Origin of the sequence: Burkholderia sp. 9120, from assembly GCF_000745015.1 — a bacterium.
Classification (GTDB): Bacteria; Pseudomonadota; Gammaproteobacteria; order Burkholderiales; family Burkholderiaceae; genus Paraburkholderia.
On sequence record NZ_JQNA01000002.1, the window covers coordinates 5,168,321 to 5,224,506 of the forward strand.

At 63.8% G+C, this 56,186-nt stretch carries 52 protein-coding genes and 2 pseudogenes (2 of these 54 running past the window's edge); 27 read left to right on the plus strand and 27 right to left on the minus strand.

Features of this window, described 5'->3' with window-relative positions; all coding sequences use genetic code 11:
* From FA94_RS31160 to FA94_RS39630, 6 genes and pseudogenes are all read left to right on the plus strand, one after another.
* Positions 1-1,243, plus strand: partial view of a TonB-dependent receptor gene (locus FA94_RS31160; RefSeq protein WP_035558755.1) — the 3' portion only. The gene continues 914 nt to the left of window position 1, outside the view; the window shows 1,243 of its 2,157 coding nt (coding positions 915-2,157); its start codon lies off the left edge, out of view; it ends in the stop codon at positions 1,241-1,243.
* Between the two features lie 27 nt (positions 1,244-1,270).
* A complete protein-coding gene (locus tag FA94_RS31165) occupies positions 1,271-1,918 on the plus strand; it encodes a MotA/TolQ/ExbB proton channel family protein (RefSeq protein WP_035558758.1) in 648 nt (215 codons plus the stop codon).
* Positions 1,915-2,313 carry an ExbD/TolR family protein gene (locus FA94_RS31170; RefSeq protein WP_035558759.1) on the plus strand — a complete coding sequence of 133 codons (399 nt, stop codon included), beginning with the start codon at positions 1,915-1,917 and terminating at the stop codon, positions 2,311-2,313. Before FA94_RS31165 ends, FA94_RS31170 begins: the two co-directional genes overlap by 4 nt.
* A 322-nt stretch (positions 2,314-2,635) precedes the next feature.
* Complete coding sequence (locus FA94_RS39625) at positions 2,636-3,028, plus strand: energy transducer TonB (RefSeq protein WP_231585072.1); 393 nt, start codon at positions 2,636-2,638, stop codon at positions 3,026-3,028.
* Between the two features lie 234 nt (positions 3,029-3,262).
* Positions 3,263-3,763, plus strand: a complete 501-nt coding sequence (locus FA94_RS37475) for a lysozyme inhibitor LprI family protein (RefSeq protein ID WP_051980959.1) — start codon at positions 3,263-3,265, stop codon at positions 3,761-3,763.
* A gap of 27 nt (positions 3,764-3,790) precedes the next feature.
* A pseudogene (locus FA94_RS39630) lies at positions 3,791-3,994 on the plus strand (arginine deiminase-related protein); the annotation flags it as partial.
* Here FA94_RS39630 and FA94_RS31185 read toward each other — a convergent pair.
* Both FA94_RS31185 and katG read right to left on the minus strand, forming a co-directional pair.
* Complete coding sequence (locus FA94_RS31185) at positions 3,906-4,388, minus strand: cupin domain-containing protein (RefSeq protein ID WP_035558765.1); 483 nt, start codon at positions 4,386-4,388, stop codon at positions 3,906-3,908. The pseudogene FA94_RS39630 and the gene FA94_RS31185 sit on opposite strands and share 89 nt — an antisense overlap.
* Positions 4,389-4,549: 161 nt before the next feature.
* Positions 4,550-6,733 carry a catalase/peroxidase HPI gene (gene katG, locus FA94_RS31190; RefSeq protein WP_035558768.1) on the minus strand — a complete coding sequence of 728 codons (2,184 nt, stop codon included), beginning with the start codon at positions 6,731-6,733 and terminating at the stop codon, positions 4,550-4,552.
* Between the two features lie 370 nt (positions 6,734-7,103).
* Between katG and FA94_RS31195 the strand changes: the two genes are divergently transcribed.
* Complete coding sequence (locus FA94_RS31195; RefSeq protein WP_035558771.1) at positions 7,104-7,613, plus strand: DUF1993 domain-containing protein; 510 nt, start codon at positions 7,104-7,106, stop codon at positions 7,611-7,613.
* 66 nt (positions 7,614-7,679) lie between these two features.
* On the opposite strand, the gene FA94_RS31200 is transcribed toward FA94_RS31195, so the two are convergent.
* Entirely contained in the window at positions 7,680-8,786 is a 1,107-nt protein-coding gene (locus FA94_RS31200; protein ID WP_035558774.1) for an FAD-dependent oxidoreductase, read from the minus strand.
* 536 nt (positions 8,787-9,322) lie between these two features.
* Here FA94_RS31200 and bfr point away from each other — a divergent pair.
* The 3 genes from bfr (at position 9,323) to msrA (ending at position 11,511) form a co-directional block, all read left to right on the plus strand.
* On the plus strand, positions 9,323-9,799 hold the full coding sequence (gene bfr / locus FA94_RS31205; protein WP_035558777.1) for a bacterioferritin: 477 nt from the start codon (positions 9,323-9,325) through the stop codon (positions 9,797-9,799).
* Positions 9,800-9,804: 5 nt separating this feature from the next.
* A complete protein-coding gene (locus FA94_RS31210; RefSeq protein ID WP_231585073.1) occupies positions 9,805-10,854 on the plus strand; it encodes an FUSC family protein in 1,050 nt (349 codons plus the stop codon).
* Between the two features lie 147 nt (positions 10,855-11,001).
* Positions 11,002-11,511 carry a peptide-methionine (S)-S-oxide reductase MsrA gene (gene msrA / locus FA94_RS31215; RefSeq protein ID WP_035558782.1) on the plus strand — a complete coding sequence of 170 codons (510 nt, stop codon included), beginning with the start codon at positions 11,002-11,004 and terminating at the stop codon, positions 11,509-11,511.
* A 157-nt stretch (positions 11,512-11,668) separates the two neighbouring features.
* Here msrA and FA94_RS31220 read toward each other — a convergent pair whose 3' ends face one another.
* The 6 genes from FA94_RS31220 to FA94_RS31245 all read right to left on the minus strand — a co-directional run bounded on the left by FA94_RS31220 (position 11,669) and on the right by FA94_RS31245 (position 20,968).
* A complete protein-coding gene (locus FA94_RS31220) occupies positions 11,669-14,242 on the minus strand; it encodes an ATP-binding response regulator (RefSeq protein ID WP_035558785.1) in 2,574 nt (857 codons plus the stop codon).
* 242 nt (positions 14,243-14,484) lie between these two features.
* On the minus strand, positions 14,485-15,336 hold the full coding sequence (locus FA94_RS31225; RefSeq protein WP_035558787.1) for a carbohydrate ABC transporter permease: 852 nt from the start codon (positions 15,334-15,336) through the stop codon (positions 14,485-14,487).
* A 10-nt stretch (positions 15,337-15,346) separates the two neighbouring features.
* Entirely contained in the window at positions 15,347-16,330 is a 984-nt protein-coding gene (locus FA94_RS31230) for a carbohydrate ABC transporter permease (RefSeq protein ID WP_035558790.1), read from the minus strand.
* Between the two features lie 106 nt (positions 16,331-16,436).
* Positions 16,437-17,690, minus strand: a complete 1,254-nt coding sequence (locus FA94_RS31235) for an ABC transporter substrate-binding protein (RefSeq protein ID WP_035558792.1) — start codon at positions 17,688-17,690, stop codon at positions 16,437-16,439.
* Between the two features lie 96 nt (positions 17,691-17,786).
* Positions 17,787-19,802, minus strand: a complete 2,016-nt coding sequence (locus FA94_RS31240; protein ID WP_035558794.1) for a beta-galactosidase — start codon at positions 19,800-19,802, stop codon at positions 17,787-17,789.
* Between the two features lie 11 nt (positions 19,803-19,813).
* On the minus strand, positions 19,814-20,968 hold the full coding sequence (locus FA94_RS31245) for an ABC transporter ATP-binding protein (RefSeq protein ID WP_035558796.1): 1,155 nt from the start codon (positions 20,966-20,968) through the stop codon (positions 19,814-19,816).
* 190 nt (positions 20,969-21,158) lie between these two features.
* Between FA94_RS31245 and FA94_RS31250 the strand changes: the two genes are divergently transcribed.
* The 6 genes from FA94_RS31250 (at position 21,159) to FA94_RS31275 (ending at position 27,692) form a co-directional block, all read left to right on the plus strand.
* Positions 21,159-22,190 (plus strand): LacI family DNA-binding transcriptional regulator, encoded by a 1,032-nt coding sequence (locus FA94_RS31250; protein ID WP_035558798.1) that lies wholly within the window; start codon positions 21,159-21,161, stop codon positions 22,188-22,190.
* 186 nt (positions 22,191-22,376) lie between these two features.
* Positions 22,377-23,153 (plus strand): flagellar brake protein, encoded by a 777-nt coding sequence (locus tag FA94_RS31255; RefSeq protein WP_051980962.1) that lies wholly within the window; start codon positions 22,377-22,379, stop codon positions 23,151-23,153.
* Positions 23,154-23,504: 351 nt separating this feature from the next.
* Positions 23,505-24,509, plus strand: a complete 1,005-nt coding sequence (locus FA94_RS31260) for a sugar ABC transporter substrate-binding protein (RefSeq protein ID WP_035558802.1) — start codon at positions 23,505-23,507, stop codon at positions 24,507-24,509.
* 96 nt (positions 24,510-24,605) lie between these two features.
* The gene (locus tag FA94_RS31265) at positions 24,606-25,592 is read left to right on the plus strand and encodes an ABC transporter permease (protein ID WP_035558804.1); all 987 of its coding nucleotides are present in this window, start codon (positions 24,606-24,608) and stop codon (positions 25,590-25,592) included.
* Between the two features lie 20 nt (positions 25,593-25,612).
* The gene (locus FA94_RS31270; RefSeq protein ID WP_035558806.1) at positions 25,613-26,410 is read left to right on the plus strand and encodes an ATP-binding cassette domain-containing protein; all 798 of its coding nucleotides are present in this window, start codon (positions 25,613-25,615) and stop codon (positions 26,408-26,410) included.
* A gap of 31 nt (positions 26,411-26,441) precedes the next feature.
* Entirely contained in the window at positions 26,442-27,692 is a 1,251-nt protein-coding gene (locus FA94_RS31275) for an ROK family transcriptional regulator (RefSeq protein WP_035558808.1), read from the plus strand.
* A gap of 36 nt (positions 27,693-27,728) precedes the next feature.
* Here FA94_RS31275 and FA94_RS31280 read toward each other — a convergent pair whose 3' ends face one another.
* Positions 27,729-30,812 (minus strand): transglycosylase domain-containing protein, encoded by a 3,084-nt coding sequence (locus tag FA94_RS31280; protein WP_035558810.1) that lies wholly within the window; start codon positions 30,810-30,812, stop codon positions 27,729-27,731.
* A gap of 195 nt (positions 30,813-31,007) precedes the next feature.
* The gene (locus FA94_RS31285) at positions 31,008-32,021 is read right to left on the minus strand and encodes a LysR family transcriptional regulator (RefSeq protein ID WP_035558812.1); all 1,014 of its coding nucleotides are present in this window, start codon (positions 32,019-32,021) and stop codon (positions 31,008-31,010) included.
* A gap of 152 nt (positions 32,022-32,173) precedes the next feature.
* Here FA94_RS31285 and FA94_RS31290 point away from each other — a divergent pair, with 152 nt between their 5' ends.
* From FA94_RS31290 to FA94_RS31310, 5 genes are all read left to right on the plus strand, one after another.
* The gene (locus FA94_RS31290; protein ID WP_035558813.1) at positions 32,174-33,106 is read left to right on the plus strand and encodes a dihydrodipicolinate synthase family protein; all 933 of its coding nucleotides are present in this window, start codon (positions 32,174-32,176) and stop codon (positions 33,104-33,106) included.
* 414 nt (positions 33,107-33,520) lie between these two features.
* Entirely contained in the window at positions 33,521-34,090 is a 570-nt protein-coding gene (locus FA94_RS31295; protein ID WP_035558815.1) for an RNA polymerase sigma factor, read from the plus strand.
* Entirely contained in the window at positions 34,090-34,872 is a 783-nt protein-coding gene (locus tag FA94_RS31300) for an anti-sigma factor (RefSeq protein ID WP_035558817.1), read from the plus strand. Before FA94_RS31295 ends, FA94_RS31300 begins: the two co-directional genes overlap by 1 nt.
* 31 nt (positions 34,873-34,903) lie before the next feature.
* Complete coding sequence (locus FA94_RS31305) at positions 34,904-36,193, plus strand: NAD(P)/FAD-dependent oxidoreductase (protein WP_035558819.1); 1,290 nt, start codon at positions 34,904-34,906, stop codon at positions 36,191-36,193.
* A gap of 94 nt (positions 36,194-36,287) precedes the next feature.
* Complete coding sequence (locus tag FA94_RS31310; RefSeq protein WP_035558821.1) at positions 36,288-36,983, plus strand: TetR/AcrR family transcriptional regulator; 696 nt, start codon at positions 36,288-36,290, stop codon at positions 36,981-36,983.
* Between the two features lie 102 nt (positions 36,984-37,085).
* On the opposite strand, the pseudogene FA94_RS31315 reads toward FA94_RS31310, so the two are convergent.
* The 3 genes and pseudogenes from FA94_RS31315 to aroQ all read right to left on the minus strand — a co-directional run bounded on the left by FA94_RS31315 (position 37,086) and on the right by aroQ (position 39,890).
* Positions 37,086-38,465, minus strand: a pseudogene (locus FA94_RS31315) (MFS transporter).
* Between the two features lie 61 nt (positions 38,466-38,526).
* Positions 38,527-39,426 carry a shikimate dehydrogenase gene (locus FA94_RS31320; protein WP_408303825.1) on the minus strand — a complete coding sequence of 300 codons (900 nt, stop codon included), beginning with the start codon at positions 39,424-39,426 and terminating at the stop codon, positions 38,527-38,529.
* Between the two features lie 8 nt (positions 39,427-39,434).
* Complete coding sequence (aroQ, locus tag FA94_RS31325; protein ID WP_035558828.1) at positions 39,435-39,890, minus strand: type II 3-dehydroquinate dehydratase; 456 nt, start codon at positions 39,888-39,890, stop codon at positions 39,435-39,437.
* 317 nt (positions 39,891-40,207) lie between these two features.
* Between aroQ and FA94_RS31330 the strand changes: the two genes are divergently transcribed.
* The 3 genes from FA94_RS31330 to FA94_RS31340 all read left to right on the plus strand — a co-directional run bounded on the left by FA94_RS31330 (position 40,208) and on the right by FA94_RS31340 (position 43,116).
* The gene (locus tag FA94_RS31330; RefSeq protein ID WP_035558831.1) at positions 40,208-42,091 is read left to right on the plus strand and encodes a bifunctional sugar phosphate isomerase/epimerase/4-hydroxyphenylpyruvate dioxygenase family protein; all 1,884 of its coding nucleotides are present in this window, start codon (positions 40,208-40,210) and stop codon (positions 42,089-42,091) included.
* A 237-nt stretch (positions 42,092-42,328) separates the two neighbouring features.
* The gene (locus FA94_RS31335; protein ID WP_035558834.1) at positions 42,329-42,661 is read left to right on the plus strand and encodes a hypothetical protein; all 333 of its coding nucleotides are present in this window, start codon (positions 42,329-42,331) and stop codon (positions 42,659-42,661) included.
* Positions 42,662-42,852: 191 nt separating this feature from the next.
* A complete protein-coding gene (locus FA94_RS31340; RefSeq protein ID WP_035558836.1) occupies positions 42,853-43,116 on the plus strand; it encodes a hypothetical protein in 264 nt (87 codons plus the stop codon).
* Between the two features lie 114 nt (positions 43,117-43,230).
* Here FA94_RS31340 and FA94_RS31345 read toward each other — a convergent pair whose 3' ends face one another.
* The 7 genes from FA94_RS31345 to FA94_RS31370 all read right to left on the minus strand — a co-directional run bounded on the left by FA94_RS31345 (position 43,231) and on the right by FA94_RS31370 (position 48,383).
* Positions 43,231-43,560, minus strand: a complete 330-nt coding sequence (locus tag FA94_RS31345; protein ID WP_035558839.1) for a hypothetical protein — start codon at positions 43,558-43,560, stop codon at positions 43,231-43,233.
* 10 nt (positions 43,561-43,570) lie between these two features.
* Complete coding sequence (locus tag FA94_RS31350; RefSeq protein ID WP_035558841.1) at positions 43,571-44,338, minus strand: AraC family transcriptional regulator; 768 nt, start codon at positions 44,336-44,338, stop codon at positions 43,571-43,573.
* Between the two features lie 162 nt (positions 44,339-44,500).
* Entirely contained in the window at positions 44,501-45,907 is a 1,407-nt protein-coding gene (locus FA94_RS31355; RefSeq protein WP_035558843.1) for an FAD-dependent oxidoreductase, read from the minus strand.
* Positions 45,904-46,026, minus strand: a complete 123-nt coding sequence (locus tag FA94_RS39820; protein WP_286166110.1) for a hypothetical protein — start codon at positions 46,024-46,026, stop codon at positions 45,904-45,906. Before FA94_RS39820 ends, FA94_RS31355 begins: the two co-directional genes overlap by 4 nt.
* The gene (locus tag FA94_RS31360) at positions 46,023-46,298 is read right to left on the minus strand and encodes a 2Fe-2S iron-sulfur cluster-binding protein (RefSeq protein ID WP_035558847.1); all 276 of its coding nucleotides are present in this window, start codon (positions 46,296-46,298) and stop codon (positions 46,023-46,025) included. Before FA94_RS31360 ends, FA94_RS39820 begins: the two co-directional genes overlap by 4 nt.
* A complete protein-coding gene (locus tag FA94_RS31365) occupies positions 46,291-47,418 on the minus strand; it encodes an NAD(P)/FAD-dependent oxidoreductase (protein WP_035558850.1) in 1,128 nt (375 codons plus the stop codon). The genes FA94_RS31360 and FA94_RS31365 overlap by 8 nt, the downstream gene beginning before the upstream one ends.
* Positions 47,415-48,383, minus strand: coding sequence for a 4-hydroxyproline epimerase (locus FA94_RS31370; protein WP_035558853.1), 969 nt, complete (start codon positions 48,381-48,383; stop codon positions 47,415-47,417). The genes FA94_RS31365 and FA94_RS31370 overlap by 4 nt, the downstream gene beginning before the upstream one ends.
* Before the next feature lie 349 nt (positions 48,384-48,732).
* Here FA94_RS31370 and FA94_RS31375 point away from each other — a divergent pair, with 349 nt between their 5' ends.
* Positions 48,733-49,638, plus strand: coding sequence for a dihydrodipicolinate synthase family protein (locus tag FA94_RS31375; RefSeq protein WP_035558857.1), 906 nt, complete (start codon positions 48,733-48,735; stop codon positions 49,636-49,638).
* A 42-nt stretch (positions 49,639-49,680) separates the two neighbouring features.
* On the opposite strand, the gene FA94_RS31380 is transcribed toward FA94_RS31375, so the two are convergent.
* A complete protein-coding gene (locus FA94_RS31380) occupies positions 49,681-50,403 on the minus strand; it encodes a response regulator transcription factor (RefSeq protein ID WP_035558860.1) in 723 nt (240 codons plus the stop codon).
* Between the two features lie 396 nt (positions 50,404-50,799).
* Between FA94_RS31380 and FA94_RS31385 the strand changes: the two genes are divergently transcribed.
* Together FA94_RS31385 and FA94_RS31390 are read left to right on the plus strand one after the other, a co-directional pair.
* A complete protein-coding gene (locus FA94_RS31385; RefSeq protein WP_035558862.1) occupies positions 50,800-52,101 on the plus strand; it encodes an MFS transporter in 1,302 nt (433 codons plus the stop codon).
* Between the two features lie 218 nt (positions 52,102-52,319).
* Positions 52,320-53,795 (plus strand): MFS transporter, encoded by a 1,476-nt coding sequence (locus FA94_RS31390; RefSeq protein ID WP_035558865.1) that lies wholly within the window; start codon positions 52,320-52,322, stop codon positions 53,793-53,795.
* A 150-nt stretch (positions 53,796-53,945) separates the two neighbouring features.
* Here the strand turns inward: FA94_RS31390 and FA94_RS31395 are convergent, their stop codons facing one another.
* From FA94_RS31395 to FA94_RS39635, 5 genes are all read right to left on the minus strand, one after another.
* Positions 53,946-54,218 (minus strand): hypothetical protein, encoded by a 273-nt coding sequence (locus FA94_RS31395; RefSeq protein WP_035558868.1) that lies wholly within the window; start codon positions 54,216-54,218, stop codon positions 53,946-53,948.
* 64 nt (positions 54,219-54,282) lie between these two features.
* Complete coding sequence (locus FA94_RS31400) at positions 54,283-54,714, minus strand: DoxX family protein (protein WP_035558872.1); 432 nt, start codon at positions 54,712-54,714, stop codon at positions 54,283-54,285.
* A 122-nt stretch (positions 54,715-54,836) separates the two neighbouring features.
* Complete coding sequence (locus tag FA94_RS31405; protein ID WP_035558875.1) at positions 54,837-55,244, minus strand: VOC family protein; 408 nt, start codon at positions 55,242-55,244, stop codon at positions 54,837-54,839.
* Between the two features lie 75 nt (positions 55,245-55,319).
* On the minus strand, positions 55,320-55,784 hold the full coding sequence (locus FA94_RS31410) for an RbsD/FucU family protein (RefSeq protein WP_035558877.1): 465 nt from the start codon (positions 55,782-55,784) through the stop codon (positions 55,320-55,322).
* Between the two features lie 47 nt (positions 55,785-55,831).
* Positions 55,832-56,186: the 3' portion of a hypothetical protein gene (locus tag FA94_RS39635; protein ID WP_231585074.1), read on the minus strand. It continues 188 nt past the right edge of the window; only the last 355 of its 543 coding nucleotides appear in the window; its start codon lies off the right edge, out of view; it ends in the stop codon at positions 55,832-55,834.

The window sequence follows — 56,186 nt, forward strand, 5'->3', positions numbered from 1 at the left end:
GCAGGGCACCAACGGCGGCGCGCTGGACTATCAGGTCGCGTTGTTCACCCGCTATACGCGCACCCAGTTCAATCCGGATCCGGTGGGCGATCTGCTGTTCAACGGTGTGGCGTCGCAGGACTTTCACAGCAACTCGGCCAATGGCGCGCAGGTGGACACCACATGGCGGCTGAACGACAAACATACGATCCGCGCCGGCGTGTTCTTCCAGCAGGAACACGCGGTGTTCAACGACAGCGTGAACGTATTCGCCACCGACAGCACCGGCGCCCAGGCCTCCGATCAGCCCTTCAATATCCCGGACTCGAGCAGCAAAACCGGCTACCTGTATAGCGCTTACGTTCAGGACGAGTGGAAGATCACCAGCAAGCTCACGCTCAATTACGGCTTGCGCTACGACAAGATGGACGAGTATGTGAGCGCGAGTCAGTTGAGCCCGCGCATCGGGCTGGTCTACGCATTGACGCCGACCACCACCTTTCACGCCGGCTACGCGCGCTATTTCACGCCGCCCGCTTTCGAACTGGTTTCCGGTTCGACCATCAGCCGCTTCAATGGGACGACCAACCAGAGTCCGTCGAGTCAGAACGATCCGGTGCAGCCCGAACGCAGCCACTATTTCGATCTCGGCGTGACGCAGCGCCTCGGTTCGAACGTAACGATCGGCCTCGACGCGTACTACAAGAAATCCACCAATCTGCTCGATGAAGGGCAATTCGGTTCCGCGCTCATCTATACGCCATTCAACTATCGGCTTGGACGCGTGTACGGGCTCGAGTTCACGGCGAACTACAAACAGGACAACATGTCCGCGTATCTGAACCTTGCGTACAGCCGCGCGCAGGGCACGCAGATCGATTCCGCGCAATTCAATTTCGACCCGGCCGAACTCGCGTACATCAACAGTCACTGGGTGTATCTGGACCACGATCAGCGCATCACCGCGTCGTTCGGCGGCACCTACGATCTCGGCCGTACCACCTTCACGTTCGACGGCCTCGTCGGCACCGGTCTGCGCAGCGGCTTTGCCAACACCGACCGCCTGCCGGTCTACGCGCAGGTCAATCTCGGTGTGATCCAGCATTTCAACCAGCCGCTGGTTGGCAAATTCGACGCCCGCCTGATGCTGATCAACGCGTTCAACCGCGTCTACGAGTTGCGCGACGGCTCAGGCATCGGCGTCGGCGCGCCGCAGTACGGTCCGCATTTCGCCGTCTATGCCGGCATCACCAAGCATTTCTAAATCGGTCAGGGAGCGCAGAGGTTGGTCATGCAAGATGGGACGAATATCCTGGCGGCGGTGCGCGTAGGCGGATGGGTCATCTATCCGCTCACGATTCTGGCCGTCCTGGCGGTGGCGATCGTGCTCGATCGCGCCTATGTGTTTTTACGCTTTGGACGTTTGCCCAAGACGATACGCAACGCCGACGAAATCGGCATGCCCGGCTCGCGAATCGATTGGGAAGACAGCTTGAAGGAGGCCGGCAGGCAGAACGCGTTCAGGCGTATGAACGCGCCGTGGACGCCCGATCCTTCAGCGCCGCTTTGGTTGCGCGAGGCCAGGGCGGAAGCCTTGGCCTCGCAGATCGAGCGCGATATGAGCAAGGGCTTCTGGGTGCTCGAAACGATCGTGACCGCCGCGCCGTTGCTGGGTTTGCTCGGCACGATCGTCGGCATGATGCATTCGTTCCAGCTGTTCGGCGGCTCAGGGCTCGTCGATCCGGGCGGCGTGACTGGCGGCGTCGCACAGTCGCTGGTGGCGACCGCGGTCGGACTCGTGGTCGCGCTGTTCGCGCTCTTTGCGTTCAACTATTTTTCGCGCCGCCTTGAGCGCTTGATGGACGAACTCGAATCGTTCGCGAATGCGCGACTCAGCGAAGTGCGTCTTGCCGCCACGGCCGCAGGAGCGCAGCCGTGAAATTCAAGCGCTCGCGCGCGGCGAGGCGCGGTCGCATCGAAATCATTCCGATGATCGATGTGATGTTCTTTCTGCTGGCCACGTTCATGCTGGCTTCGCTGGCGATGCAACGGCTCGATGCGGTCAAGATCACGCTGCCCGTTGGGCAAGCGCAGAAGATGAGCGCGCATGAGCCGCTGACTATTTCGGTGGATAGCCACAACGACGTGTTCGTCAATCGTCAGCGTGTATCGGCGGATCAGGTTGAGCCGGCCGTGAAACGTCTGCTGCAAGCCGATGGCGATGTCGTGATCGCCGCCGACGACGCCGCCGGTCACGGCGTGGTCGTTCAGGCGATGCTGGCTGCTCGCCGGGCGGGGGCGGTGCATTTTCTGGTTGCGGTTCATCGTGAGTAGCCGGATGCGTTTGACGGTTTTTGTCGACGGTGCACCGACCATGCGGATGGTGTTGGCGGTTGTCGTTGCGGCGCTGGTTTGGCTTGGGGTTCTCGTTGCGATGGGCCATTGGTTGGGGACGTCGGCGCCGGTGCTGCCGCACGAGCCACCATTGGAAATGCGCGTGGTGGAACTCGAACCTCCGCCTGCTCCTGCACCTCCTCCGCCGCCGAAAGAGCCGGTAAGTCGCGCGCTGCCCGCAGCTAATCAACCGAAACCTGTCGCGCCGCGCCCTAATGCATTGCCGGAACACATCGCGCCGAAGCCTACTGATGCACGTCCAGTGCAAAGCACCGCGAGCACCGTGTCGAGTCCGCCGCCGGCAACGAACGAATCGAGGCCAACAGCCGAATCGGCTACGCATGCCACACCCGCGCCAGCCAACGAAAAACCGAACGCATCGACGGGCGACACGGCCGCGCACCCCATTGCGCAACCGTTACCCGAATTACCCGACGATCTACGCGAGCAAGCCTATCAAACGGTTGCGACCGCACACTTCACGATTCACACCGACGGCTCGATCGACGTCGACCTCATCAAGCCCACGCCGAACCCGCGTCTCAACCAGATCCTGCTTGAAGTGCTGCACCAATGGCGTTTCTCACCGGCAATGCAGACCGGCCATCCAGTCGAAAGCCGACAGGACATTCGCGTGCATTTCAATGTGGATTGAACGCCGCACCAGCACTAGCACCAACGCAAGCGCAAAGCCCTCGACCTGTCGCAGCGAAGAGAAAAAGCAATTTCTTGTAATCACCTCTGGATCACGCCGCGTTCTCCGCCAATCGCAAATTCGCGCGCGCCCTATTCTGCCGACGCAGCAATCGCATCCCTGAATGCGTGGCCGCAGGGTCGGCCATTTCGCGCCACGCGTCAGCCTGGTTACTTACCTGAATAGAGGCTCGGCATGTCCACTTTCAAACCTGTTTTCTCTTCCGCGCTTCAACGCCTCGCGAAACCGTCGGCGTTATTCTCGATCGGTCTGTTGATCGCCGGCGCGACCCTTGCCGCGGATGCGTCCGCGGCAAGTTTCAAGTGCAACGGCAAGTCGTCCGCGTCGGAAAAGATCGTCTGCAAGGACCCCGCTTTGTCGGCATTGGACGACCGTCTCGCCACGGCCTGGCACCACGCCAGAGACACCACGCTCGACGCCGGCGCGCTCGAAGCCGCACGCACCCAGCAATGGTTGTGGCGTCAACATCACTGCAGCGATCAGGCTTGCGTGAAGAGCTGGTACGACCGGCGAATCGCCGAACTGGACGCCGATGACGAACAGGCGAAACACGCGCGCAGCGAAGCATTCGATGCGTCGCTGGCTAAACAGAACCTCGCGCCTTCGGCGGCCGATGCGGTGCGGAAAATGAAAGGCGTGGCGGTTGCGAACGCAACGACCGCGAGCACGCAGTAAACCAGGCAGCGTTATCTGTTCGACAAGCAACGCGCGTTGATCGGGCAATCGGCCCGCCTGCTACCCCTCAGCGTGCCGACCATCGAAATGGCCGGTGGCTCGGTGCGTTGCATGCTGGCGGGCGTTCATCTCGCGCAGCGCCCTAATCCGGCATGCCGTCATGGTCCCCGAGCGGTCGGCTCGGCCAGTCCGTCCACTGATCCGTGCGCGTCTTCAGGTGCGCCTCATTGAGCGGATAGTGAATCAGATTGTCGGCGCGCGGACGCTCGCCGATCACCATCAACCTGACTTCTTCTTTTGTATTGTTGATGAACGTATGGCAGATCCCGGTGCCTGACGGAAATCCCACCGAGTCACCCTCGACCAGCGGATGAAGCACGCCGTCGATCCACACATCGGGTGTGCCGTGCAGCACGTACACAAATTCCTGCTCGGTACTTTCGCAGTGCGGATACGAAGAGCGCCGCCCCGGTAAAAGCCGCACATGATGAATACCAATGCGCGTAATACCCAACGCGGCGGACAGCGGCGAGTCGATTGCCATCAACTCGTCAGAGCCTGTATAGGAGTGCGCGTTGGGTTCTTCCAGTTCGGTCCAGTGTTTGATGAATTCCGGTCGCTGCATCTTTTGTTCTCCTGGGGGACGAGCGACGATGATAGCGGCTCACCGGACCACCGCCCGGCGCGCCATAAAAAAACGGCTGATCTTACGATCAGCCGTTTTTGCTTCGGCATCAAACCGCGACGGTCTAATGCTCATCACAACGGTCCACGACAACGCCCGCTTTACGCCAGGTCGAAGCGATCCAGGTTCATCACCTTGCCCCAGGCCGCAACGAAGTCATGCACGAACTTCTCCTGCGCATCCGAACTGCCGTACACCTCGGCCACCGCACGCAGTTGCGCGTTCGAACCGAAGATCAGATCGACGCGCGTGCCGGTCCACTTCAACTGGCCCGTTGCGCGATCGAAGCCTTCGAACACGTCCTTCTCGTCCGAGACCGGCTTCCACTCCGTACCCATGTCGAGCAGATTGACGAAGAAGTCGTTCGTCAGCGTATCCAGACGCTTTGTGAACACACCGTGCTGGCTCTGTTCGTAGTTGGCGTTGAGCACGCGCATGCCGCCCAGAAGCGCGGTCAGTTCCGGCGCGGAGAGCGTCAACTGTTGCGCCTTGTCGACCAGCAAAGCCTCGGCCGTGATGGTGTATTTGCCCTTCAGGTAGTTGCGGAAACCGTCGGCGATCGGTTCGAGCACGGCGAACGACTCGAGATCGGTCTGCTCCTGCGACGCGTCCATACGCCCCGGCGAGAACGGCACCGTGACCGCATGTCCGGCGTTTTTCGCGGCCTGCTCGACGCCCGCGCAACCGGCCAGCACGATCAGATCGGCCAGCGACACGCGCTTGCCAGCGGACTGCGCGCTGTTGAACGCGCTCTGGATACCTTCCAGCGTCTCCAGCACAGTGGCCAGTTGCGCCGGCTGGTTCACCTGCCAATCTTTTTGCGGTGCAAGACGAATGCGCGCGCCATTCGCGCCGCCGCGCTTGTCGGAGCCGCGGAACGTGGACGCCGACGCCCATGCCGTCGACACCAGTTGCGACACCGGCAGTCCCGACGCCAGCACCTTGCTCTTCAGCTCGGCAATGTCTTGCGCGTTGATCAATTCGTGATCGACCGCGGGAATCGGGTCTTGCCAGATCAGCTCTTCCGTCGGCACTTCCGGGCCGAGATAGCGCGCGAGCGGGCCCATGTCGCGGTGCGTCAATTTGAACCACGCGCGCGCGAATGCGTCGGCCAGTTGATCGGGGTTCTCGTAGAAGCGTCGCGAAATTTTTTCGTAAGCCGGATCGAAGCGCAACGAGAGGTCGGTGGTCAGCATCGACGGCGTGCGGCGTTTCGTCGAATCATGCGGATCCGGCACGGTATCGACGCCGCCGTCGCCCTTCGGTTTCCATTGATGCGCGCCGGCCGGGCTCTTGGTCAATTCCCATTCGTAGCGGAACAGGTTTTCGAAGAAGCCGTTGCCCCACTGGGTCGGCGTGGTGGTCCAGATCACTTCCAGGCCGCTCGAGATCGCATCGGCGCCCTTGCCGGTGCCGAAGGTGCTCTTCCAGCCAAGGCCCTGATCTTCGATGCCGCCCGCTTCCGGTTCGACGCCGACATGCGACGCGGGACCCGCGCCGTGCGTTTTGCCGAACGTATGACCGCCGGCGATGAGCGCCACCGTTTCTTCGTCGTTCATGGCCATGCGGGCGAACGTCTCGCGAATATCCACGGCCGCCTTGAGCGGATCCGGGTTGCCGTTCGGGCCTTCCGGGTTGACGTAGATCAGGCCCATCTGCACGGCGCCGAGCGGATTTTCGAGGTCACGCACGCCGGTGTAGCGCTTGTCGCCGCCGAGCCACGTGGTCTCGGAGCCCCAATACACGTCTTCGTCCGATTCCCACACGTCCTCGCGGCCGCCGGCGAAACCGAAGGTCTTGAAGCCCATCGATTCCAGCGCGACATTGCCGGTCAGCACGATGAGGTCGGCCCACGAAATCTTGTTGCCATATTTCTGCTTGACCGGCCAGATCAGCCGGCGTGCCTTGTCGAGGCTGACGTTGTCGGGCCAGCTATTGAGCGGCGCGAAACGTTGCTGACCGGAACCCGCGCCGCCACGGCCGTCGCCGGTGCGATAGGTGCCGGCGCTGTGCCATGCCATGCGAATGAAAAACGGCCCGTAGTGACCGAAGTCCGCCGGCCACCATGCCTGCGAGTCGGTCATCACCGCCAGCAGGTCTTTCTTCACGGCCGCGAGGTCGAGGCTCTTGAACGCTTCAGCGTAGTTGAAGTCCTTGTCCATCGGGTCGGACAGGGACGAATGTTGATGCAGGATCTTCAGGTTCAGTTGATTGGGCCACCAGTCCCGATTCGACGTACCACTGCCTGCGGTATGGTTAAACGGACACTTCGCTTCAGTCGACATGCGCTTGCTCCTTGGATCGTTTGTGCTCTACGACTCGGCCTGTGTGGGGTACAGGCAATGCGGCCTTGCTCACATCGTAGTGTCAGGGAACTCCGGGCGGAAATAGCTTTAATTGATGGCGACGCATCAAAAAAACTAAGGCCGGTTCCGCATGACATAGTTGGGCCGCACAATGGTAATCTTCCGGCGCTTTATGCGCTCGTCCGGTGCCAGGAAGACGCCGTGAAGGTGCCGTGAAGGTGCCACGATCGTCGGCGCATTGAGCCTTTGCCGAGCTGCGCTACACGAGCCCGCTCGTTTACCCGCCCCCTACTCCTGGCCGATGCGGTATTTCCCGCGCCGGCCGCCAACCTCGATTGAAAGAGTAATCATGACTAATTCCATGTACAGCGCATCCGTTCCCGTTTTCAAGCAGATGCTGACCGCGTTGTCCGAGGTGCTGAAGAAAGCCGAAGCCCACGCCACCGAACGCAACATCGAGCCGAACGCATTGCTGCAGGCGCGTCTGTTCCCGGACATGTTCCCGCTCGTGCGCCAGGTGCAGATCGCCGCCGACTTCAGCAAGGGCGTCAGCTCGCGCCTCGCCGGCGTGGAATTGCCGTCGTGGCCCGACACGGAAGTCACGTTCGCCGACCTGCAAGCGCTGCTCGCCAAAGCGTTGACCTACATCGGCACGCTCGACGCCGCGCAATTCGAAGGTAGCGAGAACAAGGAAATCGTGCTGCGTCCCGGCACGCCGAAAGAGAAGAAGCTGGTGGGCAGCGCCTATCTGCAGAACTACGGCCTGCCGCAGTTCTTCTTCCACGTCACCACGGCGTACGCGATTCTGCGTCACAACGGTGTCGAGATCGGCAAGCGCGACTACATGGGTTCGTACTGATCGTCGAAGCGTGAGCCGGACGCGCCGCTACCTGGCGTCGCGTCCGTTCGGCCTGACAAGCCAGGATCATGCGCGCGAGGCACGGTAGCCGTCGTTGAGCATCCAGTGGCTGAAGCGGGCGTATTCCTGCGCGTATTCGCGGGCGTCTTGCGCCAGTTCCACCGCATAGGCCAATTCATGCACTCGCGCGTAGTGCGGCATCCGCTTGCTTTCATACACCGACAGAGCCGCCGCGAGTTCAGCGTGTTTCTGCAGCGCCTGAACCAGCACGCGCACGTCCTCCACGCCGAGTGTGCCGCCCGCCGAGATATGCGGCGAGAGCGCATGCGCCGCATCGCCGATCAGCGCGACGCGCGCGGACGTCCAGCGTGGCAACGCGGGCACGAACATGATCGGGTTGTGCAGGATCTGCGCTTCCGGCGTCCGCTCGATCAGCTTCACCAGTGGATCGCTCCAGCCGTTGTCGTTCAGATGCGCGGCGCGCAGTAAAGCCTCTTCCTTTTTCGTGCCGACGGGCACCGCGCTGTCGAACTGATTCACCATCCAGACGACCTGATCGCCATAAGTGCGCGTGTAGCCGCCGCGCGTGCGTTGATGCCCGACGGTGAGGACCGAGCCGTTGGCGGGTTCGTCGCCTGCGGCTAGCATGCCGCGCCATACGTGATGACCTGCGTGCTCGCGAGCGCCGTAGCCGGGCACCAGTTGCGCACGCACCGCCGAATAAGCGCCATCCGCGCCCAGCAGCAGATCGGCGTGTTCGATCGTGCCGTCGCTCAAGCTCACCGCCACGTGATCCGCGCTTTCTTCGAACGCGACGACCTTGGTATCGACGCGAATGTTGTCGAGTCCGACCGCCGCAGCCAGCAAGCGATTCAACTCGGGACGCGGCACCAGCAGAAATGCATGATCGGCCGGCTCGAATCCGGGCGCCCTGAAGCGCGCGCCGGCGGCGTCGTAGAACCATGTTTCGATGGGCATGCCGATTTCGTGGATCGCATCGCCCACGCCGACCTCCGAGAATACGTCCAGCGCGTTGCGCCACAAGCCGATGGCCGCGCCCGCCGCTCGAATTTCCGGTGCCTGTTCGCATACCAGCACGTCCCAGCCGATCGCCTTGAACGCGATACCCGCCGTCAGTCCGACAATGCCGCCGCCTGCAATGATGACTCGCATCGATACGTCGCTCCTTGCGGTCGCTTCCCGTTGCCTGAGTCCGGCTACCGCGGCACCGAACCCATCGGGTGGAATCGTGTGGATTCCTGGTTGAGGGTGAATGCCTCTAATTTATGAGCGATCGCTCACATTAGCTACTCGCTTTAGCGACCTGGGGCGGCGGCGAGTCGAAGCCCCGTTTGGTGCGGTAGAGCGGGGGGAAATCGGGCCGATTGGGAGATCGTCAAAACGGACGCTCGCTTTTTCGCGGCTGTAGGACTTGCGTTAGGCCGCGCTGCGCGACGCGCAAACAGCACCGCATCGAAACGCGCAACCGATGTGCTACAGATCGCTTACATCGTGGTAACGATTTCAATTCTCATTCTGAGCATTGCATGAGCAATCCACTAAGCTGGTCTAACAGGTCCGAGGTACGCGCGCATCACGATAATCCTCAGACCAGCCGCCGACACTTCGCCAGAACGATTTACCCGATAAAGCGCCGGACTCGCCGTGGCGTTTCCCGAACGTTTCCCCGAACCCACCAGGGAGGCTTTATGCAAAGCGATCCAAAGGTCCTCGAATACCTGAACTCGCAACTCAAGAACGAACTGACCGCGATCAATCAGTATTTTCTGCATGCGCGCATGTATCGGCACTGGGGACTGGAAAAACTCGGCAAGCACGAGTACGACGAATCGATCGGCGAGATGAAGCACGCCGATCTGCTGATCAACCGTATCTTCATGCTCGACGGATTACCCAATTTGCAGGACCTGCACAAACTGCTGATCGGCGAAGAAACGAAGGAGATTCTCGAATGCGATCTGAAGCTCGAACGGATCTCGCAGTCGACCTGCAAGGAAGGCATCGCTTATTGCGAATCGGTGCGGGATTTCATTTCACGCGAGATTCTCGTGCATATCCTCGATGAGACCGAAGAGCACATCGACTGGCTCGAAACGAATCTCGATCTGATCGACAAGGTCGGTATTCAGAATTACCAGCAATCGGGTATGGATTCGCCGAGCTGAGCTCGTTGATCGCGTCCGCCCTCCGCTGGCTGGAGCAGATCGATCCGGGCACGCACCGTCGGATCAAAGGCTTGCGGCTCGTCACCGCGTATGGAATCGCGGCGGCGCTCGGCACATTGCAGGACATTACCCACAGCCTGCCCAGCGCGGTATCGGTGGGGTCGCTCGCCGGCAGCTTTGCTTTGTGGGCGAGCGTCTCGGAAGCGCGCGCCACGCGCGCCGAATCCAGCCGGGATCTGATCGTGCTGTGTGCGGCCGCGGCGTTTGGCGCGACGCTATTCGTCGCGCTCTCCCCGGCCCTGCGGGCCATCGCCACGGCGGGCCCTGAATTGACGCTGGTCACGGGCGCATTCCTCGTCGGTTATCTGAAGCGCTTCGGCATGCTTGGCGCGGGCGTGGGCTCGCAAATCTACATCGGGCAACTGCTGGCCTACGGCGCCCGCCTTACCCCTATCGATCTCACCGCGGTCGCCGTCGCCGGACTGATCGCGATGCTGGCGTCGATCGTGCCGCGCCTGCTCAGCGGTCCGGCTGAGCATCCCGCGCCAACCGCGCTGTCGTCCGTCGACGTGCCGGGCCGCTGGGGGCTCTCGCCCGAACTCGTGATGGGTCTGCAGGCGGCAAGCGGCTCGCTCGTGGTCGTTGCCTTGAACGAGGCGGTCGGGCTCAGGGAATCGTCGTGGGCGATTACCGCCTGTACCTACGTTGTCGCGGGGTCCGCGAGCGGCACGATAGCGCGGGTGCGCCGACGGATCGTCGGCACCCTGATCGGCGTGCCGCTCGGGCTCGCCTGCCTGCCGCTCGCCGTTCACGCGCCACTGCTGATCTGGGGCGCGGCGGCGGTCGCCATGATCATCTACGCAATGGCCCTGCCCAATCGCTACGACGTCGCCTGCGCGGCGTTCGCGTTCACGCTGATCGTCACGCTGGCGGCCGGCGGCGTGCACTCGGTCCCGCTGCTGGCCGCGCGCGCCTGGGAAACGCTGCTCGGCGGCGCGCTCGGTCTGTTCGCCGCGACGTGCATTTTGCCGCTGCGTCCGTTGAGATCGAGTTGAGATCGAGTTGAGATCGGGCTCAGGTTGAGCTGAAGGCCCGCTGCGAGCGCGGCGCCATTCCGGTATCGTATCGTCCGATAGACGGCGAGCCGGTTCGCCGACGCGTTGCGCCCCGCGTGGCGCGACGCCACTCAAGGAGAGATTGAAATGACGACGCAAACCGAAACCGCCCTGCTGGCCGGCGGCTGCTTCTGGGGCATGCAGGAACTGCTGCGGCGCTATCCCGGCGTGCTGTCGACGCGCGTGGGCTACACCGGCGGCGACGTGCCGAACGCGACCTACCGCAACCATGGCACGCACGCGGAAGGCCTCGAGGTCGTGTTCGATCCGAGCCGGATCAGCTACCGCCAGATCCTCGAATTTTTCTTCCAGATTCACGATCCGACCACCAGGAACCGTCAAGGCAACGACGTCGGCATGAGCTACCGCTCGGCGATCTTCTATCTCAGCGACGAGCAGAAGCAGGTGGCGTTGAAAACGGTGGCGGATGTGGACGCTTCCGATCTGTGGCCGGGTAAAGCCGTCACCGAAATCGTGCCGGCCGGCCCGTTCTGGGAAGCCGAACCGGAACACCAGGACTACCTGGAACGCAATCCGGGCGGTTACACGTGTCACTTCATTCGGGCGGGCTGGAAGCTGCCTACGGCGTCGGCTTAGCGTGCCGGTCGGCTGATGGCGTGCGTTTTGTGCGCGCGCCCTCGGTCGGCATCGCCGGACAGCAACGGACAGCAAGGTGGCGCGTAACCTGGACGCCGATCCGGCGTTGCGTTGCAGCATGACGACCAGACGGTCGTCATGCTGCGATCGATGCCGATCAATCGTTTATCGCATCCCGATGATCGCGGGACGCTTTCACCGACGCAAAATACGTCTGCAACGCCGGCGCCGAACGATTGCTCAACGAGCCGATTCGCGCCAGCCAATCCGCCTCCACGGGCCACTCGCCTTCCACCACGCGCGGATAAATCTGCCGCACGAACTGATGCAGCGCTTTCGCACCGATATTGCCGCTGACGCCGAGCAGGATATGCAACGCGCCATGCGTGGAAGCGAGGTCGCGAGCCGCGACACTGACGGCGAGCCGCGCCACCGTCAAACTGATCTGATCGATACCGTTGAGGAACGTCTGATCCAGCAAATCGAGCGCCACCAGTTCCTGCAGGTGCTTTTCGTCGAGCAACGGCCCCTCCTTAAGCGGCACGGACCGGGCGGCCGACGCCTCCGATAGAGGCGCCGGCTCCACGCGGCCCGGCGCATTCGCGACGCGGTACTGCGCGAACTGCCTCGACAGCGACGCGTACAGGGAGCCAATCTGCACCGGCTTGATCATCACCTCGTTCATACCCGCGGCGAGGCAGCGCTGCACGGCTTCCATATCCGACTGACTGGTCAGCGCCACGATCGGCACCCTGGCATACGGGTCGGTGCGCACGCGAATCAACGCCGTGGTTTCCACGCCGCCCATGCCCGGCATGTTCATGTCCATCACGATGGCGTCGACCGTGACGCCTTCGTGCAAACGCGCCAGCACCGCGCGCCCATGGTCCGCCTCGACGACGCTCGCGCCGCATCGTTTCAGATAGCCCTTGACCAGCGACCGGCTGTAGACGTCGTCGTCCGCGACCAGAATCGTCTTGCCGATAAACCCATCGAAGCTTTGGCTCGGATGATGCTGGCTGCCGCTCTCGAACAGCTTCTGAAGCACACCGATCAATTCCACCATGCTGCTGGCTTTATTGACCAGTTCGTCCATCCCGGCGCGGCGCGCCAGCACGCGCGCGAGGTTGCCCGGCTCCACGGTGTACGCGGCGATCAGTACGTTGGCGTTCGGACTCTGGTGGTCGGCACGGATTTTTTCGGTCGTCGTGTAGCCGTCCAGCACCGGCATGTTGATGTCCATCAGCACGAGGTCGAAAGGCGTGGACTGGGCCAGTAGCGTCAGCGCCGTTGCGCCGTCCGGCGCTTCGCTCACGTCCGCGCCGACCCTCAGCAACGCGCGCCGCACTCTGTCGCGCTGCGTGGCGTCGTCGTCGACGATAAGAACGCGCTTGCCGTTGAAAAACGGCGTGGCGCGCTCGAAAATCCGCCGCTCGTGGTCCGCGAGTTCGCGCTCCGAGACGGGTGGAAACTGCAGCGTGAACTGCGTGAATTTACCCACTTCCGAACGGCAGCTAATCGTGCCGCCGAACGCGCGCATGGCCCGCTGACAGTAGGCCAGGCCGAGCCCCGCACCCACCGGATCGCCCGTGGCGGGGAGCGCGTCGAAAAGATGCGGCAGAAGCTCGGACGCAATGCCGGGACCGGTGTCATGCACCATGACCGTTTGCCGGTCGACCGTCAGCGTGAGCGTCGCGACCGGATCCGCCCCCATGTGATGCAGCGCGTTTTTGATCAGATTGAACAGCGTGAAGAGGTAGACCGTCTCGTCGACCTTGACCGTGAAATCGTCCAGCACCACCAGCCTGACCTTGGTGCGCTCCTTCTGATCGGCGAAACCGTACTCGTCCAGCGCTTTGCGCGTCGCCACCGCGGCGCTCACATAGGTGAGCTGATCCGGGCTGATGGGCCACGCGCTGACGTCGTCCAAGGTCGTGTCGATAATGCGCAGCCCGCGATCGACCGACGACTGACCGTGAGCGAGATGCCGGTACAACACCGCCGCCTTGTCGGGCGATAAAGCGGGCGCCGGGTTCGCGTCCGTGGCGGCGGGCAGCGTTTCTTCCACGCGGTCCAGCACATGCCTCAACTGGCTGAGCGGATTGCGCATCTGATGGGCGATCGAGCCGGCGAGCGCCTGCCGCGCGCCATGCCTGGCGTGCGTGACAACCCCCTTCGCACTGCTGTAACTGAACGTGATGCCGGCGAGAATACCGAATATATAAACCGGCAGATACGTATAGATAAACAGATGCGCGTCGACATAAACGTCTTGCGGCACGAAGATTCTGGCGCACAGAACAGCCAGCCCGACGCCGGCCAGCAGATTGATTGCTAATGCAACGAATGACGGAAAGATGGCGATCAGGAAAAACATCATCCCCAATTCGGCCATGGACCAGATCATCGAATAATGGCTGGTCAGCAGGTAATACGTGAAAAAAAACGGCAGCGAATAGGCAACCGTTACAAAGTAATACCATGGCAGGACACGCACCGCCGAAGCCGGCCAGAAGCGGCGCAACAGCAGCAGCGCACAGGAGACGGTGCCCAAAGCCCGCATCAGCAGGCTTTCGTTGGGCTGAGGATCGACGAACGTCCACCACAGCCAATACACCGGATGTCCGATCGTACCGATTACGCCCACCGCCAACATGCTGTAGTCCGACACCCTGGCGGAGTCGGTCACCAACCGGTTGAGATAGCGGATGCCCCCTGAAATGGCTCTCATGTTGCTCTTTATCTTGATCTTTTCAGCCTCGGAATTCGAAGCTGCTTACGTTGAATGACATGCTGGCGCTGCCAACCGAGCATACCACTCTGTCCCCGCGTTGCACCGCGGGTTAACTAACGCGTCCACCGCGAGCCGCGAAGCTCGCTTTTTGTCCGAAAAAAAAAGCCCGCTTTCGCGGGCAACCTTCTCCATCCCTCACCAGGAATCCAGCCAGAGGCGCGTAGCCGCGCCCGCCCGCGCTAGCCTTTCGTCGCGCCAAATGTCAAACCCGCCACGAAATGCTTCTGCATGGCAAAAAACATTGCTACCGAAGGCAGCGCCGCCAGAATCGATCCCGCCGACACGAGATTCCAGGCCGTGGTCCACTGCCCTTTCAGCGCGGCGACGCCAACGGTAATCGGCGCGGCGTCATCGCCCTGGGTCAGACAGAGCGCCCAGAAGTAGTCGTTCCACACGAAGGTGAAAACCAGAATCGCCAACGCCGCCAGTGCGGGCCGGATCAACGGCAGCACGATCCTGAAGAACACCGTCCACTCATTGGCGCCTTCGATCCGCGCCGCCTCGACCAGTTCGAACGGCAATTGCTTGATGAAATTGCGCAGGAACAGCGCGCAGAAGCCGGTCTGAAACGACACGTGAAACAGAATCAGCGCGCCGACGGTGTTGAACAGGCCAAGCTGTAACGACAGATCCCGCACCGGAATCATCAGCACCTGCACCGGCACGAAATTCCCCGCGACAAAGGTCGCGAACAGGGCCGAATTGCCGCGAAACCGGTAGATCGCCAGCGCGAATCCCGCCATGGCCGCCAACGCGATCGAACCCACCACGGCCGGCACCGTAATCAGCACGCTATTCCAGAAATAGTGCAGCATCGGCGAGGTGGTCAGCGCCTCGCGATAGTTATCGAACATCGCGAAGTGCTTTGGCCAGCCCCAGTAGTTGCCTTCGCTCAACTCTTCCGTTGAACGCACCGAGGTGACGAGCACGGCGATCATCGGCAGCAGCCAGATCAGCAGCGCGAGCGGCAACGTGAGTTTGTAGACGCGGCGCGTGACCGGCTTCCATTTGTCGATAGGGATCGGAAACATGGTCGGCTCCTTATTGCTCGGCGCGCAGCATTCGCCGCAAGTGATAAACGATGTACACCAGCATGATGGCGAACAGCACCACCGCCACCGCGGCCGAATAACCGATGCGGTAGTACTTGATCGCCTGGTCGTACATGTAATACGCGAGCACGGTCGAGCTTTCGAACGGGCCGCCGCCGGTCATCACCGAGATCAGATCGAAACTGCGCAACGCGCCGATGATCGTGACGACGATCGCCATGAACGTGGTGGGCCGCAATTGCGGCAGGATCACGTGCCACAGCATCGACCAGCCGCGTGCGCCTTCCATTCGCGCGGCTTCGATCTGCTCGGCGTTCAGCGACGTCAAGCCGGTCAGGTAAAGAATCATGCAATAGGCGGTTTGCGGCCACAGTGCCGCGAACACGATGCCGAGCGTCGCGTAGCGCGGATCGCCGAGCACCGGTACACCGTGACCCAGAATCACCGCAAGCAAACCGAAGGTCGGGTCGTAAAACCACGAAAAGATCAGGCCCACCACCACGCCCGACAACACGAACGGCGCGAAAAACAGCGATTTGACGATGCGGATGCCGGCCACGGCCTGATTCAGGTACAGCGCGACGGCGAGGCCCATCGGCGGGGCGAGCAGGAAGAGCAGCAACCAGATCAGGTTGTTTTTCAGCGCCGTGTAGAACGTCGCCGTGTGGAACAACTCCACGTAATTCGCGAGCCCGACGAACGACGGGTCGGTCATGCCGTCCCAGGTGAAAAAGCTCAGGCGGATGGTCGACAGGATCGGCCACACCACGTAGATGGCGACCATCACGCACGCGGGCGCGAGAAACAGAAACGCGGCGCGGCTTTGCCGGCGCGCGGTCGGCGACGGCCGGCGACGACGCGTGGCGGCCTGCGAGCCGCCGCGCGTCGCGCCGCCGGACGCGGGCGAGCCCGGGCCACCGGTTTCAGTAGAGCCGCCGATAGTGTGGCGGGTGACGGATTGCGACACGATCATTCTCCTGTCGACCGGAGTTAGCGCAGCGCTGTCGAGAGCGCTAACCCCGGTCCCACGCACTGGTGCGTTCGATCACGACAAACGGCGGCCTCACGGCCGCCACCGCTCACTTCTTGTAGATCCGCTTACGCGTCTGCTCGAGTTGAGCGAGAACGTCGTCGAGTTTCGAAGGATCGGAGATGAACTGCTGCATCCCCTTCATGCCTTCGTCGGCCATTTCCTTCGTCATATCGCGATCGTAGAACTGCGCAATGCCGCCCTTCGTGTTCGCGAGAATCTGGAAGCCGATCTTGGAGATCGGATCTTCCGGCTCCGGCGACTTGCTGTTCGCCGACAGCGAGCCGAGCCCGATCGCCAGTTTCGCGCCGATCTCAGGCGTTTCGACGAAGGCCAGGAACGTGTGCGCGTCGGCCTTGTTCTTCGCCTTCGACGGGATATGCAGAGATTCGACCGGGCCGTCTTCGGCGGTCGGCACCTTCGCGTCGATGATCGGGAACTGGAAGTAGCCCATGTCCGGCTTCACATTCGGCGGGAAACCCGCGGTGATGAACGTGCCCATCAGCATCATCGCGGCCTTGCCCTGGAACAGGAACGGCTGCACCGAATCCAGATCGTACGAGAGCGAGTTGTCGATGAAATAGCCGGCGTCGATCAACTGCTTCCACGTCGTGTAGACCTTCTTCACGCGCGGATCGGTGTACGCAATGTCGCCCGCCATCAGCTTCTGGTGAAACGCATTGCCGTTCAGACGCAGGTCGAGATAATCGAACCAGCCGGCGAGCGTCCACGAATCGCGGCCCGCCACGGCGATCGGCGTGATGCCCGCGGCTTTCAGCTTCTTGCAGTCGTCGAGGAACTGATCCCAGGTTTTCGGTTCGCCGGCAATGCCGACCTTCTGGAACAGATCCTTGCGATAGAACATGCCCCACGAGTAGTACACGGTCGGCGCGGCGTACTGCTTGCCCTTATACGAAGACGCCTCTTTGGTCGACGCGTACATGTCGTTCCAGCCGTTCTTCGCCCAGTCGCCGCTCAGGTCTTCGAACAGACCGCGCTGCGCGTAATACGCCATGCGTTCGCCGTCATGCCAGTTGACGATGTCGGGCGCGACGGTCGAGAGCCAGCCGGGCAACTGGACCTTGTACGCTTCCTCGTCGACGAACGACACCTTCACGTCGATGCCGGGATGCGCTTTCTTGAAGTCGTCGATCACCGACTGCCATACCGCGCGCTGGCTCGCGCCCTTGAACGCGATGTTGGCCGTCAGCGTGCCCGCCTGCGCCGTACTGACGACGGAGGTCCCCGCAGCCGCCGCGGCCAGCGCGAGTGCCAACAGAATCTTGCGTGGTTTCAGCTTCATGTTGCCTGTCTCCTTTTATGCCTTGATTTTGCGTCGTTGTATTTACTGCGTGGAATCCTGCCGGTCAGCGCTATTCGTCAGCGGTACTCGCGCGTGTTATGTCGTCGTGTTCGATCGGTAGACGCTCACGCCTTGCGGTTCTATCTCACGCGCGCCGACTACGATCGACTGTTCATCGATATCGGCGAGCGTGTACGCGTCGTCGCCATAGTTGAACACATAGGTCAGCGCGCCGCGTCGGCTCAAGCGCACACTGTCGCCGAGCCACATCGTTTCGAGGCCCGCCTGCTGGGCGATGCGCGAGAACAGCCGGGTGGTCAGCGCCTCGTCGAACAGACTCGCGAGATAGTGAAACGCGCCGCTTCGCACATACGCCGGTTGGCCGTCCGCAAACTGGGCGAGCACGTCGAACGAAGCACGGGCATCGGCATCATCGGCTTCGATGAAATCGCGCCAATGCCGCGCGAAGCCATCGGCACGGCTCGCGTCGTGGTTCGCTTTGCCGCTATCGTTGAAACGCACCGCTTCGGTCACGTTCGGCCGCATCGACTCGACGCGCCAGACCCGCAGCGGCAACACCGAAGCCAGCGCACCCGGCGGCAAATGGGCGGGAATCTGCAAGTCCGCGGTCTTCGAGCCGGTGCGCGGCCCGAACACCACCTGCGCTCCCGAGCTTGCCAGCCGCGCGGCCAGATCGTCCGGCACCACCGGCAACGGCGGCACGACGATCATCCGGTAGCCGTCGAGCGGCGCGTCGACCGGCACGACATCGACGTCGAGTCCGAGCGCGCGCAGCGCCGAGTAATACTCGAACGCAAAGCGGGGATAGTGAAAGTCCGCACCCTGCGGATGAATCTCGAACAGCCACTTCGCCTCGTAGTCGTAGACCAGCGCGACGGTCGAGCGAATCGCGGCGTTAGCGTCGGCATCCGCCGCAAGCACCGTGCGAATTTCGTCGGCCACCCGCGCCGCTTCGTTACCGCCCACGTCGAGCCGGTTATCCGGCGTGTTCAGCCCGGCATGCATCTGCTCCTGCGCGAACGGCGCCTGACGCCAGCGGAAGTACGACACGCAACCGGCGCCGTGCGCGAACGCTTCCCAACTCCACAGGCGCACCATGCCCGGCAGCGGCGCCGGATTCCACAGCGCCCAGTTCACCGGACCCGGCTGCTGCTCCATCACCCAGAACGGCAGCTTCGACATGCCGCGATACACGTCGTGATTGAACGACGCAAAGTCCGGATGACCGCTGCGCAGCCAGCGCGCCTTCACGTCCGGCGCGAACCATTGTTCTTCGAGCGCGCCGAGCGGATAGCTGTCCCACGACGCAACGTCGAGATCGGCGGCGACCTTGTAGTGATCGAACTCGGTGAAGAGCTGCATGAAGTTATGCGCGACCGGCCGCCCCGGCGAATGCGCGCGGATGATCTCGACCTGCATGCGGTTATAGCGCGCGACTTCGTCGGACGCGAAACGCCGGTAATCGAGGCGATGCGACGGATGCGCTTCGGTCACGGTCGCGACCGGCGCGTCGATCTCGTCGAAGCTGCGGTACTCCATGCTCCAGAACACCGTGCCCCACGCGCGATTCAGCGCGTCGACGGTTTGATATTTCGCCTTCAGCCATTCACGGAAACGCCCCACCGCGGCCGGCGAATAACTCACCACCGTGTGATGGCAGCCGAATTCGTTATCCGTTTGCCAGTACGCAACCGCGGGATGCTTGCCGTAACGCTCGGCCACCGCCGTGCAGATCTTCTCGGATGCAACGAAATACGACGGCGACGAGAAGTCGTAATGACGGCGTGAGCCGAACGCACGCGGACGGCCATCCGCGCCGATCGGCAAAATATCCGGATGACGATCGATCAACCACTTGGGCGGCGTCGCGGTCGGCGTACACATGACGACCTGCAGACCGGCCGCGCCGAGCACGTCGATCGCGCGATCCAGCCAGCCCCAATCGTATTCGCCGGGCGTGGGCTCGATGCGGCTCCACGCGAATTCGGCGATCCGCACCTGTTCGATGCCGAGGGCTTTCATCCGGCGAGCGTCGTCTTCCCACATCGACTCCGGCCAGTGTTCCGGGTAATAACAGACTCCAAGGCGCATCCGAATGTCCTCTATGCGTAGTGTTCGACGGATTCGAGCGAAGCGGCGGCAAAGCCGTCTTCGGTAAACAAATGGCAAGCGGCACGGGGCACGCGCAAGCGCGCCTCGTCGCCGGGCACAAGGCGTGTATCGCCCGGCGCTTTGGCGATCAGCACAGCGCCGCCGGGTTGATCGAGGTGGACGTAGCTGTGTTCGCCGAGCTGCTCGATGAGCGAGACGGTGCGGATCAGGACGGCGGCGTCGCTGGCGGCGGAGGATGCGTCGAGCAACTCCAGATGCTCAGGACGCACACCGAGCGTGACCGGTTGCGCGGCCTGCAGGCCCTCGCCGCTCACCGGCACGTGGACGTTTTCGCCGGTGTGGTCGAGCGTCACGAGCACGCCTTGCGGATCGATCGACTGCACGCGTCCCGGCAGGAAATTCATGCGCGGCGAGCCGATGAAACCGGCGACAAAGCGGCTCTTCGGGCGGTGATACAACTCGAGCGGCGCGCCGATCTGCGCAATGCTGCCGTAGCGCTCCGTGTCCTTGCCGGCGTGCAGCAACACGATCTTGTCGGCGAGCGTCATCGCTTCGATCTGGTCGTGCGTCACGTAGACCACGCTGGCTTTGGCGAACTGTTTATGCAGCCGCGCGATTTCAATGCGGGTCTGCCCACGCAGCGTGGCATCGAGATTGGACAAGGGTTCGTCGAACAGAAACACGCCGGGCTGCCGCACGATCGCGCGGCCAATCGCCACCCGTTGCCGCTGACCGCCCGACAACGCTTTCGGCCGACGGTCGAGCAACGCCTCCAGCTGCAGAATGCGCGCGGCTTCGCGCACCTTGCGGTCGATTTCGTCTTTCGGGGTTTTGGCGAGCTTCAGGCCGAAGGCCATGTTCTCGAACACGGTCATGTGCGGAAACAGCGCGTAGCTCTGGAACACCATCGCCACGCCGCGTTGCGCGGCGGGCACGTCGTTGACGAGGCGTCCGTCGATCGAGAGGTCGCCGTCGGTCGCGTCTTCGAGGCCGGCGATCATCCGCAACAAGGTCGACTTGCCGCAACCGGATGGACCGAGAAATACGCAGAACTCGTTCTCGCCAATCTCGAGATCGACGTCGCGGATCACTAACGCGCCGTCGCCATACGCCTTCTGCACGCCTCTTAACGAAATGCTCGCCATCGCATCGACTCCGTGATTTAATCGGCTCGAAGTCGGAGATTAAGCGCTTAATCAGCAGACCCGAAAAAATCGATCGCGAGCGATCGTTGGGTCTTGCCTGTCTCCGATATCGTTTGTTTATGAGACAGATGGTGCCGCGCCTCGTGCCTCGATGCAAATGCCGGACACCCATCCCATATATTGAAAAACCATGCCCACACTCAGCGAAGTCGCGCGTCATGCCGGCGTCACCCCTGCCACGGTGTCCAACGTGCTGCGCAATCGCGGCCGGGTCGGCGCGCAAACCCGCCAGCGGGTGCTCGATGCCGTGGACGCGCTCGGCTACCGTCCGCACCTCGCCGCCCGCGCGCTCGCCGAGGGTCGCGCGCCGACGCTCGCGCTGATGGTGTCAAGCATCGCCAATCCGTTCTATCCGGAGTTCGCGCTGGCTGTCGAACGCGCGGCGCGCACCAGCGGCCACTTCGTGATCATCTGCAATACCAACGAAGATCCGCAGACCGGCCGCGCGTATCTCGACCAGATTGCCGGCACGCTCTCCGAGGGCGTGCTCGTGACGAACGCGAACCTCGATTTCGCCGACCTGCACACCACCGAAGCACGCGGCACGCCGGTCGTGCTATGTATGTGGGAGCGGCCCAACGAGCCGCCCGGATTGCCGTGCGTCGCGGTGGATTTTCGTCTGGCGGGCGAGTTGGCCGGCGCGCATCTGCTGACGCTGGGGCATCGACGGATCGGCGCGATTGTCGGCAGCAAGGCGTCGGGGATTCACGCGGCGCGTTATCAGGGTTTTGTCGATGCGCTGCACGCGGCAGGCGCGCCGAAAAGCCCCGTCAAACATGCGCTCGATACGATTCAAGGCGGCTACGACGCGGCGCGCGCGCTGCTCGAAGCCGATCCCAAACTCACCGCGATTTTCTCGACCAACGACTTGCCCGCGCTCGGCGCGATGCATGCCGCCGCGGATCTCGGCCTGCATGTGCCGGACGACCTCTCCGTGATCGGCATCACCGACATTCAGCTCGCGCGCGAATCGCGTCCCGCGCTGACTACGGTGGCCGTGCCGACCGTGGAAGTCGCTGGGCTCGCGGTGTCGTTGTTGCGCGAACTGATCGAGTCGTCGTATGGGCAAGCGGGACGCGACGCGGCAAGCGTGCCGATGCGGATTTCGTCGCCGCCCGAACTGGTCGTGCGTGCCTCCACCGGCGCGCCGCGTTCGCGCTGATGTGGCCGTAACGCCCGCCCGGGCGTTACGTAGCGAACGCTGCAAACGGCGGTAACGCCGGTCCGGTCCATTCGTCGCAAACCCACGCGGCACAAGGCTTCACGGCGATCTTTCCCGCGCTCCATGCTGTTGGCACGGTCTCTGCAATAAGACACGCAAAGGCCACCCAAACACATGGATACTCAAATGATCGCCGATCTTCAACTGGACGCCGACGTCGCCGAACCGACACTCACTCGGGCTTCGGATATCGATTCGAGTTTCGCGCAACATCACCCGTTGCAAATCGCCGTTTGCCTGCGCAACCTGGTGGCGAATCAGGACTTCGTGACGGTGGAATTCGGCGGCAAGCAGATCGTCACGCAACTGCTCGACGTCGACTCGCGCAATGCACGTTTTATCTTCGACGCGGGTAACGTCGCCGACGATAACCGCGCCCTTCCCGGCGCACGCCAACTGACGTTCCGCAGCCTGCCGGGCGGTATCCGCACCGAGTTCACGACGCTCAACGCGACGCCGATCGTGTTCGACGGCCTGCCCGCTTTCGAGGCCGCCTTTCCCGCGCTGCTCTACTCCGTGCAACGGCGCGAGTTCTTCCGCGTGCAGACGCCCGTGCTCGATCCGTACACGGCAAGCGGCGCTTACGTGGATGGCGGCTCGTTCCGGCTGGAGTTGCAGGATCTGTCGCTAGGCGGCATCGCGTTGAATACCGCCGACGAACGTGTCGGTTCGCTCGACGCCGGCACGATTCTGCGCGACGTCACGCTGCAACTCGGCGGTTTCGGCACGCTGCGCCTCGACCTGGAAATCGTCGCGCCGCGTCGGCTGGTCACGCAGAAGGGCGACCGGCGCTACGTGATCGGCTGCAAGTTCGTGCAACTGCCGGGGACGGCCGAACGGACTCTGCAACGCGTCGTCACGCAGCTTGAAACGAAGCGGCAAACGCTCGCGCCGCGTCGGTAAGTCGAGCCACATGGCGCACGCCGCGCGTGCGCCAATCCCCCCTCACGCACCCTTCAACTCACTTTCAATCGAGCCAGGACTTTCCCGAAGCCCCGGCGCGCCATCTCGCACCGCACCAAGCCGCCCTCGCCCTGTCACGTAAGGCTTGCAGCCTTCACGCCGATTCGCGCGGGTCATCCCTCGTTCGGATTCGTAGCTTGACGTGCCTCGTCGCGCCTGCTGTACTAAATCAACCAAAGTGATTTAGGCGAGCCCAACCAGGCCGCCGACCAGGTTGCCAGGCACGCAGCGTTCGCGCCTGCAACCGCCAGCAGTCCATTACGTCGTTGCCAATAACCGGAGGAGCGTCCCATGAATCTGAATTCCCGCAGGCATCCTGTCGCCAGGAAAGTCGTGTCGATGTGCGTCGCGGCGTCCGCCGTGTGGTGTGCGAGCGCGAGCCAGGCGGCCGATCAGCCGGTGGTCGGCCTGATCACCAAGACCGACACCAACCCCTTCTTCGTGAAGATGAAACAGGGCGCCGAAGCGGCCGCCGCCAAAGACGGCGCGAAGCTGATCACCGCGGCCGGCAAGTTCGACGGCGACAACGCGAGCCAGGTCACCGCGATCGAAAACATGATGACGGCCGGCGCGAAAGCGATTCTGATCACGCCGAGCGACACCAAGGCGATCGTGCCGAGCATCAAGAAAGCGCGCGCCGCCGGCGTGATGGTGGTCGCGCTCGACACACCGACCGATCCGCAAGACGCCACCGACGCCCTGTTCGCCACCGACAACTTCAAGGCCGGCGTGCTGATCGGCAAATACGCGAAAGCCGCGATGAACGGCAAGCCGGCGAAGATCGCCACGCTCGACCTCGCGCCCGGCGTGTCGGTCGGCGTGCTGCGTCATAACGGCTTCCTGGAAGGCTTCGGCGTGAAGGAAGGCGATGCGTCGATCGTCTGCAGCCAGGACACGCGCGGCGACCAGGCGAAGGGCCAGACGGCGATGGAAAACTGCCTGCAGAAATCGCCTGATATCAACGTGGTCTACACGATCAACGAACCGGCCGCAGCCGGCGCGTATCGCGCGTTGAAAGCGGCGGGCAAGGACAAGAGCGTGATGATCGTGTCGATCGACGGCGGCTGTGAAGGCGTGCGCAACGTGAAGGCCGGCGCGATCGCCGCGACCTCGCAGCAATATCCGCTGAAGATGGCCTCGCTCGGCGTGACCGCGGGCGTGGACTACGCGAAGACCGGCAAGAAGGTGTCGGGCTATCAGGACACCGGCGTGACGCTGATCACCGACAAGCCGATGTCCGGTATCGACAGTAAAGACACCAAGTTCGGCCTCGACAACTGCTGGGGCAACAAGTAACGCGTACGGACCGGCGGCTCGCCGTTATACCGGCGGGCCGCCACCGGATTTGCCGCGTGGCCCGTGCGCCGCGCTCATGCATCGAGGATCTCCATCATGTCGACTCCTTCCGCGCCTGCCAGCCACTCGCGCCCCTTCGCCGACCGTTTGCCGTCGCTCGCCGAAGTCGGCCCGCTGATCGCACTGGTGCTCGCCTGCGCGTTCTTCATTTCGCAGAGCAACCGCTTCCTGTCGTTCCAGAACCTCTCGTTGATCCTGCAACAAACCATGGTCGTCGCGGTCATCGCGATCGGCCAGACGCTGATCGTGCTGACCGGCGGCATCGACCTGTCGTGCGGCATGGTGATGGCGTTCGGCTCGATCATCATGACCAAGTTCGCGGTCACGCTCGGCGTGCCGCCGGTGCTCGCGATTGTGTGCGGCGTGGCCGCGAGCGCCCTGTTCGGCGCGCTCAACGGCGTGCTGATCACGCGCATCAAACTGCCCGCGTTCATCGTTACTTTGGGCACGTTGAATATCGCCTTCGCGCTCACGCAGATCTACTCGAATGCCGAGAGCGTGTCGAATCTGCCGGACGCGATCATGTTCCTCGGCAACACCTTCAAGCTCGGCCCCGCGGATGTCACGTACGGCACCGTCCTCACGCTGCTCATGTACCTGGCCACCTGGTTCGTGCTGCGCGACACGGTGCCCGGCCGGCATCTGTACGCGCTGGGCAATAACGCCGAGGCCGCGCGGCTGATGGGTCTGTCGTCGCAAAAAATCCTGCTGACCGTGTACTCGCTCGCAGGCGCGATCTACGGCATCGCCGCGCTGCTGTCGGTGTCGCGTACCGGCGTGGGCGATCCGCAGGCAGGGCAAACCGAGAACCTCGACAGCATTACCGCGGTCGTGCTCGGCGGCACGAGTCTGTTCGGCGGACGCGGTTCGATTGTCGGCACGCTGCTCGGCGCGTTGATCGTCGGCGTGTTCCGCAACGGTCTGACGTTGATCGGCGTGTCCTCGGTCTACCAGGTGCTGATCACCGGCATGCTGGTGATTCTCGCGGTGGCCGCGGACAAACTTTCCCATCGTCGCGGTTGAGCGTTCAAAAGGAGCCCGTCATGTCGACCCCTACTTCTGCTTCTACCGCGATGCCTGTCCTTCAGGCGCGTGGCCTCGTCAAACGCTACGGCAACGTGACCGCGCTCGACGGTTGCGATTTCGAAGTGCTGCCCGGCGAAATTCTCGCGGTGATCGGTGACAACGGCGCAGGTAAATCGTCGTTGATCAAGGCGCTTTCCGGCGCCACGGTGCCGGACGAAGGCGAGATTCTGCTCGACGGCAAGCCGGTCAAATTCCGCAGCCCACTGGATGCGCGCGCGCAAGGCATCGAAACCGTGTATCAGGAACTCGCGGTGGCGCCGGCCATGAGCATCGCCGAAAACCTGTTCCTCGCGCGTGAATTGGTGAAGCCGGGCTGGCGCGGCTCGATCTTCAAGATGATCGACAAACGCCGCATGCTCGAAGAAGCGACCGCGCATATGAAGGACCTGCAGATCGGTATCCGCTCGATGCGCCAGGCGGTCGAAACGCTCTCGGGCGGTCAGCGCCAGGGCGTGGCCGTCGCGCGCAGCGCGGCGTTCGCGCGACACGTGGTGATTCTCGACGAGCCCACCGCCGCGCTCGGCGTGAAGGAAGGCAACATGGTGCTCGAACTGATCCGCCGCGTGCGCGAACGCGGCCTGCCGGTGATCCTGATCAGCCACAACATGCCGCACGTGTTCGAGGTGGCGGACCGCATCCATATCCAGCGCCTCGGGCGGCGCGCGGCGCTCGTCAATACGAAAGACGTGCACATGTCCGAAGCGGTGGCGATCATGACGGGCGCCAAGGAAGCCGACGTCAAGGCGATCGCATGATGCCGGTCTCCTGCTGAACGGCGTCCCGGCCATGGATACCACCGGCGCCCGCTCGCCTCTCAAACGCACGGTCGGCTCGAATCAGGTCGGCATGCGGCAGTTCAACGAGCGGATCGTGCTGCAGGCGATCCGCCTGCACGGACCGCTGCCGAAGGCCGACGTCGGCCGCCTGACGCGTCTGTCGATGCAGACGGTGTCGATGATCGTCGACCGTCTGATCGTCGACGGCCTGCTCGAAAAGCACGCGCGCGTGCGCGGCCGGATCGGCCAGCCGTCCGTGCCGATCGCGTTGCGTGCGGACGGCGCTTACACCATCGGCATCAAGGTGGGACGCCGCAGTCTCGACGTACTGGCGATGGATTTCGCGGGACATCTAGTGTGTCGCGACGTTTTCGAATACACCTACCCCGATCCGCGCACGTTGTTTCCAGCGCTCGAAAGCAAACTGGCGCGCGTGAACCAGACACTCGGCGCGAAGGCGAGCAAGGTGGTCGGCGTGGGCGTGGCAGCGCCGCTGTGGCTGGGCGGCTGGCGCGATTTTCTCGGCGCCCCGCCCGACGCGCTGGACGCGTGGCACGAGATCGATCTGCGCACGCGCATCGCCGCGATGACCGGATTGCCCGTCGAGTTCGCGAAGGACACCACGGCCGCCTGCGCCGCCGAACTCGTGATGGGCCAGGGCCGCGGCATCCACAATTTTCTGTATCTGTTCGTGGGTACTTTTATCGGCGGCGGCCTCGTGATCGACGGACGCCTGCATAGCGGCCCGCACGATAACGCCGGCGCGGTCGGCTCGATTCCACTCGGCGGCAGCGGCAGTGGAGGCACTGGAGGCAGCGGCGCGCGCAAGCCCGCGCGGCAACTGTTGCATGCAGCGTCGGGCTTCGTGCTGGAAAAACTATTGAGCGACGCGGGCGCACCGGCCGCCGCCGCGCACGATCATCGCGCGCTGTCGCCGGAACTGTGGCGGCATACCGAACAATGGCTCGATAGCGCGTGCCCTGCCATGGCCAACGCGCTGACCAATGCGGCCGCGTTGCTCGACCTCGATGCCGTGGTGATCGACGGTGAATTCGATCGGCAACTGGTGCGGGAAATCATTCGCCGTACCGAACGCGTGCTCAATCGTTTCGAGTGGGAAGGCATGGTGCGCCCGCAACTACTGGAAGGCGCGATCGGCGCGGATGCACGAGCGATGGGCGGCGCGATTCTGCCGCTCTACGCGCACTTCGCGCCGGTGCATGAGCTGTTTCTCAAACCGGCGGCGGATACGGATTATTAAGCGCCGCCGGTTGCTTCAAAGCGCTGGCAGAAAGCCTTATTGCGCGGCCACCTTCGTAGCGGTCACGGCGGTTTTCACCGGCGCTTTCTCCAGCAGCGGCTGCAACACCGGCGCCAGCGACTTCAGCAATTGCACGGACAGCGCACTGGTGAATTCGTAGTGCGCCGCATACGGTTCATGCACATAAGCGGTCAACGTACCGTAGAACCGATCGCCCATGACGAACACGAAAGTCGCGCTGCGATTCACTTTGCGCGACTCGATCAGCCGCGCGCCTTTGGCGAACACATTGAAGCGCTGATCGCCGGTTCCCGTCTTGCCGTACACCTCGAGCGTCTGGCCGTTGGGGAAGCTCATGCCTTGTGCGAGACGCTTCGCCGTGCCGCCCAGCACGACGTCACGCAACAGCACTTTCACCACGCCCGCGATTTCCGGCGACACCTGCCGTTGCGGCGCTATCGCCGCGCGCTGGAAATGCGTTTCGTACGGCGTGTCTTTCGCGAAGTCGATTTGCGTGAGGCTCTCGGTCGGCAATTTATTGCCGTCGCTGGCAATCACGCCGATCAGTTGCGCGAGCGCGGCAGGCCGGTCACCCGACGCACCGATCGCCGCGGCATACGAGGGCGTCAGGTTCGAAAACGGATAGCCGAGCGCCTGCCACGATTTGCCGATCGCCTCGTAGGCGCGCAGTTCGACCATGCGCTTGATGCGGCGATCCTGAGTTGCGTGATAGCGCGTCTTGAAGAGCCAGGAATACGTAGACAGACGCACGTCGCGGCTCGCGGTCTGCATCTGGTTCAATGTGGCATCGGGATGCCGGCGCAGATAGTTGAGCGTCCACAATTCAAGCGGATGCACGCTCGCGATATAGCCGCGGTCGTTCAGATTGAAGCGGTCCACCGCGTACTTCGCGTACAGATTCGCGAGGTCTTCATCGTCCAGCACCGAGGCGGCCGGCGTGTTCTTCAGCGCTTCGCGCATCTTCGCGTTGAACCACGCGTTCGACTCGTCCGGCGCGACGCTGCGCAACACCGTCGCGATCTTGGGCGGCGATTTGCGCACGCCGAGCAGCAGCAGCGCGAGCGCCTGATCGGGATTCTTGTCGTGGTACTTCGTATAGAAACGCCCGAGATAGACGCGGCTTTCCTGATCGGCGAACTGCGTCAGATACTGTTTGCGGATTGCCGGATCGTCGAGCCATTGCGATGACGGCCCCGTGGTCTGCACCATCTCGTAGTGGACGATATCGCGCATCAGCCGCACGAACACCAGGTTCACCGAATGCTGGAACGCGCGGTGTACGGTGAGGATGCGGCTGTTGTCGTCGGACTCGAAGTTGTTGAAGGTTTGCGCGCCGCCACCGGTGTAGAACGTTTCGCCCGGATTGGCCGAGTATTTGCGCTCCACCGCCGCATCGAGCATGGGTTGCAGCGAGCGGTCGGCGGTGTGCGTCAGATAGTCGAGCGCCCAACGCGTGAGCTGGTCGTTCGGATCGGGCTTGACCGCTTTCAGTTCCGTGTTGCTCAGCGGCGCATATCGCGTATGCAGATCGGAGACAATCTGCAAATACGTGACGACGGTACGCAGTTTCGCGGTGGAACCCAGATTCAGCCGCGCGCCGGAATTGATGTCGAACGGCTGGTTGACGCTGTCGGTTTGCACGCGCACGAGGTTCGCGCCGCCAGTGCGTTCGAACAGCGTGAAGCTGTAGGTGATTCTCGACGGATCATCCGCCGGCCGCAGCATTTCGAAACCGACCAGACCCGCGGCCTTGGCGCCGTCGCGCGTGCCGGCAGCGGCGAGCCGTTCGCTCACGGCCTGCTGTACGGCATTGTTCAGCGTGCCCGTGGCTTGCAGGTCGAGACGGTCGAGCTCGTAGAAACTCGGCACGCCGAGTGCGGCCAATAGATGTGAGCGCATCGACGTGACGGCCTTGCGCGAGACAAAAGAGTCCGCGTTCGGCGTGCTATGCGGCGTGCGATGCAACTCGACCCGCGCGGACAGCGCGGCGTCGCGCAGCGGCATCGATACGACGCCGCCGCTCGCGAGTAAGCGCAGATAACTATCGGTCAACTGTTCGAACTGGTCGTAGCCGTGATGCAGGAAATACGACGGCGCACGTTGCGCGATCATCAGCGACAGCACCTGCCTGAACGCTATGCCCTGTTCCGGCAAATTCGCCTCGGTGGAAGGCGCTTTCAGAATGCGGTTGACGTCGTTGAAATCGCGTCCGTACCAGGCGGCGAGACCGTCGCCGATCCCATTGATTTCGCCGATGCCCGGCTGCGCGGCGAGCGGCACCGAGTTCAGGTAATGCACGACGATCTGCCGGCGCGCGGGCAGCGTCTGCGGGCCGCCCAGATACGCGCGCACCGAAGCCGACGCGATTTGCCGCAACTTCTCCGGCGGCGTCGCCGTGCGGCCGCCGGCGGAGTGACGGAATTTCTCGATCTGCGTGGCGAGCGTGCTGCCGCCGGGCGTCGACTGATGATGATTGAACACGCGCGCACCTTGATCGACCAGCGCGCGGCTGAAGCGCCCCCAGTCGATCGCGGGGTTGCGATTCGGCTGATCGGGATCGAGCAGATAGCGGTCTTCGATAAACAGCAACGAATTCACGACCAGCGGCGGAATCGCGTCGAAATCGTCATAAACGCGGCCGGGAAACTGGGCGCCGAAAAGCGGCGCGCCGGTGCCGTCGAAGAGTTGCAAACCCGCCTGATCTTTCTCGGCGTACGGCAGGAATAAACCGTTATCCGATAACCACAGCATCCGGTCGGAATCGCGCGCCTGGGCGCTGATTTCAAACCCTCGTTGCAGCAGACGCTGCTGGATGGACGGCAGCAACGCGTAGCCGAGCCGACTGTCGTACGGACCTTGGTTTGCCTGAGGGAAACGGATGGAATGACTTGGACCGTCGGCGACGGAAAAGCCCACGTCGCGAGTCAGTTCGGAGAGGTAGTGCGCCTGCAGCCGCGAGGTCTGAATCTCGATCTGGCAAAAGCGCACCGCGAATGCCAGCGCGAGCAGAAACGCCGCCGCCAGTACCCATTTGAACCACTTCCGGACAGGCGTCATGCCTGTTGCGCGAAACGGTAACCGAACCAGTGGCCGATTCATGGTTGCTCTCCCCGACAGGGCGCCATGCTCTTGGATCTGGCGCACCTTCGAAGCAGTTTAGCGCGGAACCTGAAAGCGCGATTGGTACGGATTTACCCGACAGTGTCATGGCTACAACACCCTTCGCAAGACATGGCGGCGGGCCGTTTGTCGTGAGATATTGAAAGTCTTTCGCGTGACGAAAAACCGCCTCTCTCAGGCGGTTTTTTGCTTTTGCGCCGCGTCTCGACGGCGCCGTGCGCGCACCGGCCGCTCGGGCTGTTCGTGGCGTTGCGCCGGCTCCGCCGTCTGGGCTTGCACCAGTTCGATAAAGCGTTCCGCCGGCGGCGACAGCACGCCGCCTTTGCGCGTCACGATGCCGAAGGTTTGCGACGGCGATTTCAGCTTGACCGGCACGACGCGCAGCATCTTCCGCGCGACGAACATCTCGGCGATCGCGGTCGGCAGCAACGAAACCAGCTCGGCGCTGCTGTGCAGTAACGCGACTGTCACGAAAGTGGAAGCCGTTGAAATCGGGTTGTCGGGCATCTCGAGACCGGCCAGATCCATCTCGCGTTCGAGCAGCGCGTGCAACGGCATATGCGAGGGGTAGGTCACCCAGCGGTGACCGGCCAGATCGCGCAGCGTCACTTCCTTGCGCGGCAACGGCGGATGGCCATGCCCCACCACCACCGACAACGGCTCGTCGCCGAGCGGATGATAGTGATACTTCGACGGATCGCCCGCGACCGCCGCACGGCCGATCACCAGGTCGAGCCGCCCGTCGTCGAGTTGCTGCAGCATGCGCGCGCTGGTGTCTTCCATCACCTCGATCGATAGCCCCGGTTGCCCGGCATGCAACTGATTCAACGCCGGCACCACGCAGGCCGGAATCGCGCCCATGATCGCGCCGACCGCGAGACGTCCGCCGCGCCCGGAACGGATCTCGGCGACGTCCTGGCACAGCGCGGTGAGGTCGGTCGCCATCAGGCGGGCATAGCGGATCACGCAATGGCCGAGCGGGTTCGGAATCATGCCGCTCTTCGAGCGCTCGAAGAGCGGCGCCTCCAGCATCGCTTCCAGTTCCTGCAAGGCCTTGCTGGCGGCCGATTGCGTCATCGACATCGTGCCGGCGGCTTTGTGCAGCGACTTCTGGTCGTCGAGCGCGATCAGCAATTGCAATTGCTTCATGCGCAGTTTCGACAGCAGGACGTTCAGGGTGTCTTTCATGGCTTGAGGGCAAACCGCGACGCGGCGGGCTGTTCGCGGGTGAGTCGCAAAAGCGATCACAAGATGGAAACAATTCAATATACCCGGGGTGCTCACCGCCGTATAGTCGGCGCCGGAGACATTCAAAACCCCTCTTCGAACGGACCGCCATCATGATCTCGACATCTCAATCCGCCGCGTTGCGCGGCGTCTTCCCGGTCGTGCCGACCATTTTCGACGACGCCGGACGCCTCGACCTCGACGGCCAGAAACGCTGCATCGACTTCATGATCGACGCCGGTTCGAACGGCCTGTGCATTCTGGCGAACTTCTCCGAACAGTTCGCCCTGTCCGACGACGAACGCGACACGCTGATGCACCTCGCACTCGACCATGTGGCGGGCCGCGTGCCGGTGATCGTCACGACCACGCATTTCAGCTCGCAGCAATGCGCCGAACGCAGCCGACGCGCGCAGCAGGCGGGCGCCGCGATGGTGATGATCATGCCGCCGTATCACGGCGCGACGATCCGCATCGGCGAGCGGGGTATCTATGAGTTCTACCGCACGGTGTCGGACGCGATCGATCTGCCGATCATGATCCAGGACGCGCCGGTCAGCGGCACCGCGTTGTCCGCGCCGTTTCTCGCCCGCATGGCGCGCGAGCTGGAACACGTGTCGTACTTCAAGATCGAGGTGCCGCAGGCGGCGAACAAACTGCGCGAACTGATCGAACTGGGCGGCGACGCGGTGGTCGGTCCGTGGGACGGCGAAGAAGCGATCACGCTGATGGCCGATCTGGATGCGGGCGCAACGGGTTCGATGACGGGCGGCGGCTACGCGGACGGCATCCGTCTGATCGTCGACGCCTATGCGAGCGGCAAGACCGAGGCGGCGGCCGCGCACTATCAGCAGTGGCTGCCGCTGATCAACTACGAAAACCGCCAGGGCGGCCTCGCGTCGTGCAAAGCCTTGATGAAGGAAGGCGGCGTGATCCAATCGGACGCGGTGCGTCATCCGCTGCCGCCCATGCATCCGGCCACGCGTGAAGGACTTCTCAAAGTCGCACGACGGCTCGACCCGTTAGTGCTGCGTTGGGGTCGCTGAAGCGCTGGCGTCGATAAAAAAACCAACCCGCCCATTCCGGTCCGGACGGTTGCCGATTCAACGATCGACCACCGTCCGGACCTGTCGGGAATGAGCCCGGCTTCCCCGTACAACGTTCAACACACCCGCGACGCGTTATCTGTCCTGCATCGCTTGGCTCCATTGCCGGCCGTTCACCCAGGCTCGTACAACGGCACTGCCCTCCCTGCACACGCACCCCGTGTCCCAACCGCCCGGCGCTCACACTCGCCGCGCCGGCCTTGTCCATCATGACGCCGCCGCCCGCAGCCCCGGGCTCTGCAGCCATATACGCGGAGCCCGCCGCAATGGATGCACGCGCCGGCAAAAAAACCCGCATATAAGACAGCGGCGAAATTGAGTAACATAGGCCCGCACGCCAACCTATCTCTTTCCATGACCGCCAATCCTCGAGAATTAACGCCGGAAACCCTTGCCGAGCTGCTCGAACGTGTTGCCAAAGAAGACGCGGCGGCATTACGAGAGTTATATGATCTCGCCGCCCCGAAACTGTTTGGCCTCGCGCTCCGTATATTGAGCAAGCACGAGTGGGCAGAAGAAGTTTTGCAGGACAGCTTCGTCAACATCTGGCGCTTTGCCGGCGACTATAGCCGCGCACTGTCCGCCCCGATGACGTGGATGTCGGCAATTGTCCGAAACCGTGCTCTCGATCACCTGCGGCGGGTCAACAAGCAGGAAACAGAATGGAGCGATGCGTTGGACGATCTCGTGGCAACCGGCGATCCGGATCCCGAAGCGCTGACCGCGGTCAGCCTGCAGGCACGTTTGCTGGCCGGCTGCATGCAGCAGCTGGAACCGGCGCAGCGACAGGCGGTAGCCCTCGCCTACCTGCGCGATCAGAGCCATAGCGAGATCGCCGACGTGCTGACGGTGCCGCTCGGCACCATCAAATCCTGGATCAGGCGCGGCCTGGCCAAGCTGAAAACCTGTCTGGGAGGCGAGTGATGAACCTGCATCGCTATCCTCAGCTGGTCGATCTGCTGGCCGCCGAATACGTGCTCGGCACGCTGCGCGGCGGCGCCCGGCGCCGCTTCCAGTTGTACGCGGAACACGACACGACCGTGCGCAAAGCCGTCGACGAATGGCAGCGGCGCATCTCGCCGATGGCCGAACTCGCGGAACCGCGCATGCCGCCGGCGGAAGTGTGGCAAGCCATCGAACGTCGTCTCGGGCTGACCGCCACACGTGAAGCGGCACGGCCGCGCACCGTGGTCGAAACCCCGGTGCGGCCGTCGCGCAGCATCTTCGAGAACCTCGCGTTCTGGCGCGGCTGGGCGCTCGGCGTGACCGGACTCGCCGCGGTTGCGGTGGTGGTCGCGGTGCGCTCGCTGTTGCCGTCCGCTGCCACGCCCGCCACGGCGCCGGTCGTCGCGCAACAGCCCGAAACCGCTGTTTCGCATGTCGCCGTGCTGAATAACAAGGACTCGCATCCGGTCATGCTGGTCGCGTGGGACGAAGCGCATTCCACGATGACGCTGCATCCGCTCGGCAATGTCGATTTGCCCGCCGGCCGTGCGATGGAATTGTGGGGCATCCCGGCGAGCGGCCATCCGGTTGCGCTCGGTATGCTGCCTGACAGCGCGAGCGGCAAGGTGCCGGCCGGTCTGCAGAAGCCGGAGAGTTATGCGGCGCTGGCGGTGTCGATCGAAGCGCCGGGCGGCTCGCCGAATCCGAATGCGCCGAGCGGTCCGGTGGTGTTTAGCGGCAAGCTGCTGCCGGTGTCCTGAACGGGCGCCCGGTTGCCGCTACCCTAACCGCATGCAGAGCTTTTACGAAGCCACCGTTACCCGCCCGTCAGGTTATGCGCCGCTCGACGGGCGGCGCAGCGTCAAGGTCTGCATCATCGGCGGCGGGCTCGCGGGGTTGTCCACGGCGTTGGGACTGGCTGAACGCGGCGTGACCGACGTCACGGTGCTCGAAGCCCAGCAGGTGGGTTTCGGCGCATCCGGACGCAACGGCGGCTTCGTGTTCGGCGGCTACAGTCTCGATTGCGCCGATCTGCTGAAAGCCCTCGGGCCCGTTCGCGCGCGTGAGCTCTATACGCTGACCACGGACGCCGTCGATCTGATGCGCAAACGTATCCAGCGCTACCCGATAGACTGCGACGCGACCGACGCCGGCGTGATCCTCGCCAACTGGTTCGACGAACCGGCGCGCCTCGATGCGCAACGGCGTCTGATGCGCGACGCGTTCGGCGTCGAGTGGGAACTCGTGCCGGCCTCGCAACTCGCAACACAACTCAAGACCGGCCGCTATTACGGCGGTCTGTTCGAGCGCAACGCGTTCCACTTTCATCCGCTCAAATATGTACTCGGTGTGGCCGCTGCTGCGGCGCGCGCCGGCGTGCGGATTCACGAGCAGTCGCCGGTAGTCAGTTTGCAGCGCGACGGCGCCGGGTTCGTCGTGCATACGCCGCACGGCGCACTCGACGCGCAACACGTCGTGATGGCAGGCGGCGGCTATGCGCGCAAGGTCTATGCGAAGGTCGAGCGCGCGGTGCTGCCGATCGCCACCTACGTGATGGCCACCGAACCGCTCGGCGCCCGCCTGAGCGACGCGATCGACACCCGCGCCGCCGTCTACGACACGCGTTTCGCGTTCGACTACTACCGTCCGCTGCCGGACACGCGCATTCTGTGGGGCGGCCGCATCTCCGTGCGCGACCGCGCGCCGGACACCATCGCCCGGCTGTTGCGGCGCGATCTGCTGAAGGTTTATCCGCAATTGCACGACGTGCGGATCGAGCACGCGTGGGGCGGCCTGATGAGCTACGCGCGCCACAAGATGCCGCAAATCGGCCGCAGCGTGGACGGCGTCTGGTACGCGGTCGGCTTCGGCGGTCACGGCATGGCGCCGACCACCGTCTCCGGCGAACTGCTGGCGGCGGCGATTGCCGGCGAGCGGCCGGTGCCCGATGCGTTCGCCACCTTCGGCCTGACGCCCGCCTTCGGCGCGCTCGGTCTCGCGGCCGCGCAACTGACCTACACGGCGATGCAAACGCGCGACGCGCTGGCCGAGCGTCGCCGGCCGGCACGGTCCGCTTCGTGACGCCCGTCAATGCGCCATAGTTAGCGCCCGAAACCGTCTCAGGACGCCGTTTTCGCCATGCTAGAATGCGCCGTCACTGCCGCTCGAATACACAATGAAAAAGGGAAGCAAGGCCGCCGAGCCTGATACCAACGGCATCCCGTCGGACACTCCGCGCACCGACACGCGTCGCAAGTACGATCCCGAACAGACCCGGCGCAATATCCTCGAGGTCGCGACCCAGGAGTTCTCCGCAATGGGCCTGACGGGCGCGCGCGTCGACGCGATCGCGGAACGCACGAACACCACCAAGCGCATGCTGTACTACTACTTCGAAAGCAAGGAAGGGTTGTACCAGGCGGTGCTGGAAAAAGTGTACGGCGACATTCGCGCGCTCGAACAGGATCTGCACATCAGCGAACTCGACCCGGTCGCGGGCATGCGCGCGCTGGTCGAATTCACGTTCGACTATCACGACCGGCAGCGCGATTTCGTGCGCCTCGTGACGATCGAGAACATTCACGGCGCGAAGTACGTCGAGCAGGTCAAGAGCTTCAAAGGCCGCAACGTCACCGTCATTCATACGATAGAAGATCTGCTCGCGCGCGGTATCGCGACGGGGCAGTTCCGCAGCGACATCGACGCGATCGATCTGCATCTTATGATCAGCTCGCTGTGCTTTCACCGCGTCGGCAATCGCCATACCTTCGGCGCCGCGTTCGGCCGCGATCCGTCGCATCCGCGCTTGCGGGCACGGCATCGCGCGATGATCGTCGACGCCGTGCTGCGTTTCGTGCGCAAGGAAGATTGAGGCAGGCAACCGTGCAATGAAAAACGGGACGTGGTGCAAACCACGTCCCGTTTTTTTTGCTGCTACGTGCTGTTATGTGCTGCTACGTCTTGCCCCTCGGACTCAATCCACCAGCACGATCCGCTTGATATCGCCGACGATAAAGATGTACGACAGCGCGCCGACCATGGCGATCGCGCCGATAAACACCAGCGCGCCGACAAACGAACCGGTCGCCGCGACGATAAAGCCCACTACCAGCGGCGTGACGATGCCGGCCAGATTCGCGGCGAAGTTGAAAATGCCGCCGGTCACGCCGAGCAGGCCTTCGGGCGCGATATCGGACACCAGCGTCCAGCCCAGCGCGGCCATGCCCTGCGCGAAGAACGCCACCGACAGAATCACGATCACCACCGCGTTGCTCTCGACGTAGTTGGCGAGAATGATCGTCGACGCGAGCAGCAGGCCGGCGATGATCGGCAGCTTGCGCGCCACGTTCGCCGACTTGCCGCGGCGCAGCAGCCAGTCGGAGAAGAAGCCGCCGAACATCACGCCGATCGAGGCGGCAATGAACGGCATGATCGCGAAGAAGCCGATCTTGAGCTACGCCATATGGCGCTCGGTGGCGAGATAGGTGGGAAACCAGGTGAGGAAGAACACCAGCGTCGAGTTGCCGGCGAACTGGCCGAGGCAAATGCCGCTCAATTGCCGGTGCTTCAGCAGACGCCCAATCGTGCGCCATTCAAAGCCGCTTTTCGCGGACGCACCCGCAAGCGTCGCGGCGCTCACGTCTTTCTTTCGATGCGTAAGACCGCCGCCGGCTTCGATATAGTCGAGCTCCGCCTGATTCGCCGACGGATGATCGCGCGGCTCACGATAGAACGCCCACCAGACCAGGCCGAACACGAGCCCCACGCCGCCCACCACGAAGAACAGCGAACGCCAGCCGAACGCGCCCATCAGCATGAACAGGAACGGGCTGAAAAACGCGAGGCCGATGTATTCGCCGACCGTGTAAGTGCCGGTCGCCATGGCGCGTTCGTTTTGCGGGAACCAGGTGGCGACCACGCGGCTATTGGTCGGAAAACACGGCGCTTCGGAGACGCCAAGGCCGAGGCGGAACACGAACAGCGCGCCGATTCCGTGCACCAGTCCTTGTGCAAGCGTGAAGAGCGACCAGAAGGTCATCGACAGAAAATACGTGAGCTTGCTGCCGAAGCGGTCGAGAAACAGCCCGCCCGGAATCTGCGACGCCACGTAGCTCCACGAGAACACCGAGAACAGCAGGCCCATCAGCGCGGCGTTGATGCCGAGTTCCTTGGTCAACTGCGGTGCGGCGATGCCGAGCACCGTGCGGTCGAGATAATTGATCATCGTGCCGACCGCGAGCAGGCCGAGAATCTGGTAGCGGGCTTTCGAGCGGCGCGCGGTGCTTAGCGTGGCATCCCCCAGGGGAATATCCTTCGGGGCGCTCGCGGGGCTGGATGGGATCGGTTGGGGCATGGCGTGTCTCTCTCCTCGGTCTGTTTATGGTCCTGTTTGTAGCGCGGTCGTGTGCTGACGGTCAGCGTTCGGTGCGGGGCAGCAAGGACTGGAAATGCGTGTAGACGCGCTCGGCGTCCGGTTCGAGTCCCGTGAAAATGCGCATGGCGTCGACCGCCTGATACACCGCCATGCCGCCGCCCGTCAGCGTGCGGCAACCCAGCGCTTCGGCCGCCTGCAACAACTCGGTGCGGATCGGGAAATAGACGATGTCCGCCACCCACAAATCGCGGTGCAGCAAGTCGACCGGCAACGGCAAGCCGGGCAGTTTCGCCATGCCGGTGGGCGTCGCGTGAATCAGGCCGTTGGCTGCGGCCAGCGATTCCGCCAGCGAGTCCACCAGCGAATCGCCGGCGCTGACCGTGCTGGCCGGGAAGCGTTGCTGCAACTCGGTGGCGAGAGCGGTTGCGCGCGCGGCGTCCACGTCGAATAGCGTGAGCGCTTGCGCGCCCATGCTCAGCGCGGCATGCGCGACCGCCGCGCCGGCGCCGCCCGCGCCGAGTTGCACGACGCGCGCCAGCGACACGTCCGGCAAACCACGCTGGAAAGCGCGGGCGAAGCCGGACCAATCGGTGTTGTGGCCGATGCGTTTGCCGTCTTTGAATAGCACCGTGTTGACCGCGCCGAGGGCGCGCGCGTCGTCGGAGAGTTCGTCCAGCAGCGGAATGACCGCCTGCTTGCACGGATACGTGATGTTCAGACCGTTAAAGCCCATGCGTTCGGCAGCGAGCAACAGGTCGGGCAGCGCTGAAATATCGAGTTTCAACGCTTCCAGATCGATACGGCGGTACACGTAGTGCAGCTCGAGCCGGCTGCCCTCTTCTTCATGCATCGCGGGACTCAACGAGCCGCCGATGCCCGAGCCGATCAGTCCGACCAGATAAGAATGCGCCGAGGCCTGCGAGTGGGTTTGTGCGTTCATGGGTGAGTTCATTTAGCCGCCCTATTCTTGAGAATAGTCGTCATCCGTTCGAGCGCGAGCACATAGCCCTGCGTGCCGCATCCGACGATGATTGCCTCCGCCACCGCCGACACATACGAGTGATGCCGGAACGCCTCGCGCCGATGCACGTTTGAAATATGCACTTCGATCACAGGCTTTTCGATCGCCGTGAGCGCGTCGGCGATCGCCACCGAGGTATGCGTATAAGCCGCCGGATTGATCACGATGCCATCGACTTTGGCGCGTGCGGCGTGCAGCCAGTCGATCAGTTGATGCTCGGCGTTCGACTGGCAGAACTCGATCGACAGATCCAGCCGCTCGCCCGCATCGCGGCACAGCTTCGCGACGTCGTCGAGCGTTTCCGAGCCGTAGATGGCGGGCTCGCGCGTGCCGAGCAGATTGAGGTTCGGTCCGTTGAGGACCAGGACGGAGGCAAAACTCATGGCGACACCCCTGCAAAGTAAGACCTGAAGCTGCCACGCAATCGCGGCGGTTCTACAACGTGTACGAAGTGTGCGCGCATCCGTCGACGCCGTCATTCGGGGTTTCTACGAATTTGTACCATCTAGTTAGTTTGTATAAACTAGCGAAAACCGCGACTATGGTCGGCGATTCCGGCACACGAATTACTATGACGAGTAACGGACTAGACCATTTTGCGCATTGCAACATGCGCGACCGGCCCGCTCGCGAGCCTATTTAGCCGGTCGTCGCCGGGCGTTTTTCAACAGCCGTTTGATTGTTTTTGCAGGAGCCGTTCATGCAACGTTCGATTGCCACCGTGTCGATCAGCGGAACCCTCGTCGAGAAGCTGACCGCGATCCAGGCGGCGGGCTTCGAAGGCGTCGAGATCTTCGAGAACGACCTGCTTTATTTCGACGGCTCGCCCGCCGACGTGCGGCGCATCGCCGATGATCTCGGACTGAAAATCATGCTGTTCCAGCCGTTCCGAGATTTCGACGGTGTGAGCCCGGAGCGCCTCGCGCGCAATCTCGAACGCGCGAAACGCAAATTCGACGTGATGCACGAGCTGGGCACGGAGCGGATTCTGGTGTGCAGCAACGTCTCGCCGGACACCATCGGCGACGACATGTTAATGACCGACCAGCTCGGCGCACTGGCCCGCGCGGCCGAAGCCGCCGGTGTGATCGCCGGTTACGAAGCGCTGGCGTGGGGCAAGCATGTCAAGACCTACCGGCACGCGTGGAAGCTGGTGAACGCGGTCAATCATCCGAATCTGGGGCTGGTGCTCGACAGTTTTCACACGCTGTCGCTGAACGACACCGTCGACGCGATCGCCGACATTCCGGGCGAGCGCATTGCCTTCGTGCAGATTGCCGACGCGCCGAAGCTCGCCATGGACGTGCTCGAATGGAGCCGCCATTACCGTTGTTTCCCCGGTCAGGGCGATTTCGATCTGGCCGGCTTCACCGCGCAGGTCGTCAAAACCGGCTATCAGGGCCCGCTTTCGCTGGAGATTTTCAACGACGGTTTTCGCGCGGCGCCCACCACGACCACGGCGGCGGACGGGCATCGCTCGTTGCTGTTCCTCGAAGAGCAGACGCGCGCCGTGCTGGACGCGGAGCAACGACCGGCCGGCGATCTCTACCGTTCACCGGCCGCGCCCGCGCACGTCGGCTATCAGTTTCTGGAGTTCGCGGTCGATCCCGCCACGCGCGCGCATCTGGTCGACTGGCTCGACAAGCTGCGCTTCCGGCAAGCCGGCCGGCATCGCTCGAAAGACGTGACGCTGTTTCAGCATGGCGCGGCGTCGATCGTGCTGAACGCCGAGCCGGATTCGTTTGCCAACGCGTTCTTTCAGCAGCACGGCTTGTCGCTGTGCGCGTCGGCGTTTCGCGTCGACGATGCGCGGCAAGCGTTCGAACGCGCCGCCGGCTTCGGCTATGCGCCGTTTTCCGGCCAGATCGGCCCGAACGAACGCGTGCTGCCCGCCGTGCAGGCGCCCGACAGCAGCCTGAATTATTTCGTCGATGAAACGCCGGATCAGCCGACGCTGTTCGAAGCGGATTTCGTCCTCACCGACGTCAACGGACCGGCCGAAGTGGGCCCGCTGGCGCGCATCGATCATGTTTGCCTGTCGGTGCCGGCGAATTCGCTCGACACGTGGGTGCTGTTTTTGCGCACCGCGCTGGGTTTCCAGGCCGAGCCGGGCGTGCTGGTGCCCGATCCGTACGGGCTGGTGCGCAGCCGTGCGTTGCGCAGCGGGGACGGCTCGGTGCGGATCGTGCTGAATGCGTCGGTGGATCGTCACACGGCGGTGGCCGAGGCGCTGCATACCTATCACGGTTCCGGGCTGAATCACGTGGCGTTCAGCACGGCGGATATTTTCGGCGCGATTGCGGGGTTCGTCGCCGATGGCTTGCCGGTGCTGCGCATTCCGCGCAATTACTACGACGATCTCGAGGCTCGCTACGCGTTGCCGGATGAAACGCTCGACGCACTGCGCACGCATAACGTCCTTTACGACCGCGACGAGCGAGGTGGCGAGTTTTTCCACGCTTACACGGAGCAGCTGGATCAGCGGTTTTTTCTGGAGATCGTGGAACGGCGCGGCGGGTACGACGGGTATGGCGCGGCGAATGCGGCTGTGAGGCTTGCCGCGCAGGCGCAGCGGCGGAAGTAGCGGTGGGCGGTGGCGTGCGGGTAGTTGGTCAGGGATAGCGGCGGTTCGGGCGTTCGGGCGTTCGGGCGGTCGCGAACCAGTCAGCACCCCGTCAGGCACGCCACATGCGGCACCGCCGCAAGCAGCCACACCGCATCGATATAATGGCGCCTTTGAACGCGCGGCCTTTGCCGCGCCACGGCGCCCCGTCTGCGGGCGTTACCTGTCCCATCGGCCGAAACGAACGCCAGGAGAGATATGAAGAAGTTTGCTGTAGTCCTGTCAGTGCCCCTCCTTCTCAGCGCTTGCGCATACTTCCAGAAGAACCCGGATGCCGGTGAACCCGTCACCGACACCACCACGCAGCGCTCCGTCAACGACGTGGTCGCCTGCCTGACGCAAGTCGCGACCAATCACAACGCCGCTTTCAAATCGACCTCGATCCCGCAGGGTCAGATGCTCGACTTCGGCGATTCGAACATCATCAAGGTGCGCGCCGACAATGGAGCGACCACTTACCGCTTCTACGCCGGCAAACGCCATGTGAGCAATCTGTGGATCGAGCAGGCCGGCAAAACCTGCGCACCGTAAGGTTGATGCGCGATTAGCGCGCAGTTCAGGCGCGCTCGGCGGCGGTAAAAATTGGCAATAAAAACAAGCGGTAACCGGTGTTTGTGCAATCTTCGTGTCACGGTGTTACAGGATAATGGTGTCTTAAGAATCGTTTAAGACTTCGTCCGCATGATCCACCGCAGACGACTAATCCGCACGAGGTACGCACCATGAACCAGCCAGACCAGAACACGAACGACACCCCCGCGCCGGCCAAGCGTCCTACCATCCTGCGCCGCCTGCTGAGCCACCACGAACTGGCCACCCTGCTGCTGTTGCTGCACGCGCCGATCGACGCCTCCGCGAAACCCGAGATTCCGCAGCTTCACGAAGCCGGGTTGATCGAGACGGTTGCCGGCAACGAAACCGGCGCGGCGCATTTCCGCCTGACGTCTGAAGGCAATGCGGTGCTGCGCGGACTTGGCGTGAAGTAAGGCGCCCTGTTGCGCGAGTCGACCGACTCGTGCATGAGATTTTTGTAGCGTTTTGTGTCAGTTGAGAGCGCCTGCCCGGCCCAGGCCACGGAAAATACCCGTGAGCCCCCCGCCTTAAGCCTGCCACACGCCGTAGCCCGCCTCGCGCAGTCCGATCGCCAATTCCACCTCCATGTCCTGTGCGCCGCGATAAGGCATGGGATTGAATATCTCGTACAACTCGGGCACAAGCCTCAGGCCGTAATCGCGCACATAGCGGTTCGCCTGAATGCCGGCCTTGTGCCGGTCGAAGCGCAAGTCTGGATCGAGTCCCGTCATCCCCACGTACACGCAAGGTTTGTCGAACCGGTAATCCGGATTCGCGCGGCGAAAGCGCGCCTCGTTCCAGACGGTGTCGTCCAACGCCACGACGTAGACGTAGTAGTGATGCCTGCGACGGACCATAGGCAGCGGCTCAGGCCCGCGATGTCCCGTGCAGCAGCATCCGGTATTCGGTCGGCGTAATGCCGACGGTCGCCTTGAACTGCCGCGTGAACGCGCTGTGATCGGTGTAGCCGCAGAGCGCGGCGACGTCAGTGACTTTGTCGTGCGAGACCAGCAGCGCGGTGGCCGCGTCCAGGCGGGTTTTCAGCAGGACCTGACGCGGCGTGAGATGAAACACCTTATGAAAGTAGCGCTCCAGTTGCGCGACCGACATATCCGCCATCGCCGCCAGTTGCTTCAGATTCAGCGGCTGCACGTAATTGTCCTGAATCGACTGCACGACCGCGGCGAGCCGGCTGTAGGCCGGATGGCTGCTTTCGTCCGCTTTCAGGTCGCGCGAAATGCCCGCGAGGCCGACCACCTTGCCCGCCGGATCGCGCAGCGGCTGCTTGCAGGTCAGACACCAGCCCGGCTGACGACCGGGATACAGATGCAGTTCGAGTTGATCGATCATCTGATTGCCGACGTTGATGATCGCCTTGTCCTGCGCCGTGTAGATGCGCCCGAAGCGGCGCGGAAAAACGTCTTCGGCGGTGCTGCCGAGCAGCGCCGATTTTTCCTTGAAGCCGCATCGCGAGGCTAGCGTGCGGTTGACGAGCGCATAGCGCGCCTCGGCGTCCTTGACGAAAAAGACGACGTCCGGCATGGCGTCGAACACCGGCTCGAGCAGCCGGAAATGCGACAGCATGCCGGCCAGCGTGGTGTCGTTCGGTTCGAGCGCGTGAGCCAGCGTGTTCATCGGCGGGTCCGGTGGTTCGTGCGAAGGAGGAAGCGTTCGCCCGCGCTAGGTTGCGGTCTGTGTCTCGGCCTGTGTCTCGGCCTATGTCGCGGCGAACGGGTGCGGTCGATTATAGAACCGTGCGGCGGCCGACAATATCCGGGGTATGCGCGAGTGGGCGTGTCATTGTGATTCGCTTGCCGGTGACGTTGGGTTCGCGGCCATTAGCGTTTCGATCCGCGCGGGACTGAAGGGCGGGCGCGGCGCGGCGGACGGCCAGCCGAAGTAGAGGTTCGCCGCGGCGCCGCAGATTCTTCCCTGGCAAGCGCCCATGCCGCAGCGGGTATGCAGCTTCGCGTCGCGCCAGTCGGCGCAGGCGCGCACTTCGCCGACGCTGACGTCTTCGCAACGGCACAGCAGTGTGGCGTCGGCGGGCGGTGTGCGAGCGGCGGACTGCAGGGCGAAGGTGGTGGCGACACGTTGGCCGAAGCGGCGCCAGCGCGCGCGGTTTGCTTGTAGGGCTTGCAGCGCGGCGTTGGCGTTGGCGTTGGCGTTGGCGTTGGCGCTGGCGCTGGCGCTGGCGCTGGCGCTGGCGCTGGAGCTGGGCACGGGATTGGAAGCGTGATATTCGCTGCGGCTCCCAGCGCCATTCCCGACGCCACCACTCGCGCACAATCCGGCGATCTCGCCTTCCACCACCGCCAGTTCCGCACCGCCGACGCCAGTACACTCACCCGCCGCGAGCACACCATCGACCGAAGTTCGCTGCGCGTCGTCAACAACGATCTCGCCGGCGTCGTTGATCTCGCAGCCGAGCGCCTGCGCCAGCGTGACGTTCGGCACGAGCCCGAAACCACAGGCGACTCGGTCGCAAGCGAAGGTCACGTTTTGGCGTCCACGGCGGATCGTCACCTGCTCGACGCGGCCGTCGCCGTGCGCCTCGTGGACGACGCTACCGGTCCAGTAACGCAACCCGGCGAACCCACGCGTCATCGCAACAGCCTGGCGCAACTTCGCAGGCTCCGCCAGCAAAGACACCCCGAAACGGGCGACATCGAATGCCGAAGCCTGCTCGACCACCGCGACCACGCGCGCGCCGGCATCGCGTGCGGTGGCGAGCGCCGCGATCAACAGCGGACCGCTGCCGGCAATCACGATCCGTTCACCGCGCACCGGCATGCCGCCTTTGATCAACGCCTGCAGCGCGCCCGCGCCGGTCACGCCGGGCAAGGTCCAGCCGGCGAACGGCAGAAGCCGCTCGCGCGCGCCGGTCGCGAGGATCAATCGGCCGTAGCTGACCGACACGCCGCCGTATTCCGCCGATTCGAGCAACAGACCACGCGAGGCCAGCGGCGCGACGACGCGCGTCGACGGCCAGTAGGTGATGTTGTTCTGCCCGCTCAGGCGGGTCAGCAGATGGTCGAGCTGTGCTTGCGGCGGATGCGCTGGGCCCTGACGCCAGATCTGACCGCCGGCGCGCGGATTGTCGTCGAGCAGCGCGACCGTGGCGCCGTCGCGCGCCGCCGTACAGGCGGCGTTCAGGCCGGCCGGTCCAGCGCCGACTACGACGATATCGAAGTGATGCGTCATAGCGTCGCCTTCGCAGCATCGGCATCGGCATGGTCATCGACATAGGCACGCGCCGCCGCCATCCGGCGCGCAAAGTCGAACCCAGCACTCACCGCAACGTCATAGACATAAAGCGTCATGACAAGCGCTCCCCATCACCCGTAAGCACGATCTGACCTTCGCGGCACAGCGTCTGGCACGCGAGCGCGTGCGCGCGGCCGTCGATCGTCACGCGGCATTCCTGGCAGACGCCCATGCCGCACAACGGCGCGCGGCGTTGTCCGCTCACCGACCGCCGCGCACCGCTCACGCCCGCGACAACCAGCGCCGCGGCCACGGTCGTACCGGCTTCGACGTCGATCGACCGGCCGTCGATCGTCAAGCGAATACGCGCTGCGTCGAGACTACTCATGAATCACCTGACGAGCGAAACGAGCCGGCAAATAAGGCTCGACGGGAATCGGCGCGGCACTCGACGTAATCTGCGCCGCGAGCAGCTTCGCGGTGGCGAGTGAAGTCGTCACGCCAAGCCCTTCATGCCCCACGGCAAGCCAGACGCCGGGCGCGAAATCGCCGGCCGGTCCGATCAGCGGCAGACCGTCCGGCGAGGCCGCGCGGAAACCAGTCCAGGCGCGAATACCGTTGAGCGTCGGCAGCGTCGGCAGATAACGCGCGGCGCGTTGCAGCATCTGCGCGAGCACGGGCATCTCGACGGCGGGGTCGGTGGTATCGAACTGGCGCGACGAGCCGATCAGCAATTGTCCCGTGGGCCGCGGTTGCGCATTGAACGCGACCGATGTCCCCACCGCGTGGTGCGCGCTCTTGATATACCCAAGCTCGAGCAGTTGATGCCGAATCAGGTCGGGATAACGGTCCGTGATCAGCAGATGGCCTTTCTTCGGCTGCAACGGCAGAAATCGCACGAGTTGCCGTGCGCCCAAACCGTTGGCCACGATCACATGAGCCGCGCTGATCGATTCGCCGTTGCTCAGCGTGACACGACCCGCCTCGATCGAACTCACCGCGGCACCGAGCCGCACGCTGATATTCGCCGCGCCCGGCGATTGCGTCAGCAGCCATTCGGCGACGGTAGGCGCATAGACGATGCTGTCGTGCTCGATCCGCAAGCCAGCCGCCAGCGACGCCGCCAGCGCCGGCTCGCACGCTCGCAGCGCGGGCGCGTCGAGCAGTTGCGCGGCGACGCCCTGCGCTTCGAACGCGGCCTGCATGGCGCGGGCGGCTTGCCACTCTTCGTCATCCGCCGCGACCCATAGCGTGCCGCAGCGCGCGAACGCGTCGCGCGTGCGCAAGCGCGGCGCGAGTTCGAGCCACAGATCTCGCGCGTAGCGGCTCAGCGCGAATTCCGCCGGCGAGTCGTTCATCACGACGATATGGCCCATGCCGGCCGCCGTCGCGCCCGGGCCAATGCCGTGCGCGTCCAGCACCTCGACCCGCATGCCGAGCGCGGCCAGCTCCGCCGCGCACGCTGCGCCGACGATGCCCGCTCCGACGATCAGCGCGTCCGCTCTCATGCCGTGCGGATGCCCCACGCGAACGGATCGCGCTCATCGAAACACAGCCGCCCTTCCGCCATGATGTGCGCGTGGCCGGTGATGGTCGGAATCACCGAGCCACCGTCACCGTCGCCCTGAGCGGCGCGCCGATAGCTCGCCTCGAACACGCTGCCGATAATGCTTTCCTGCCGCCATACCGCGCCTTCGGCGAGCTTGCCGTCGGCCGCGAGACAGGCGATTTTCGCGCTGGTGCCGGTGCCGCACGGCGAGCGGTCGTACGCGTTGCCCGGGCACAGCACGAAGCTGCGGCTGTCGAGGCCGTCACGCGAGCCCGGTCCGAACAGTTCGATGTGGTCGATCAACGCGCCGTCCGCGCCGGTAATGCGCTGCGCAATCAATGCGTCGCGAATCGCGCCGCTGAAAGCGGTCAATTCGCCGATGCGCGACGCCTCCAGCGCCTGCCCATGATTGGCCACGAGAAAAAACCAGTTGCCGCCCCAGCCGATGTCGCCGGTCAACGCGCCGTAGCCTGGCACATCCACCGCGACGGCCTGGCGATAGCGGTAGGCCGGCACGTTGCGCACGCCGACGCTGCCGTCTTCGTTGAGCGTCGCCTCGACCACGCCGACCGGCGTCTCGATCCGGTGACGCCCGGGCCCGATTCGTCCCAGATGCGCGAGCGACACGATCAGGCCGATCGTCCCGTGTCCGCACATGCCGAGATAGCCGACGTTGTTGAAAAAGATCACGCCGGCCGCGCAGGTGGGGTCGTGCGGTTCGCAGAGCAACGCGCCCACCACGACGTCCGAACCGCGCGGCTCGGTGACAACGCCCGCGCGCCAGTCGTCGAAGCGGGTGCGGAACACGTCGAGCCGCTGCGCCAGGGTGCCGCCGCCGAGGTCCGGGCCGCCCGTCACCACGAGGCGGGTCGGTTCACCGCCGGTGTGCGAGTCGATGATATCGATGGTTTTCATGACGCCCATGGTAGAAACGACGGACGCTCAAGTCTTGGTGCGCTTGCGCGCGGATTGTGACGATTTCGGCATAGCTTCGACCGCGTGCCGGGCGCGTCCTACTTGATAGAAGCCTGTCCCGATCAGGCCTATGCAATACGCAATCCACGCGACCGTACAAGTGCCTCACTGTGCCTGATCGCGCCGCCTCAGCATAATCACCGTTTTATCCCGATATACGCCGGCTGGCTTGAGACACTGGCATCTCAAGCGTGACGACTATGCCGAAATCGTCATCCGCCGCGCGCGATTGACGCAAGACGGCGGGATTTTCCCTGCTTACACTGCGCTTCAACACATCACACTCAGGAGAGCAGTCGTGGCGCATATCTGGGAAGGCGTATTACCCGCAGTCACCACCAAGTTTCACGCGGATTTCAGCATAGACCGGACATGGACCGGCAAGAATATCGAAGCACAGATCGACGCGGGCGTCGACGGCATCATCGTGTGCGGGTCGCTGGGCGAAGCGTCCACGTTGTCGCTTGACGAAAAGTTGCAGGTGCTCGATATCGCCGTGGAAGCCGCGCGCGGCCGTGTGCCGGTTCTGTTGACGATCGCCGAAAACAGCACGCTCGACGCCTGCCGTCAGGCCGAAGCCGGTAGTCGCCACGGCGCGGCCGGTTATATGGTGCTGCCGGGCCTGCGCTATCTGTCGGATCGCCGCGAGACGCTCAACCACTTCCGCAGCGTCGCGGACGCGAGCGCGCTGCCGCTGATGATCTACAACAATCCGCTCGCGTACGGCGTCGACATGACGCCCGACATGTTCGCCGAGATCGCCGACGAAGCAAAAATCGTCGCGATCAAGGAATCCTGCGGCGACGTGCGGCGGGTGACCGATCTGATCAACGCGGTCGGCGACCGTTTCGCGATTCTGTGCGGCGTCGACAATCTGGCGATGGAAGCGATCCTGATGGGCGCGCACGGCTGGGTGGCCGGACTGGTCTGCGCGTTCCCGCGCGAGACGGTGACGATCTACAAATTGCTGAAAGCAGGACGCCTGGAAGAAGCCCGTGCGATTTACCGCTGGTTCGCGCCGCTGCTGGCGCTCGACGTGTCGGCGAAACTCGTGCAGAACATCAAGCTGGCTGAGGCGATTGTGGGGCTGGGCACGGAGCCGGTGCGGCCGCCGCGTCTGCCGCTCGTGGGCGAAGAACGCAAGGCGGTGGAAACCTTGATTCGCAGCGCGCTGGAAACGCGGCCGGCGCTGCCGCAGATTTAAGCCGGGTTGAAAATCGGGCGGCCTACAGCCTGCTTAGGCCGCTTAAGCCGCTTCTTTCTGCGTATTGGCGGCTTCATCCTGCAGCAGATGCAGAAGCCGGTAGCCGCTTTTATAGACCGGCTGCAGCCGGAAACCGTTCGGCGCCTCGATTTCGAGCAGCAGGCGCAGGCGCGACACGTGACTGTCGATCGTGCGGGTAAATTCGCGAAACTCGCGGCCCCATACCATCGCGAAAATATGGTCGCGCGACATCACGCGGCCGATGTTGGAAAAGAACAGCGCCGCGAGCCGGAATTGCGTGCCGGACAATGCCACGATCCGTCCGTTCAGCAGGACGATCTGGCGGCGTGTATCGAAACGGTACGGTCCGACCTCGAAGCTCGCATTGCTGAATCGCTCGGGATACGTGCGCCGCAGCAGCGCCGCGACGCGTTCGCGAAACTCGGCCGGACGCACCGGCAACGCGACATAATCGTCCGCGCCGCCGACGAAGGCACGCACCATGCTCTCCTCCGACGTATCGCTCGACGCGAACACAACCGGCAAGCGGTCGCCGCCGACCGCGCGCACCAGCCGCAGAATTTCGGCGCCGGCGAGGCGCGCCCCCTGCCAGTCCAGCACCAGCAAGTCCACGGTGGAACGCGCGAGCGATTTCGACATGGCGAGGCCGTCGTCGTAGGTGACACAGGTGTGGCTGGCGCCGGTCAGGATCTTTTCGATCGACTGACGCATGAGCGGGTCATGCTGAAGAATGGCAATGCGCATGGGATAACTCTCAACGGATAGGTCGGACGCGATTCTCAGAGGCCCACCCATTCGATCCCATAGGAGCAATCCTAATTTACATAGATATCGGCTCACGCTGACAGACGCGTCCAGTATTCCTACAGGCGCTTCCGATTGTTCGCGTGGCTTCGTCCTGTCTGGCATTTAAAAATGCCGCGCCGGGGAACTTTCCCTAAGCTAATTAAGCACTTCCGGAAAGCCACTGCTTTCATCCTGTAAAATCCCGCCTGGCCCCGGTCGTCATCGCGCTCGCCCTATCCGGGCCGGCGCGCCGGTGTCCCGTGCTCTACCCCGCGCTTGCCACACTTCTCGCCCGACGACCGCCGTATTTCCACGCGCTACGTGTGGCTTCCAATTCAAGACAAGAAACAGGCAATGCAAGCGACAAATCTGGGTGGAGCGCAGGCTGTCACCCCACGCCCTCTTGGGCGCAGCGATTACAAGACGCTCGGCCTCGCGGCTCTCGGCGGGGCGCTGGAGTTCTACGACTTCATCATCTTCGTGTTTTTCGCGCCGGCCATCGGTCAGCTGTTTTTCCCGGCGGACATGCCGGACTGGCTGCGTCAGGTGCAAACCTTCGGCATCTTCGCCGCGGGCTATCTGGCTCGCCCGCTGGGCGGCATCATCATGGCGCACTTCGGCGACCTGTTCGGCCGTAAGCGCATGTTCACGCTGAGCGTGCTGCTGATGTCGGTGCCGACGCTAATGATGGGCCTCCTGCCCACCTACGCCAGCATCGGCGTGCTCGCGCCGGTGCTGCTGCTGCTGTTCCGCGTGATGCAGGGCGCGGCTGTCGGCGGTGAAGTACCGGGCGCGTGGGTGTTCGTCTCCGAGCACGTACCGCAGCGGCACATCGGCTATGCGTGCGGCACGCTGACGGCCGGTCTCACGGCCGGCATCCTGCTCGGCTCGCTGATCGCGTCGGCGGTCAACCGCCACTTCGCGCCGGCGGAAATCTCGGCGTACGCATGGCGTATTCCGTTCCTGGTCGGCGGCGTGTTCGGCATGTTCTCGGTCTATCTGCGCCGCTGGCTACACGAAACGCCGGTGTTCGCCGAGCTCAAGCAGCGCAAGGCGATTGCCGCCGAAGTGCCGCTCAAGGCCGTGCTGCGCGATCACGGCCGCGCGGTGATCGTGTCGATGCTGCTCACGTGGATGCTGTCGGCCGCGATCGTGGTGGTCATTCTGATGACGCCGACGCTGCTGCAGAAGCAGTTTCACGTCGCGCCGGCCACCGCGTTGCTGGCGAACTGCGTGGCGACGCTGTGCCTGACGATCGGCTGCGTGCTGGCGGGCTCGATTGCCGGCCGGATCGGCGCGGGGCGCACGATTTTCGTCGGCGGACTCGCGCTGGCGCTCACCTACTACGTGATGTTCCAGCAACTCGCCGCCGATACCTCGGCGCTGGTGCCGCTGTATGGCGCGGCCGGGCTGTTCGTCGGCGTGATCGGCGCGATTCCGTTCGTGATGGTCAAGGCGTTCCCGCCGGCGGTGCGCTTCTCGGGCATTTCGTTCTCGTACAACGTCGCGTATGCGGTGTTCGGCGGCCTCACGCCGATCGCCGTTTCGCTGATGATGAAGTCCAACCCGATGGCCGCGCCGATGTATGTCGGCACGATCTGCGTGCTCGGGGCGTTGACGACGCTGTTTATCAAGGACGCGTCGCAGGCGCATTGAGCGGGCGGCTTACGCTGCCGGTGTTTCGCAACGACGGCGCGCCTCGGGCGCGCCGTTGTCGTTTGAACTGGCCTGTGCGTAGGCATCGGAGCAGGCGTACAGGCCCGCATTGGCCTGCCGTCGCGAGCAAAACCTCGCGCGTTTCCGTAGTCCCCCGACATGCATACTTCACGTAGTCCCGAAACATGACGCGCTGCATCGCGCCTACGATGTAACGCATGAACTCGCCCAAACCCTCCCTCTCGCCCGCCCTCGGCCGGATTCTCGCGACCGTCAGCGTCGGCTTCGTGGTTACCCAGCTGGACGTGACCATCGTCAATATCGCGCTGCCGAAAATCGGCGCGGACCTGCACGCGAATGTGGCCGGCCTGCAGTGGGTCGTCGACGCCTACACGCTCGCGTTCGCCGTGCTGATGCTGTCGGCCGGCGTGCTCGGCGACCGGCTCGGCACGCGACGCATGTACGCGGCGGGCATCGTGCTGTTCGCGCTTGCGTCGCTGGCCTGCGGACTGGCGCTCGATGCCACCCTGCTGGTCGCCGCGCGCGCGGTGCAAGGCATCGGCGCCGCGGCCATGCTGCCGAATTCGCTCGCGCTGCTCAACCGCGCGTACGGGCACGACCCGAAACTGCGCGCCCGCGCGGTGGGACTATGGACCGCCGCCGGCGCGATTTCGATCGCGGCGGGACCGGTGGTTGGCGGTCTGCTGATCGCGGCGTTCGGCTGGCGCAGCATCTTTCTCGTCAACCTGCCGATTTGCGCGGCCGGCCTGCTCGCCACGTTGCTGTGGGTGCCGCGCACTGAAACCACCCCTCGAGATTCGCAACAGACGGCCGGAACCCGCCCAGCCGCGCCCCGTGGCATCGATCTGAGCGGCCAGTGCCTCGCGATCGTCGCGCTGACCGCCTTCGTCGCCGCGGTGATCGAATGGCGGCCGCTGGGGCTGAGCCACCCGCTGGTGGCCGGCGGTTTCGTGCTCGCGCTGGTCGCCGCAGGCGCGTTCATCGCCGTGGAAGCGCGCACCGAATCGCCGATGCTGCCGCTGTCGCTCTTCGGCAAACGCAGTTTCAGCGTGGCGGTGCTGTTCGGCATCTGCGTAAATCTGACGTACTACGGCATGGTGTTCGTATTGAGCCTGTACTTGCAGCGCGGACGCGGCTACACGCCGTTGCAGGCGGGTCTGGCCTTCCTGCCGTTGACGGGCGGCTTCCTGATCTCGAACGTGGCGAGCGGCTGGGTCGTGGGACGTTTCGGCGTGCGGGTGCCGATGATCGCCGGCGCGATTACCGCGGGGCTCGGCTATGGCCTGCTGCATTTCGTCGACGCCAGCACGCCGCTGATCGGCTTGCTGCTGCCGTTCCTGCTGATTCCGTCGGGCATGGGGCTGGCCGTCCCCGCCATGACCACCGCCGTGCTGGCCTCGGCCGAAGCGAAGCGGGCGGCCACCGCGTCCGCGGTATTGAACACCGCGCGGCAAGCCGGCGGCGCGGTGGGCGTGGCGGCCTTCGGCGCGCTGGCAAGCGGTGCGGCCGCCCCGCAGATCGTCGCGGGCATGCAGGCCGCGACCGCCATCTCGGTCGGACTACTGGCGCTCGGTGGCATGCTGAGCTGCTTCATTCATCCACAGCCGCATACGTCGTCATCGTCATCGCGCGGCGTGGACGATACGCGGGTTGGCGAATCTCGGTCTCGCTGAAAACCTACGCTTTTTATCCGCGCAAAAAACAACCCCCGCGATTGCGTGAGCAATGCGGGGGTTGTTGTCGACGAGACGTAGCGAAACTGCGGCGCAGCTCCAGCGCAGCGGCCGCGCGAAAAACCTTGCGCCGGCGCCGCTACGACGCCTTTACAGCGACGCCTCCTGAATCGTGCCGGTATCGATCGCGCGCTCGATCAGACCTTCGTTCTGCGCTTTGGCGATCGCGTCGGCGATCAGCTTTTCCGGTTCCTCGATCTCGGCCTTCAGCGCGCTGAGGAACCCCGAGGCATCCAGAACGACCAGCGTTTTGGCCGAATCGGCGAGGCTGATGATCACCCGGTGAGGGGTCGGCCCTTCGCCGAGGCTCGCGCACAACTGCGTGACGTTGCCGCCAATGGTTTGCTCGAAACTTTGAATCATTATTTGCTCCCTTGGTTACAGCCAGAATCACAAGCACTCGATACAGCCTACCGCAACCCGTCGATCAGCGACCCAGCCCGCCTCGTGGCGCACGCGCACCGTCGATACTGATACGGCCCGCGCCGGTCACGAACAGCAGCAGGAAACCGCCCGCGATCCCGATGTTCTTCCAGAAATGAATCACCATGTCGCGTTGCAGCGCAGCGTCGGTGACGTTCCAGAAATCGTGGCCGAGCACCGCCGTCGCGACCGTGTACACGGCCATGATCAGCGCCAGCGGGCGCACCTTGAAGCCGACGATCAGCAGCAGGCCGCCGAGCGCTTCGACCGCGGTGGCGATCGGCGCGGCGATCTGCACGAAGGGCACGCCCTTCGAATGCAGGTAGCCGACGAAGCCCGCATAGCCCAGCAGTTTCATCACGCCGCCCCACAGAAACAACACGGCGAGCGCAATACGCGCGATGAGGATGACGCCGGAATCGACGGGACGCGTCATGAGGAACTCCTGTAAATGAATAAGCAGCAGACCCGGCTAAAACGCCGCAGTTCCCCGCTGTGCACCTGAGAATATGTGCATTGCCCGTCTTTTCCAAGCCCGGGCGGGGTGGGTGACATTAGTCAGGCTTGAGGATAGCTCGCCACTTCGATCAGATTACCGTCCGGATCGCGGCAGTACACCGAGGTCATCTTGCCGCGCGCGCCGTCGCGCTCGACCGGGCCGGCCTCGATCGCCACGCCCTGCGCCAGCCAATGCGCTTTGACTTCAGCGGGACTCGTGGTGGTGATAAAGCACAGATCGGCGCTGCCCGGCACCGGCTCACGCCCGGTGAACCACGCGACGGTATCGGCCATGGCGGGGCGCAGATTGATCTTCTGATTGCCGTAGGTCATCGCGACCCGCGTGCCGGTGCGCGATTCGAACTCGGTGCGTTGCATGCCGAGCATACGTGCGTACCAGGCGGCGCTGGCCTCCACGTCGGCAACGTTCAGAACGAGGTGATCGAGCGTGTCGATTGAGAAACTCATGAGGTTCGTCCTTGCGAGGTAACGTGAGGCGCGCCGCTGGGTGGCAGCTAGCGAGCTAGCGGCAGCGAACCGGGCTTACGACTGAGGCGCGTCCGGCGCCAGCAACACGCCCTTGGTGAACACGAAGCAGCCATAGCCGCGCTCTTCGCCCGTGGAGATCACGCAATAGGCCTTGCGCGCGCGCTCATAAAAAGCGAATCGCTCGATCGACACGAACGGCACGTCGCGACCTTCGGCAGCGTTGACCTCGATCTGCGCTTCGCGCTGCACGGCGGGGATCGTCTGCGGCTCGCCCACCACTTCCATCCGCGACGCGGGATGGTCAATGAACGTGTCCAGCGGCATCACCGACAACACCGCGCGAATCGCACGCGGCGCGCTCACGCCGTCGAGGCGGAGCAGTTCGCCCAGCACCGACTCGCGCGCGACCGAACTGCCCGGGAAGTTGGCGTCGCAGATCACGAGTTCGTCGCCGTGGCCCATCGAGCGTAGCGCATGCAGTATGTCGGCATTGAGCAGCGGGTCCAGATTCTTCAGCACGGTCTCTCCTTGAGGTCCGATTGGCGGCTTACCGCCGGGTGTGGACGCTAAGTCCGGGTAACGCAAAGCGATTGTTGCGCGCGCGCTTTCGCCCGCTTTATCTGCGCACCTGCGTTCGGGAGGGAGCCCAATGACGAGCGACGCCCGACGCGGGCGGCGCAACGCTTCGACTCGCTTTCCGACGGACGATTGTAGCAAGCAACGTCAGCCCGTTCCGCGCCAACGGGCAGGGAGTTCCGGATCACGGCGCATGAAGCATTGCCGGGGTTTAGCGCCGGACGGCCCTCGCGCGCGGCGTATATGTCATGTGCGTGATGTGCGGCGTGTGTGACATGCCGGGCGTGTGTGTCATGCCCAACAGCACGCCCGCCGCACTTCCAGCGCAGCCACCCGAGCGCCGCC

Excerpts from the sequence above, each read along its gene's own strand:
- bfr (WP_035558777.1), top strand. The coding sequence starts at position 9,323 with ATGCAAAGCGATCCAAAGGTCCTCGAATACCTGAACTCGCAACTCAAG.
- FA94_RS31285 (WP_035558812.1), bottom strand. The coding sequence starts at position 32,021 with ATGAAAGACACCCTGAACGTCCTGCTGTCGAAACTGCGCATGAAGCAA.
- FA94_RS31235 (WP_035558792.1), bottom strand. The coding sequence starts at position 17,690 with ATGAAGCTGAAACCACGCAAGATTCTGTTGGCACTCGCGCTGGCCGCG.
- FA94_RS31245 (WP_035558796.1), bottom strand. The coding sequence starts at position 20,968 with ATGGCGAGCATTTCGTTAAGAGGCGTGCAGAAGGCGTATGGCGACGGC.
- FA94_RS31320 (WP_408303825.1), bottom strand. The coding sequence starts at position 39,426 with ATGAACGCACAAACCCACTCGCAGGCCTCGGCGCATTCTTATCTGGTC.
- FA94_RS31370 (WP_035558853.1), bottom strand. The coding sequence starts at position 48,383 with ATGGGCGTCATGAAAACCATCGATATCATCGACTCGCACACCGGCGGT.
- FA94_RS31395 (WP_035558868.1), bottom strand. The coding sequence starts at position 54,218 with ATGATTCAAAGTTTCGAGCAAACCATTGGCGGCAACGTCACGCAGTTG.
- FA94_RS31295 (WP_035558815.1), top strand. The coding sequence starts at position 33,521 with ATGACCGCCAATCCTCGAGAATTAACGCCGGAAACCCTTGCCGAGCTG.
- FA94_RS31305 (WP_035558819.1), top strand. The coding sequence starts at position 34,904 with ATGCAGAGCTTTTACGAAGCCACCGTTACCCGCCCGTCAGGTTATGCG.
- FA94_RS31290 (WP_035558813.1), top strand. The coding sequence starts at position 32,174 with ATGATCTCGACATCTCAATCCGCCGCGTTGCGCGGCGTCTTCCCGGTC.
- FA94_RS31355 (WP_035558843.1), bottom strand. The coding sequence starts at position 45,907 with ATGACGCATCACTTCGATATCGTCGTAGTCGGCGCTGGACCGGCCGGC.
- FA94_RS37475 (WP_051980959.1), top strand. The coding sequence starts at position 3,263 with ATGTCCACTTTCAAACCTGTTTTCTCTTCCGCGCTTCAACGCCTCGCG.
- FA94_RS31365 (WP_035558850.1), bottom strand. The coding sequence starts at position 47,418 with ATGAGAGCGGACGCGCTGATCGTCGGAGCGGGCATCGTCGGCGCAGCG.
- FA94_RS31220 (WP_035558785.1), bottom strand. The coding sequence starts at position 14,242 with ATGAGAGCCATTTCAGGGGGCATCCGCTATCTCAACCGGTTGGTGACC.
- FA94_RS31335 (WP_035558834.1), top strand. The coding sequence starts at position 42,329 with ATGAAGAAGTTTGCTGTAGTCCTGTCAGTGCCCCTCCTTCTCAGCGCT.
- FA94_RS31310 (WP_035558821.1), top strand. The coding sequence starts at position 36,288 with ATGAAAAAGGGAAGCAAGGCCGCCGAGCCTGATACCAACGGCATCCCG.
- FA94_RS31400 (WP_035558872.1), bottom strand. The coding sequence starts at position 54,714 with ATGACGCGTCCCGTCGATTCCGGCGTCATCCTCATCGCGCGTATTGCG.
- FA94_RS31275 (WP_035558808.1), top strand. The coding sequence starts at position 26,442 with ATGGATACCACCGGCGCCCGCTCGCCTCTCAAACGCACGGTCGGCTCG.
- katG (WP_035558768.1), bottom strand. The coding sequence starts at position 6,733 with ATGTCGACTGAAGCGAAGTGTCCGTTTAACCATACCGCAGGCAGTGGT.
- FA94_RS31350 (WP_035558841.1), bottom strand. The coding sequence starts at position 44,338 with ATGAACACGCTGGCTCACGCGCTCGAACCGAACGACACCACGCTGGCC.
- FA94_RS31340 (WP_035558836.1), top strand. The coding sequence starts at position 42,853 with ATGAACCAGCCAGACCAGAACACGAACGACACCCCCGCGCCGGCCAAG.
- FA94_RS31405 (WP_035558875.1), bottom strand. The coding sequence starts at position 55,244 with ATGAGTTTCTCAATCGACACGCTCGATCACCTCGTTCTGAACGTTGCC.
- FA94_RS31390 (WP_035558865.1), top strand. The coding sequence starts at position 52,320 with ATGAACTCGCCCAAACCCTCCCTCTCGCCCGCCCTCGGCCGGATTCTC.
- FA94_RS31265 (WP_035558804.1), top strand. The coding sequence starts at position 24,606 with ATGTCGACTCCTTCCGCGCCTGCCAGCCACTCGCGCCCCTTCGCCGAC.
- FA94_RS31300 (WP_035558817.1), top strand. The coding sequence starts at position 34,090 with ATGAACCTGCATCGCTATCCTCAGCTGGTCGATCTGCTGGCCGCCGAA.
- FA94_RS31185 (WP_035558765.1), bottom strand. The coding sequence starts at position 4,388 with ATGCAGCGACCGGAATTCATCAAACACTGGACCGAACTGGAAGAACCC.
- FA94_RS31345 (WP_035558839.1), bottom strand. The coding sequence starts at position 43,560 with ATGGTCCGTCGCAGGCATCACTACTACGTCTACGTCGTGGCGTTGGAC.
- FA94_RS31360 (WP_035558847.1), bottom strand. The coding sequence starts at position 46,298 with ATGAGTAGTCTCGACGCAGCGCGTATTCGCTTGACGATCGACGGCCGG.
- FA94_RS31330 (WP_035558831.1), top strand. The coding sequence starts at position 40,208 with ATGCAACGTTCGATTGCCACCGTGTCGATCAGCGGAACCCTCGTCGAG.
- FA94_RS31230 (WP_035558790.1), bottom strand. The coding sequence starts at position 16,330 with ATGATCGTGTCGCAATCCGTCACCCGCCACACTATCGGCGGCTCTACT.
- FA94_RS31200 (WP_035558774.1), bottom strand. The coding sequence starts at position 8,786 with ATGCGAGTCATCATTGCAGGCGGCGGCATTGTCGGACTGACGGCGGGT.
- FA94_RS31195 (WP_035558771.1), top strand. The coding sequence starts at position 7,104 with ATGACTAATTCCATGTACAGCGCATCCGTTCCCGTTTTCAAGCAGATG.
- FA94_RS31225 (WP_035558787.1), bottom strand. The coding sequence starts at position 15,336 with ATGTTTCCGATCCCTATCGACAAATGGAAGCCGGTCACGCGCCGCGTC.
- FA94_RS39820 (WP_286166110.1), bottom strand. The coding sequence starts at position 46,026 with ATGACGCTTTATGTCTATGACGTTGCGGTGAGTGCTGGGTTCGACTTT.
- FA94_RS31255 (WP_051980962.1), top strand. The coding sequence starts at position 22,377 with ATGATCGCCGATCTTCAACTGGACGCCGACGTCGCCGAACCGACACTC.
- FA94_RS31385 (WP_035558862.1), top strand. The coding sequence starts at position 50,800 with ATGCAAGCGACAAATCTGGGTGGAGCGCAGGCTGTCACCCCACGCCCT.
- FA94_RS31280 (WP_035558810.1), bottom strand. The coding sequence starts at position 30,812 with ATGAATCGGCCACTGGTTCGGTTACCGTTTCGCGCAACAGGCATGACG.
- aroQ (WP_035558828.1), bottom strand. The coding sequence starts at position 39,890 with ATGAGTTTTGCCTCCGTCCTGGTCCTCAACGGACCGAACCTCAATCTG.
- msrA (WP_035558782.1), top strand. The coding sequence starts at position 11,002 with ATGACGACGCAAACCGAAACCGCCCTGCTGGCCGGCGGCTGCTTCTGG.
- FA94_RS31240 (WP_035558794.1), bottom strand. The coding sequence starts at position 19,802 with ATGCGCCTTGGAGTCTGTTATTACCCGGAACACTGGCCGGAGTCGATG.
- FA94_RS31270 (WP_035558806.1), top strand. The coding sequence starts at position 25,613 with ATGTCGACCCCTACTTCTGCTTCTACCGCGATGCCTGTCCTTCAGGCG.
- FA94_RS31260 (WP_035558802.1), top strand. The coding sequence starts at position 23,505 with ATGAATCTGAATTCCCGCAGGCATCCTGTCGCCAGGAAAGTCGTGTCG.
- FA94_RS31165 (WP_035558758.1), top strand. The coding sequence starts at position 1,271 with ATGCAAGATGGGACGAATATCCTGGCGGCGGTGCGCGTAGGCGGATGG.
- FA94_RS31380 (WP_035558860.1), bottom strand. The coding sequence starts at position 50,403 with ATGCGCATTGCCATTCTTCAGCATGACCCGCTCATGCGTCAGTCGATC.
- FA94_RS31250 (WP_035558798.1), top strand. The coding sequence starts at position 21,159 with ATGCCCACACTCAGCGAAGTCGCGCGTCATGCCGGCGTCACCCCTGCC.